General features: G+C 68.0%; 60 protein-coding genes, 1 tRNA gene and 1 other RNA gene (2 of these 62 running past the window's edge). 40 read left to right on the forward strand and 22 right to left on the reverse strand.

Annotation, left to right across the window (positions count from 1 at the left end):
• Together ABZV44_RS24635 and ABZV44_RS24640 are read left to right on the forward strand one after the other, a co-directional pair.
• Positions 1-260: the 3' portion of a hypothetical protein gene (locus ABZV44_RS24635; protein WP_354840539.1), read on the forward strand. The gene continues 1 nt to the left of window position 1, outside the view; the window shows 260 of its 261 coding nt (coding positions 2-261); only part of the start codon is in view: it crosses the left edge, with 2 bases visible at positions 1-2; its stop codon occupies positions 258-260.
• A 126-nt stretch (positions 261-386) separates the two neighbouring features.
• Positions 387-1850, forward strand: coding sequence for a glycosyltransferase family 39 protein (locus ABZV44_RS24640; RefSeq protein ID WP_354840542.1), 1464 nt, complete (start codon positions 387-389; stop codon positions 1848-1850).
• Between the two features lie 21 nt (positions 1851-1871).
• Here ABZV44_RS24640 and hisN read toward each other — a convergent pair whose 3' ends face one another.
• Positions 1872-2657: a histidinol-phosphatase gene (gene hisN / locus ABZV44_RS24645; RefSeq protein WP_354840545.1), complete on the reverse strand. Its 786-nt coding sequence runs from the start codon at positions 2655-2657 to the stop codon at positions 1872-1874.
• A 117-nt stretch (positions 2658-2774) separates the two neighbouring features.
• The gene (locus ABZV44_RS24650) at positions 2775-3371 is read right to left on the reverse strand and encodes an NAD(P)H-dependent oxidoreductase (RefSeq protein WP_354840548.1); all 597 of its coding nucleotides are present in this window, start codon (positions 3369-3371) and stop codon (positions 2775-2777) included.
• Between the two features lie 145 nt (positions 3372-3516).
• Here ABZV44_RS24650 and ABZV44_RS24655 point away from each other — a divergent pair, with 145 nt between their 5' ends.
• The 9 genes from ABZV44_RS24655 to ABZV44_RS24695 all read left to right on the forward strand — a co-directional run bounded on the left by ABZV44_RS24655 (position 3517) and on the right by ABZV44_RS24695 (position 11903).
• Positions 3517-4374 carry a helix-turn-helix transcriptional regulator gene (locus ABZV44_RS24655; RefSeq protein WP_354840551.1) on the forward strand — a complete coding sequence of 286 codons (858 nt, stop codon included), beginning with the start codon at positions 3517-3519 and terminating at the stop codon, positions 4372-4374.
• Between the two features lie 204 nt (positions 4375-4578).
• Positions 4579-5697 (forward strand): peptide chain release factor 2, encoded by a 1119-nt coding sequence (prfB, locus tag ABZV44_RS24660; protein WP_354840554.1) that lies wholly within the window; start codon positions 4579-4581, stop codon positions 5695-5697.
• Between the two features lie 62 nt (positions 5698-5759).
• A complete protein-coding gene (locus ABZV44_RS24665; RefSeq protein ID WP_354840557.1) occupies positions 5760-6620 on the forward strand; it encodes a mechanosensitive ion channel family protein in 861 nt (286 codons plus the stop codon).
• 4 nt (positions 6621-6624) lie between these two features.
• Positions 6625-6786 (forward strand): hypothetical protein, encoded by a 162-nt coding sequence (locus tag ABZV44_RS24670; protein ID WP_354840560.1) that lies wholly within the window; start codon positions 6625-6627, stop codon positions 6784-6786.
• 57 nt (positions 6787-6843) lie between these two features.
• Positions 6844-7533 (forward strand): cell division ATP-binding protein FtsE, encoded by a 690-nt coding sequence (ftsE, locus tag ABZV44_RS24675; RefSeq protein ID WP_354840562.1) that lies wholly within the window; start codon positions 6844-6846, stop codon positions 7531-7533.
• A complete protein-coding gene (ftsX, locus tag ABZV44_RS24680; protein WP_354840564.1) occupies positions 7533-8438 on the forward strand; it encodes a permease-like cell division protein FtsX in 906 nt (301 codons plus the stop codon). The genes ftsE and ftsX overlap by 1 nt, the downstream gene beginning before the upstream one ends.
• 144 nt (positions 8439-8582) lie before the next feature.
• Positions 8583-10688 carry a DNA helicase RecQ gene (gene recQ / locus ABZV44_RS24685; protein WP_354840829.1) on the forward strand — a complete coding sequence of 702 codons (2106 nt, stop codon included), beginning with the start codon at positions 8583-8585 and terminating at the stop codon, positions 10686-10688.
• Positions 10689-10801: 113 nt separating this feature from the next.
• A tRNA-Glu gene (locus ABZV44_RS24690) sits at positions 10802-10874 on the forward strand.
• Positions 10875-11234: 360 nt separating this feature from the next.
• Positions 11235-11903, forward strand: coding sequence for a slipin family protein (locus ABZV44_RS24695; protein ID WP_354840567.1), 669 nt, complete (start codon positions 11235-11237; stop codon positions 11901-11903).
• A gap of 66 nt (positions 11904-11969) precedes the next feature.
• Here ABZV44_RS24695 and ABZV44_RS24700 read toward each other — a convergent pair whose 3' ends face one another.
• Complete coding sequence (locus tag ABZV44_RS24700; RefSeq protein WP_354840570.1) at positions 11970-12254, reverse strand: putative quinol monooxygenase; 285 nt, start codon at positions 12252-12254, stop codon at positions 11970-11972.
• Positions 12255-12480: 226 nt separating this feature from the next.
• On the opposite strand from ABZV44_RS24700, the gene smpB reads away from it, so the two are divergent.
• Complete coding sequence (gene smpB / locus ABZV44_RS24705) at positions 12481-12957, forward strand: SsrA-binding protein SmpB (RefSeq protein WP_154787106.1); 477 nt, start codon at positions 12481-12483, stop codon at positions 12955-12957.
• Between the two features lie 114 nt (positions 12958-13071).
• Positions 13072-13444: a transfer-messenger RNA gene (gene ssrA / locus ABZV44_RS24710) on the forward strand.
• A 247-nt stretch (positions 13445-13691) separates the two neighbouring features.
• Here the strand turns inward: ssrA and ABZV44_RS24715 are convergent.
• Both ABZV44_RS24715 and ABZV44_RS24720 read right to left on the reverse strand, forming a co-directional pair.
• Complete coding sequence (locus ABZV44_RS24715) at positions 13692-14144, reverse strand: hypothetical protein (RefSeq protein WP_354840573.1); 453 nt, start codon at positions 14142-14144, stop codon at positions 13692-13694.
• Between the two features lie 66 nt (positions 14145-14210).
• Positions 14211-14423 carry a DUF5302 domain-containing protein gene (locus ABZV44_RS24720; RefSeq protein WP_354840576.1) on the reverse strand — a complete coding sequence of 71 codons (213 nt, stop codon included), beginning with the start codon at positions 14421-14423 and terminating at the stop codon, positions 14211-14213.
• Between the two features lie 135 nt (positions 14424-14558).
• Here ABZV44_RS24720 and ABZV44_RS24725 point away from each other — a divergent pair, with 135 nt between their 5' ends.
• On the forward strand, positions 14559-15032 hold the full coding sequence (locus ABZV44_RS24725) for an NUDIX domain-containing protein (RefSeq protein WP_354840579.1): 474 nt from the start codon (positions 14559-14561) through the stop codon (positions 15030-15032).
• A gap of 47 nt (positions 15033-15079) precedes the next feature.
• Here ABZV44_RS24725 and ABZV44_RS24730 read toward each other — a convergent pair whose 3' ends face one another.
• The 7 genes from ABZV44_RS24730 to ABZV44_RS24760 form a co-directional block, all read right to left on the reverse strand.
• On the reverse strand, positions 15080-16495 hold the full coding sequence (locus ABZV44_RS24730; protein ID WP_354840581.1) for a prolyl oligopeptidase family serine peptidase: 1416 nt from the start codon (positions 16493-16495) through the stop codon (positions 15080-15082).
• Between the two features lie 121 nt (positions 16496-16616).
• Complete coding sequence (locus ABZV44_RS24735; protein ID WP_354840584.1) at positions 16617-17669, reverse strand: Rieske 2Fe-2S domain-containing protein; 1053 nt, start codon at positions 17667-17669, stop codon at positions 16617-16619.
• 127 nt (positions 17670-17796) lie between these two features.
• On the reverse strand, positions 17797-18486 hold the full coding sequence (locus tag ABZV44_RS24740; RefSeq protein ID WP_354840587.1) for a DUF899 family protein: 690 nt from the start codon (positions 18484-18486) through the stop codon (positions 17797-17799).
• Between the two features lie 85 nt (positions 18487-18571).
• Positions 18572-19099, reverse strand: coding sequence for a phenolic acid decarboxylase (locus ABZV44_RS24745; protein ID WP_354840589.1), 528 nt, complete (start codon positions 19097-19099; stop codon positions 18572-18574).
• A 99-nt stretch (positions 19100-19198) separates the two neighbouring features.
• Positions 19199-20353, reverse strand: coding sequence for a serine hydrolase domain-containing protein (locus ABZV44_RS24750; RefSeq protein ID WP_354840592.1), 1155 nt, complete (start codon positions 20351-20353; stop codon positions 19199-19201).
• A 113-nt stretch (positions 20354-20466) separates the two neighbouring features.
• Positions 20467-20955, reverse strand: a complete 489-nt coding sequence (locus ABZV44_RS24755; RefSeq protein WP_354840595.1) for a hypothetical protein — start codon at positions 20953-20955, stop codon at positions 20467-20469.
• Between the two features lie 360 nt (positions 20956-21315).
• Complete coding sequence (locus ABZV44_RS24760; protein WP_354840598.1) at positions 21316-22080, reverse strand: IclR family transcriptional regulator; 765 nt, start codon at positions 22078-22080, stop codon at positions 21316-21318.
• A gap of 82 nt (positions 22081-22162) precedes the next feature.
• On the opposite strand from ABZV44_RS24760, the gene ABZV44_RS24765 reads away from it, so the two are divergent.
• The 12 genes from ABZV44_RS24765 to ABZV44_RS24820 all read left to right on the forward strand — a co-directional run bounded on the left by ABZV44_RS24765 (position 22163) and on the right by ABZV44_RS24820 (position 33658).
• Entirely contained in the window at positions 22163-22402 is a 240-nt protein-coding gene (locus ABZV44_RS24765) for a thiamine-binding protein (protein ID WP_354840601.1), read from the forward strand.
• Positions 22395-22784, forward strand: coding sequence for a helix-turn-helix domain-containing protein (locus tag ABZV44_RS24770; protein WP_354840604.1), 390 nt, complete (start codon positions 22395-22397; stop codon positions 22782-22784). Before ABZV44_RS24765 ends, ABZV44_RS24770 begins: the two co-directional genes overlap by 8 nt.
• 266 nt (positions 22785-23050) lie before the next feature.
• A complete protein-coding gene (locus tag ABZV44_RS24775) occupies positions 23051-24478 on the forward strand; it encodes a nucleobase:cation symporter-2 family protein (protein WP_354840607.1) in 1428 nt (475 codons plus the stop codon).
• A gap of 214 nt (positions 24479-24692) precedes the next feature.
• Entirely contained in the window at positions 24693-25190 is a 498-nt protein-coding gene (gene uraD, locus ABZV44_RS24780) for a 2-oxo-4-hydroxy-4-carboxy-5-ureidoimidazoline decarboxylase (RefSeq protein WP_354840610.1), read from the forward strand.
• Positions 25178-25522: a hydroxyisourate hydrolase gene (gene uraH, locus ABZV44_RS24785; RefSeq protein ID WP_354840832.1), complete on the forward strand. Its 345-nt coding sequence runs from the start codon at positions 25178-25180 to the stop codon at positions 25520-25522. Before uraD ends, uraH begins: the two co-directional genes overlap by 13 nt.
• A 6-nt stretch (positions 25523-25528) precedes the next feature.
• Entirely contained in the window at positions 25529-26434 is a 906-nt protein-coding gene (pucL, locus tag ABZV44_RS24790; protein WP_354840613.1) for a factor-independent urate hydroxylase, read from the forward strand.
• A 31-nt stretch (positions 26435-26465) separates the two neighbouring features.
• Positions 26466-27872, forward strand: coding sequence for a nucleobase:cation symporter-2 family protein (locus ABZV44_RS24795; RefSeq protein WP_354840616.1), 1407 nt, complete (start codon positions 26466-26468; stop codon positions 27870-27872).
• A gap of 161 nt (positions 27873-28033) precedes the next feature.
• Positions 28034-28855, forward strand: a complete 822-nt coding sequence (locus ABZV44_RS24800) for a TIM barrel protein (RefSeq protein ID WP_354840619.1) — start codon at positions 28034-28036, stop codon at positions 28853-28855.
• A gap of 54 nt (positions 28856-28909) precedes the next feature.
• Positions 28910-29800 (forward strand): 2-hydroxy-3-oxopropionate reductase, encoded by an 891-nt coding sequence (locus ABZV44_RS24805; RefSeq protein ID WP_354840622.1) that lies wholly within the window; start codon positions 28910-28912, stop codon positions 29798-29800.
• 2 nt (positions 29801-29802) lie between these two features.
• Positions 29803-31581, forward strand: a complete 1779-nt coding sequence (gene gcl / locus ABZV44_RS24810; protein WP_354840625.1) for a glyoxylate carboligase — start codon at positions 29803-29805, stop codon at positions 31579-31581.
• 9 nt (positions 31582-31590) lie between these two features.
• Positions 31591-32763 carry a glycerate kinase gene (locus ABZV44_RS24815; protein WP_354840628.1) on the forward strand — a complete coding sequence of 391 codons (1173 nt, stop codon included), beginning with the start codon at positions 31591-31593 and terminating at the stop codon, positions 32761-32763.
• Positions 32764-32782: 19 nt separating this feature from the next.
• Positions 32783-33658: a fumarylacetoacetate hydrolase family protein gene (locus tag ABZV44_RS24820; protein WP_354840630.1), complete on the forward strand. Its 876-nt coding sequence runs from the start codon at positions 32783-32785 to the stop codon at positions 33656-33658.
• Positions 33659-33804: 146 nt separating this feature from the next.
• Here ABZV44_RS24820 and ABZV44_RS24825 read toward each other — a convergent pair whose 3' ends face one another.
• Positions 33805-34596 carry a VOC family protein gene (locus ABZV44_RS24825; protein WP_354840633.1) on the reverse strand — a complete coding sequence of 264 codons (792 nt, stop codon included), beginning with the start codon at positions 34594-34596 and terminating at the stop codon, positions 33805-33807.
• A gap of 227 nt (positions 34597-34823) precedes the next feature.
• Here ABZV44_RS24825 and ABZV44_RS24830 point away from each other — a divergent pair, with 227 nt between their 5' ends.
• The 4 genes from ABZV44_RS24830 to ABZV44_RS24845 are packed head-to-tail and all read left to right on the forward strand — an operon-like array spanning position 34824 to position 38157.
• On the forward strand, positions 34824-35513 hold the full coding sequence (locus ABZV44_RS24830) for a VC0807 family protein (RefSeq protein WP_354840635.1): 690 nt from the start codon (positions 34824-34826) through the stop codon (positions 35511-35513).
• Entirely contained in the window at positions 35506-36165 is a 660-nt protein-coding gene (locus ABZV44_RS24835) for a TMEM175 family protein (RefSeq protein WP_354840637.1), read from the forward strand. The genes ABZV44_RS24830 and ABZV44_RS24835 overlap by 8 nt, the downstream gene beginning before the upstream one ends.
• A 37-nt stretch (positions 36166-36202) precedes the next feature.
• Entirely contained in the window at positions 36203-36703 is a 501-nt protein-coding gene (locus ABZV44_RS24840; RefSeq protein WP_354840639.1) for a VOC family protein, read from the forward strand.
• Complete coding sequence (locus tag ABZV44_RS24845; protein WP_354840641.1) at positions 36700-38157, forward strand: FAD-binding protein; 1458 nt, start codon at positions 36700-36702, stop codon at positions 38155-38157. The genes ABZV44_RS24840 and ABZV44_RS24845 overlap by 4 nt, the downstream gene beginning before the upstream one ends.
• Here ABZV44_RS24845 and ABZV44_RS24850 read toward each other — a convergent pair.
• Positions 38133-39380: a DUF4132 domain-containing protein gene (locus ABZV44_RS24850; protein ID WP_354840643.1), complete on the reverse strand. Its 1248-nt coding sequence runs from the start codon at positions 39378-39380 to the stop codon at positions 38133-38135. The two genes, ABZV44_RS24845 and ABZV44_RS24850, sit on opposite strands and share 25 nt — an antisense overlap.
• A gap of 84 nt (positions 39381-39464) precedes the next feature.
• Here ABZV44_RS24850 and ABZV44_RS24855 point away from each other — a divergent pair, with 84 nt between their 5' ends.
• Complete coding sequence (locus ABZV44_RS24855; protein ID WP_354840646.1) at positions 39465-41576, forward strand: prolyl oligopeptidase family serine peptidase; 2112 nt, start codon at positions 39465-39467, stop codon at positions 41574-41576.
• 23 nt (positions 41577-41599) lie between these two features.
• Here the strand turns inward: ABZV44_RS24855 and ABZV44_RS24860 are convergent, their stop codons facing one another.
• Together ABZV44_RS24860 and ABZV44_RS24865 are read right to left on the reverse strand one after the other, a co-directional pair.
• A complete protein-coding gene (locus ABZV44_RS24860) occupies positions 41600-42235 on the reverse strand; it encodes a TetR/AcrR family transcriptional regulator (RefSeq protein WP_354840648.1) in 636 nt (211 codons plus the stop codon).
• Positions 42236-42330: 95 nt separating this feature from the next.
• Entirely contained in the window at positions 42331-42951 is a 621-nt protein-coding gene (locus ABZV44_RS24865) for a TetR/AcrR family transcriptional regulator (protein WP_354840650.1), read from the reverse strand.
• Positions 42952-43026: 75 nt separating this feature from the next.
• Here ABZV44_RS24865 and ABZV44_RS24870 point away from each other — a divergent pair, with 75 nt between their 5' ends.
• The 4 genes from ABZV44_RS24870 to ABZV44_RS24885 all read left to right on the forward strand — a co-directional run bounded on the left by ABZV44_RS24870 (position 43027) and on the right by ABZV44_RS24885 (position 46844).
• Positions 43027-44370: a DUF3533 domain-containing protein gene (locus ABZV44_RS24870; protein ID WP_354840652.1), complete on the forward strand. Its 1344-nt coding sequence runs from the start codon at positions 43027-43029 to the stop codon at positions 44368-44370.
• Positions 44371-44487: 117 nt separating this feature from the next.
• On the forward strand, positions 44488-45174 hold the full coding sequence (locus tag ABZV44_RS24875; RefSeq protein WP_354840653.1) for a GAF and ANTAR domain-containing protein: 687 nt from the start codon (positions 44488-44490) through the stop codon (positions 45172-45174).
• Between the two features lie 110 nt (positions 45175-45284).
• On the forward strand, positions 45285-45995 hold the full coding sequence (locus ABZV44_RS24880; protein ID WP_354840655.1) for an ANTAR domain-containing protein: 711 nt from the start codon (positions 45285-45287) through the stop codon (positions 45993-45995).
• Between the two features lie 210 nt (positions 45996-46205).
• Positions 46206-46844, forward strand: coding sequence for a sigma-70 family RNA polymerase sigma factor (locus tag ABZV44_RS24885; protein ID WP_354840657.1), 639 nt, complete (start codon positions 46206-46208; stop codon positions 46842-46844).
• Between the two features lie 18 nt (positions 46845-46862).
• Here ABZV44_RS24885 and ABZV44_RS24890 read toward each other — a convergent pair whose 3' ends face one another.
• From ABZV44_RS24890 to ABZV44_RS24910, 5 genes are all read right to left on the reverse strand, one after another.
• Complete coding sequence (locus ABZV44_RS24890; RefSeq protein ID WP_354840659.1) at positions 46863-48413, reverse strand: MFS transporter; 1551 nt, start codon at positions 48411-48413, stop codon at positions 46863-46865.
• Positions 48414-48488: 75 nt separating this feature from the next.
• Positions 48489-48902, reverse strand: a complete 414-nt coding sequence (gene mscL / locus ABZV44_RS24895; protein WP_354840662.1) for a large conductance mechanosensitive channel protein MscL — start codon at positions 48900-48902, stop codon at positions 48489-48491.
• Positions 48903-49126: 224 nt separating this feature from the next.
• Positions 49127-49492 carry a hypothetical protein gene (locus tag ABZV44_RS24900; protein WP_354840665.1) on the reverse strand — a complete coding sequence of 122 codons (366 nt, stop codon included), beginning with the start codon at positions 49490-49492 and terminating at the stop codon, positions 49127-49129.
• A gap of 153 nt (positions 49493-49645) precedes the next feature.
• Complete coding sequence (locus ABZV44_RS24905; RefSeq protein ID WP_354840668.1) at positions 49646-50944, reverse strand: D-arabinono-1,4-lactone oxidase; 1299 nt, start codon at positions 50942-50944, stop codon at positions 49646-49648.
• Positions 50945-50977: 33 nt separating this feature from the next.
• Complete coding sequence (locus tag ABZV44_RS24910) at positions 50978-51652, reverse strand: helix-turn-helix domain-containing protein (RefSeq protein WP_354840671.1); 675 nt, start codon at positions 51650-51652, stop codon at positions 50978-50980.
• Positions 51653-51770: 118 nt separating this feature from the next.
• Here ABZV44_RS24910 and ABZV44_RS24915 point away from each other — a divergent pair, with 118 nt between their 5' ends.
• The gene (locus ABZV44_RS24915) at positions 51771-53267 is read left to right on the forward strand and encodes an MFS transporter (RefSeq protein ID WP_354840673.1); all 1497 of its coding nucleotides are present in this window, start codon (positions 51771-51773) and stop codon (positions 53265-53267) included.
• 68 nt (positions 53268-53335) lie between these two features.
• On the opposite strand, the gene ABZV44_RS24920 is transcribed toward ABZV44_RS24915, so the two are convergent.
• Complete coding sequence (locus tag ABZV44_RS24920) at positions 53336-54526, reverse strand: lipase family protein (protein WP_354840835.1); 1191 nt, start codon at positions 54524-54526, stop codon at positions 53336-53338.
• Between the two features lie 131 nt (positions 54527-54657).
• On the opposite strand from ABZV44_RS24920, the gene crcB (ABZV44_RS24925) reads away from it, so the two are divergent.
• The 4 genes in view from crcB (ABZV44_RS24925) to pgm are tightly spaced (at most 47 nt apart) and all read left to right on the forward strand, a layout consistent with a single transcriptional unit that may run on beyond the window.
• Positions 54658-55089 (forward strand): fluoride efflux transporter CrcB, encoded by a 432-nt coding sequence (crcB, locus tag ABZV44_RS24925; RefSeq protein WP_354840676.1) that lies wholly within the window; start codon positions 54658-54660, stop codon positions 55087-55089.
• On the forward strand, positions 55082-55426 hold the full coding sequence (locus ABZV44_RS24930) for a DUF190 domain-containing protein (protein ID WP_354840678.1): 345 nt from the start codon (positions 55082-55084) through the stop codon (positions 55424-55426). Before crcB (ABZV44_RS24925) ends, ABZV44_RS24930 begins: the two co-directional genes overlap by 8 nt.
• Positions 55423-55785: a fluoride efflux transporter CrcB gene (crcB, locus tag ABZV44_RS24935; protein ID WP_354840681.1), complete on the forward strand. Its 363-nt coding sequence runs from the start codon at positions 55423-55425 to the stop codon at positions 55783-55785. The genes ABZV44_RS24930 and crcB (ABZV44_RS24935) overlap by 4 nt, the downstream gene beginning before the upstream one ends.
• A gap of 47 nt (positions 55786-55832) precedes the next feature.
• Positions 55833-56303, forward strand: the 5' portion of a protein-coding gene (gene pgm / locus ABZV44_RS24940; RefSeq protein ID WP_354840684.1) for a phosphoglucomutase (alpha-D-glucose-1,6-bisphosphate-dependent). Its footprint extends 1170 nt past the window's final position; 471 of the gene's 1641 nt are visible here — the first part of the coding sequence; its start codon is at positions 55833-55835; the stop codon falls past the right edge of the window.

Raw genomic sequence — 56303 nt, forward strand, 5'->3', positions numbered from 1 at the left:
TGAAGATCGCGCTCGGAACGGCGGGCATCATTGCCGCCGGTCTCTTCCTCGCCGCCCCCAACGCCAGCGCCGACGTGCAGCTGCAGCCGATCGATGTGGGCATCACCGGTTCCGGCGTCGGCCTGGGCACCGGATCCGGCACGGGTGGCTGCATCAGCGGCGTCGGCACCGAGATCGGACTCGGTTCGGTCGGTGTGGGCTCCGCTGCCCCCGGCGGCCCGTTCCTCGACTTCGGCTCGGTCTGCGTCCCGCTCGGCTGAGAGACAACGGCGTAGCGACGCTGAATAGCAGAGCGTAGCAACGCGCCCGGTGGCGGGACCGCAGCCCGCGCCGGGTACCCCCGGCACCGGTGGCCCGGCCGCCCCGGAGATGCGACGATGCGGGGGATGCGCGAACGGCCGGTCAACGCCTCGGGTGGTGAAACGTACTGGATAGCCGGAATTTTCGCGGTGCTGCTCACCGCGCTCTCCGGACGGTACGGGTACCACCGCGATGAGCTCTACTTTCTGGCCGCGGGACGGCGATTGGACTGGGGCTATCCCGATCAGCCGCCGCTGGTGCCACTACTGGCCCGCGCGATGTCGGCCATCGATCCGAATTCCGTACTGCTGCTGCGTCTTCCGGCGACGCTGGCGGCTACCACCGTGGTGATCTGCGCCGGACTCGCCGCCCGTGAACTCGGCGGCGGCCGGGTGGCGCAGGCGGTCGCGGCCGGGACCATGGCGTCGGCGGCCGTGGTGGCCGGTGCCGGGCACACCCTCAGTACGGCGGACATCGATCTCGCGGTGTGGTCGGTACTGATGCTGCTGGTCCTGTGTCTGCTGCGGCCGGATGCCGATCCACGATGGTGGCTCGCGATCGGCGCGCTGGCCGGAATCGGGGTGCAGAACAAGGCCCTGATCGTGGTTCCCCTTGCCGCGCTGGCCTTCTCACTGCTCCTGGTCGGACCGCGAGAAGTGTTCGCCACCAGGTATTTCCCGCTCGCCCTCGGTATCGCGGCGGTGATCAGCGCGCCCTACGTGGTGTGGCAGGCGCGCAACGGCTGGCCGCAGTGGGCGCTGAGCCGGGCCATCGCGGGCGGATCCTCCGGCAGCTCGAATTCGCGAATCGGGTTCGTGCTCCTGCAATTCGGGCTGATCGGCGTGCTGCTGGTGCCCCTGTGGGCGTTCGGCCTGTGGTGGCTGTGGCGGCGCTACCGGGCCTTCGCCGTCGCCTACGCGATGCTGTTCGTCGGCTACCTGGTCATGGTCGGCAAGGCGTACTACCTCGGCGGGATGTATCCGCTGCTGGTGGCCGCGGGTGCCGTCGGACTGGAGCCGCGGCTGAGCGGGCATCGGATACGGCTTGCCGCACTGACTTTCGTCATTGCGCTGAATGCGGTGTTCTCGGCGGTGGTCTTCCTGCCCGTGCTCCCGATGTCCGCCCTCCGGGACCCGTCGGCTCTGCTCGCGATCAACAAGGAGGCGGGGGAGACCGTCGGCTGGCCGCAGTTCACCGCGCAGATCGCCGATGTCCGAGCACATTCCGCGCCCGACGCCGACCTCCTCACCGCCAACTACGGTGAGGCCGCCGCCCTCGAACACTTCGGCGGCCGCTACAACCTGCCGACCCCGCACAGCGTGCACAACGCGTACTGGTGGTGGGGCCCGCCGCCGGGCGCGCACGAGGTGCTCGTCCTCGGCATGCCCGCCGACCGGGTGAGCCGCTTCTGCGTGGATCCGGAACCATTGGGGCGCTCGGACAATGGGCTGAACATCCGCAATCTCGAGCAGGGACACGCGATCACCCTGTGCCGCACACCCCGCCGCCCCTGGTCCGAGATGTGGCCCGCCATGCGGCAACTCGGCTGAGGCTCGGACCTCCGGCCCGGATCAGGCCTGCAAGGCCGCCAGCACCTGGTCCTGCAGATGCGAATTGGTCGCCACCGCGCTCCCGCCGTGCGGCCCCGGCTTGCCGTCCAGCGCCGTGAAGGTGCCGCCCGCCTCGCGAATGAGAATGTCCAGCGCCGCCATATCCCACAGCGACAGTTCGGGTTCGGTGACGATGTCGACCGCGCCCTCGGCCAGCAGGGTGTATCCGAAGAAGTCGCCGTACCCGCGCACCCGCCACACCTCGTCGGTGAGCGCGATGAGCTTGGCCCGGCGTCCGATGGCCCGCCAGCCCGACAGGCTGGAGATCGCGAGGCTGGCCGCACCCAGCTCGGCGATCGCCGACACCGAGATGGCCCGGGGCTCACCCTGCTCGAAACTGCTCCACGCGCCGTGACCGGTCGCCGCCCACCAGCGTCGCGCCAGCGCCGGCGCGCTGACCACGCCCACCACCGGCACGCCGTCCTCGAGCAGCGAGATGAGCGAGGCCCACACCGGCACCCCGCGCACGAAGTTCTTGGTCCCGTCGATCGGGTCGATGACCCACTGCCGGCCGCTGAATTCGACGTCCCCGCCGAACTCCTCGCCGAGCACCAGGTCCCCCGGCCGCTCGACGGCGAGGATCTCCCGCAGCGTCCGCTCGACCGCCAGATCCGCATCCGACACCGGCGTCAGATCCGGCTTGGAATCGATCTTCAAATCGAGCGCCCCGAACCGCTCACGGGTGATCCCATCGGCCGCGTCGGCCAGCTTCAGCGCGAGTTCCAGGTCAGCGGAATATCCGGTCACGCCCCAGCACGTTAGTCCTCCCCCGTTAACAGGTGGTGTCCCACGTCCCCAACACCGAGTGGCACACCGGTGAGGTGAATTGCCCTTTTTTGTGCTCGCCGGCGTGCCACTCGCCGATCACGCGGGGACGGCGGCGGTGCGGGCCGCGGTGAGGGCGGTTGCCCACCAGTGGAGTTGCGCGAGGAGGTGGTTGGCGGAGTCGTCGAATTCGGTGGGGTTGGGGAGGGTGCCGTCGGGGGCGAAGTGCAGGAAGTAGCGGGGGAAGGTGACGGTGGAGCGGACGGTGTGGGCGTTGAGTTCGTTGAATACCGTGCGCAGGGACTCGATGGCCAGCAGGCCGCCGGTGCTGCCGCCGTAGCCGACGAATCCGACCGTCTTGCGATCCCACTGTGTGAAGTGCCAATCGATCGCGGTCTTCAGCGAGGCCGGGAAGCTGCGGTTGATATCGGGCGTGACGACCACGAAGGCGTCGGCGTCGGCCAGTCGCTCGGCCAGCTCGGCGGTATTGCCGGGGCGCACCGGGTTCGGGTCCATGAGCGGCGAGACGGCGGGCAGGGCGTGCGGCAGCGGGTAGTCGGCCAGGTCGATGACATCCACCTCGAACCCGCCGTGGGCGCGGGCTCGCTCGGTGAACCAGTTCGCCACCACCGGTCCGAAGCGGCCCTCGCGGACGCTGCCGATGATCACCGCGAGACGCAGGGGAGTGCTGGTCATTGTTGTGTCTCCTTCGAGATTCGCCGCGACCGGCCGGCCGCTCGAGATCAACTCTGCGAGCCCGGCCGGGCGCTAGGGAGACCACGCTGAGGGTGGTAGTGGCAGGGACACGATAAGAGCCGCGCCCGTTGCTAGCGTCGAATATGTGAGTGAGAACGAGCTGGGCCTGTTCCTGCGGCTACGCCGGGAGGCGGTCACGCCCGCCGAAGTGGGCCTGCCGACGGGTCCGCGCCGCCGCACGCCCGGCCTGCGCCGCGCCGAATTGGCCACACTCGCAGGAGTTTCCGTCGAGTACCTGACCCGGCTGGAGCAGGGCCGCGACCGGCACCCGTCCGCGCCCGTGCTGATCGCGCTGGCCGACGCGCTGCGATTGACCCCGGCGCAACGGGTGCACCTGCTCAATTTCGCCAAGGCCGGGGATCCGAACTTCAACTGCCGCGGCGGTTCCGGGCCCAACCGCCGCATCCGCCCGGCCGTGCAGGCCATGCTGGATCAACTCGAACCCGCACCCGCCGCCATCATGAACCGGCTGAGCGAGATCCTCGCGGTGACCGACGGCTACCGTGCCCTGTTCGGCCCGATCGGCCTGCTCGACGGCGGTCTGCCCGGCAGCTACGCCCGCTACGTCCTGTCCGACCCGCGCGCCCGCGACGCCTACCCGGACTGGGAACACAAGGCCGACAAGGTGGTCGCCACCCTCAAACAGGGCCCCGGCCGCGCCGATCCCCACGTCGATGCCCTCATGGATGAACTGGCCGCCACCGTCGGCCCCGAATTCACCCGCCGCCTCGACACCCTCCCCGGCCTTCCCGACACCAATGGCGTCGGCCGCCTCACCCACCCCGAGGCGGGTCCCCTGCGCCTGGCCTACGAAACCCTGAACCTCTCCGCCGACGACGACCAATTCCTCATGGTCTACCTCCCGGCCGACGACGCCACCGCCACGGCCCTGGACCGCCTCGTCGGCCGCCGCCCGGGCGGACTGCGCGCCGTCGCCGGGTGAATGTCGCGATAGCGCCTGGTGGCGGTCCTTGTCCCGTTCGAGAGATGACAACTGATTTCGTAGCGATCGGGGTAACTCCCCGGGTACGTCCAAAATCGGTTCGGCTCCCAACGTCGGTACGGGTGCATAAGTGATTGCGGCACTCAGCCGTCCGCTGAAGGCTCGGGGAGGCGGGGGAGCGGAGGCGGGGTAGCCTTGAACATCGTGCATCCTGACGTCTCCGCTGATCTGGCCGAACTCGACACGACTCTGAAGACCATCGAGTCGGTGCTCGACATCGACGAGCTGGCTCGCCGCATCGACGAGCTGGAGCAGCAGGCGGCCGACCCGGAGCTGTGGAACAACCAGGAACACGCGCAGAGTGTGACCAGTCAGCTCTCCCACGCGCAGAGTGAAATGCGCCGGGTGCGCGACCTTCGCCAGCGGCTCGATGATCTGCCCGTGCTCTACGAGCTCGCCGAGGCGGAAGAAGGTGCGGATCGCACGGCCGCGCTCGCCGACGCCGATTCGGAGCGGGCCAGCCTGCACGCCGATGTCGAGGCCATGGAGGTCCGGACCCTGCTCTCGGGCGAATACGACAAGCGTGAGGCGCTGGTCAACATCCGCTCCGGCGCGGGCGGCGTCGACGCCGCGGACTGGGCGCAGATGCTCATGCGCATGTACGTGCGGTGGGCCGAGGGCCACAAGTACGCGGTCGAGATCTACGACACCTCGTACGCGGAGGAGGCGGGCATCAAGTCGGCGACCTTCGCGGTCAAGACGCCCTACGCGTACGGCACGCTCTCGGTGGAAATGGGCACGCACCGCCTGGTCCGCATCAGCCCGTTCGACAACCAGGGCCGCCGCCAGACCTCCTTCGCCGAGGTCGAGGTGCTGCCGGTGGTCGAGACCACCGACCACATCGAGATTCCCGAGAACGAGGTCCGGGTCGACGTCTACCGTTCGTCCGGCCCCGGCGGCCAGTCGGTCAACACCACCGACTCCGCGGTCCGCCTCACCCACATCCCGACCGGCATCGTCGTCACCTGTCAGAACGAGAAATCGCAGCTGCAGAACAAGATTTCGGCCATGCGCGTGCTGCAGGCCAAGTTGCTCGAACGCAAGCGCCAGGAAGAACGCGCCCAGATGGATGCGCTCAAGACCAACGAGGGCGCGTCCTGGGGCAACCAGATGCGCTCCTACGTGCTGCACCCGTACCAGATGGTCAAGGATCTCCGCACCGGTTACGAGGTCAACAACCCGTCCGCCGTGCTCGACGGCGACATCGATGCTTTCATCGAGTCCGGCATCCGCTGGAGGATGCGAGAAGGCCAGAACCAGTGAGCTGTTTCCGAGGTTGCGTCATTCGCTGGCGCATGCGGGAGCAGGCGACCCAGGGGTAGGGCATGAGTTCGATTCTCGCCGCGGGCACCGGAGCCGATTTCGCGAACTGGCTGCGGTCCAGCGGTCTCGAGATCGTGCTGCTGGTCGTCGGCGCCATGTTGTTCAGTCGCGCCGCGACCTTCGTGCGCGACCGCATCACTCGCAAGATCGACGCCGGCTTCCGCAGCAGCGATTCGCTGGTGCGGTCCGAGGCGGCCAAGCATCGGCATGCGCTGGCGCAGGTCATCACCTGGGTGGTGCTGTCCATCGTCTACTTCCTGGTGTCGCTGGAAGTCTTGCGGCGCTTGGGTTTCGAGCTCGGCGGACTGGTCGCCCCGGCCGCGGTGCTCGGCGCCGCCCTGGGTTTCGGGGCGCAGCGGATCGTGCAGGACCTGCTCGCCGGATTCTTCCTGATCACCGAAAGGCAGTACGGCTTCGGCGATGTCGTGCGCATCGCGGTCACTGGCAATTCGACCGAGGCCGAGGGTACGGTCGAGGACGTCACGCTGCGCATCACGACGCTGCGTAGTGCCGACGGCGAAGTGATAACCGTCCCGAACGGTCAGATCGTGAAAGTGACCAACCTGTCGAAGGATTGGGCGCGCGCCGCCATCGACGTGCCCGTTCCCGCCACCGCCGACATCAACAAGGTCAACGAGATCCTGCGCGAGGTGGGGGCCAAGGCCTTCGCCGATCGCAAGCTCAAAGCACTGCTGCTGGACGAGCCGACCGTCATGGGTGTCGAAGATCTCACCGTCAACCAGATGAACATCAAGATGGTGGCCCGGACGCTGCCGGGCAAACAGTTCGAAGTCGGGCGCGAGCTGCGGGTGCGGGTGGCCGCCGCGTTGCGCCGGGAGGGTCTCAGTGTCGGTGCTGATTAAGAGAATGCGTAAGTCCACGGCGATCCTGATGGCCGTGTGGGTAGGAACATTCGTGCTGTATGTCTTCGTCAAGCCCACCCAACACGAGACCAACAGCACCCCGCCGATCGTGAACACCATGCTCAGCAACTATCTGCCAAACACTTCCGAGCACACGGGCCGCTGAGCCCGAGTCCGCGCGGTGTAGTCGGCCGCGGCGGCGTGCTGGCTACACTGGCTCCCCGTGATAACCCTGCGCAACGTCACCAAGTCGTATCAGACCTCGACGCGGCCGGCGCTGGACAATATCTCCGTCGATATCGAAAAAGGCGAGTTCGTCTTCGTTATCGGGCCCTCGGGCTCCGGAAAGTCCACGTTCATGCGGCTGCTGCTCAAGGACGAGAAGCCGACCACCGGTGAGGTGTGGGTCGCCGACTTCCGGGTCGACAGGCTGCCCGGGCGCAAGGTTCCCAAACTGCGCCAGCGCATCGGCTGCGTGTTCCAGGATTTCCGGCTGCTGCAGCAGAAGACCGTGGAACAGAACGTGGCCTTCGCGCTGGAAGTGATTGGCAAATCACGAGCATTCATCAATCGCTCGGTGCCCGAGGCGCTCGACATGGTCGGCCTCGCCGGCAAGGCCGACCGGCTGCCGGGTGAGCTCTCCGGCGGTGAACAGCAACGGGTGGCGCTCGCTCGCGCCTTCGTGAACCGGCCGCTGGTACTGCTGGCCGACGAACCGACCGGCAACCTCGACCCGGAGACCAGCCAGGACATCATGACGCTGCTCGAACGCATCAACCGGACCGGAACCACGGTCGTCATGGCCACCCACGACAACACCATCGTCGACGCCATGCGCCGGCGCGTGGTCGAACTCGACCGCGGGCGCATCGTGCGCGACGACGAGATGGGCGTGTACGGGGTGGGCCGATAATGCGCGCGGGATTCCTGTTCAGCGAGGTCTTCACCGGCCTGCGCCGCAATGTCACCATGACCATCGCCATGATCCTCACCACCGCGGTGTCGCTGACCATGCTGGGCGGCGGTCTGCTGGCGGTTCGCATGGCGGACAAGATCCAGGACTACTACGTCCAGCGCGTCGAGATCCGGTTGTATCTCGACGATCAGGTCTCCAAGACCGATCCGGACTGCACCGGGCAGCCGTGCGCCTCGCTCATGGCGGATCTGAAGAAGCACGACTATGTGGCGAACGTGCAGTTCGTCAACAGCCAGGACGCGGTGAAGGAGGTCAGGGAGACCACCTTCAAGGATCAGCCCGGGCTCGCCGACGAGGTGAGCAAGGACGGGCTGCCCTCCTCGTTCCGGGTGAAGCTCGACGATGTCACCAAATACCGGTCCATCTATGACGATTTCTCCAAGCGGCCCGGCGTCATGACCGTGCTCAATGACATGGATATCGTGGATCGGCTGGTCAGCTTCTTCGTCGGATTGCGTAATGCGGCCTTCGGTTTGGCGGCGCTGCAGGCGCTGGCCGCGCTGCTGTTGATCGCCAATATGGTTCAGGTCGCGGCGCTGGCCCGCAAGACCGAGGTCGGCATCATGCGGCTGGTCGGCGCCACGCGGTGGTACACGCAGCTGCCCTTCCTGCTGGAGGCGGTGCTGGCCGCGCTGGTGGGATCGGTGCTGGCGGTGGGCGGTCTGTTCGTCGCGCAACCGCTGGTGATCAACCGGGCGCTGGGGTCGCTGTTCAACGACCAGGTGCTGCCGCGGATCACGGGCGACGACATCGCGGCCGTTGCGATGATCGTCACACCGATCGGTATCGGATTCGCCGCTCTCACGGCATATGCCGCGCTTCGGTACTACGTCCGCGAATAGAGGCCACGCTCCACCCCCAAAGCCTTCTCGACTCGCACAGGGTGCGAAGTCCGGGCCATTGGCCACAACGGCATTCCGGTGTCGGGCGGTGTCCGTAGGATTGCGGGCGTGAGTGCGCCGGAGGTCGAGACCGTAGTCGGAAACCTGGATGACGCCGGAAGTGATCCGGCGCACCAGGTGCTGCGAAAGACGTTCGGGTACGACAGTTTTCGCGGACCGCAGCGGGACATCGTCGACCAGGTGATCGCCGGTGGCGACGCCCTGGTGCTCATGCCCACCGGCGGCGGTAAATCGCTGTGCTATCAGATTCCGGCGCTGGTGCGCCCGGGCGTGGGCGTGGTGATCTCACCACTCATCGCGCTCATGCAGGACCAGGTGGACGCGCTCAATGCCGTCGGCGTGCGCGCCGGATTCCTGAACTCCACCCAGTTCCCCGACGAACGGCGCACCGTCGAGGCGCAATTCGTGGCGGGCGAGCTGGATGTGCTCTACCTCGCACCGGAGCGGCTGCGGCTGGAGTCCACCGCGCAGTTGCTGGATCGGGGCAAGATCTCGGTCTTCGCCATCGACGAGGCGCACTGTGTCTCGCAGTGGGGCCACGACTTCCGGCCCGACTATCTGGGCCTGTCGATGGTGCACGAGCGCTGGCCGGACGTGCCGCGCATCGCGCTCACCGCCACCGCGACCGAGGCCACCCGCAAGGAGATCGCCGAGCGGCTGGACCTCACCCGCGCCAAGCACTTCGTGGCCAGTTTCGACCGGCCCAATATCCAATACCGGATCGAGGCCAAGAATCGGCCCGAGCACCAGCTGCTCTCGTTCATCCAGACCGAGCACGCCGGCGATGCGGGCATCGTCTACTGCCTCTCGCGCAATTCGGTCGAGAAGACCGCGGCCTTCCTGACCGCCAATGGCGTGGAAGCCGTGCCGTACCACGCGGGGCTGGACAATCGCACCCGCGCGGCCAACCAGGCGCGGTTCCTGCGCGAGGACGGGCTCGTGGTGGTCGCCACCATCGCCTTCGGCATGGGTATCGACAAGCCGGACGTGCGCTTCGTCGCACACCTGGATCTGCCCAAGTCGGTCGAGGGCTACTACCAGGAGACCGGCCGTGCCGGTCGCGACGGGCAGCCCTCCACCGCGTGGATGGTGTACGGCCTCAGTGACGTTGTGCAGCAACGGAAGATGATCGACTCCTCCGACGGCGACGCCATGCACCGCCGCCAGCTGCAACTGCACCTGGACGCGATGCTCGCGCTCTGCGAGACCGTGCAGTGCCGCCGCGTCCAGCTGCTGGCCTACTTCGGTCAGCAGGGTGAGCGCTGCGGCAACTGCGACACCTGCCTCAACGCGCCCGAGGCGTGGGACGGCACCGTGCCCGCCCAGAAGGTGCTCTCAACCGTCCTTCGGCTCAAACGCGAACGCGGTCAGAGCTTCGGCGCGGGCCATATCGTGGACATCCTGATCGGCAAGCGCAATCCCAAGGTGGAGCAGCACGCCCACCACGAGCTGAAGGTGTTCGGCATCGGCACCGAGCTGCGCGACATCGAGTGGCGCGGCGTCGTGCGTCAGCTGCTGGCCCAGGGTCTGCTCGCCGTGCACGGCGACTACGGTGTGCTCACCCTCACCGACGCCAGCAATCAGGTGCTGTTCGAGAAGCGCCAGGTCATGTTCCGGCGTGAGCCCGAACGCGCCAAGGCCGCCCGAACCGCCAAGCCCGCCAAGGCATCCCGCCTGGCCGCCGGCGACCTGAGCCAGTCCGATACCGACCTGTTCGAAAAGCTCCGCGCCTGGCGCGCGGCCACCGCCAAGGAGCAGGGCGTCCCCGCCTACGTGGTCTTCCACGACGCCACCCTCCGCGAGATCGCCACCCGCAAACCCGCCACCCTGTCCGACCTCGCGGGCATCTCCGGCATCGGGGAGAACAAGCGCGCCAAATACGGTGAGGGCGTGCTGGAAGTGATCGCCGCCGGCGGTTCGGGCGCCGAAACATCCAGCTCCGCACCGGCTTCCGGTTCCGGCGTCGCCGCGCCGACCGGCCGGTCGGCGGCGTCGTCCCCGGGATCGCGGTCCGCGACCTCGAGCGCGAGCCCGCAATCCGCGGTCCCCGAGCGGCGCTCCTCGCGGTTCGGCGCCGCGCCGGCTGCTGCGCCGAAACCGAGCCCGGCCACCTTCACCCCCGCCGACGAGATCCCCTGGCCCGACGAAGCGCCACCGGACTTCGACGAGCTCCCGCCCGACTACCAGTGATCGATGTCCGGAAATGACCTCGCGCACGTCCATTAGCAGGCGATTTGGTTGCTGGGCGGCGGCACGATAAGCTTTCGGAGCTGCCGCGGTCCACGGATCGCAGCGAGCGACCTGGTCCCGTCGTCTAGCGGCCTAGGACGCCGCCCTCTCAAGGCGGTAGCGCGGGTTCAAATCCCGTCGGGACTACTGAGAAAGGCCCTTCAGCGAATGCTGAAGGGCCTTTCTGTATGTCACGTCTCATCCGTGCCCGAAAATCATTGGCGTGCACCGCGATACCGTGACTACCGTGGGTCCCGGTCGTTCGAGGGGTGCCCCGGAATCTCCGGATCGTATTCCCCGTTCGAGGGCGGCCACGTCATTCAGGTTGGCGCAGAACAAATCTGCCGGGGTTCGATTCCCTTCACCGGTACGCCTTGCCCGGTCGGGTGCGGTGCCGTGGCCCTGCGGGCTCCCCGACTTCGGTCGGGGGACGCCCCCGCCGCGGTCCCGTGACCGGGCGAGGCGTGCCCGGTCACGCCGAAACCACTGTGGGGGAAGGAGATACACATGTTCACGACGGTCATGGAATACAAGACGGTCATGGAATACCAGCGCACGCTGCGATTCGAGGACGGCACCCTGCGGGAGGTTCTCGGCCCCGGCCGGCACCGCTACAACAAGGAGCGCTGCACCCTGGTGACGGTCGACATGCGCCCGCGTCTGCTGCAGGTCGGCGGCCAGGAGCTGCTGACCCGCGATGGTCTGTCGCTGCGCGTCAGCTTCGTCGGCGACTGGGTGGTCACCGATCCGGTGACCTTCACCACCGGAGCCCAGTCCGCGGAGACGGTGCTCTACACGACGGTCCAGGAGGTCGCTCGCGATCTCGTGGCCGCGCACACCCTCGACGAGCTGATCGCCGACCGTACCCGGCTCGGCGCGGGCGCCGAGCGCGTGGCGGCCGCCGTCGAACGCTTCGGCATTCGTGTCGAGAGCCTTCGCGCCAAGGACCTCATGCTCCCGGGCGAGCTCCGTAAGGCCGCCCTCGAAACGGTGCTGGCGCGCGAACGCGGCCGCGCCGAACTCGAGCGCGCCCGCGCCGAGGCTGCCGCCCTGCGCTCGCTGGCCAATACCGCGAAGCTCCTGACGGACAACCCGGTCCTGCTGCGCCTGCGGACCCTGCAGGTCGCGGCCGCTCCGGGCGCCAAGGTCGTCCTCGACTCGCGGGAGAATGTCTGACCAGTACGAGCAGCGCGAGGCATGGCACCGCCCCGGCCGGAACGTCCCGTTCCGGCCGGGACCGGTTCAGGCCAGCGCGGTCGTATGGTTCTGCTCCCACAGTTGGATGTGCGGCCCGAACTCGGTGAGGAAGGCCTGCACGTGCGGAGTCGAGCCGTGAGCGTCGAGCGCCTGGCGTGAATCCCAGTGCTCGAAGCACAGGAACAGTGACGGGTCGTCCTGGTCGCGGTAGAACTCGTAGGTGTGGCAGCCCGGTTCGGCGAGGGTGGGCGCGGTCAGCGTCAGCATCGCCTGCGCGACCCGGTCGGCGGCCGCGGGATCGACCTTGATGCGGATGAAAGCCGTATGCACGGAAGTCCTTTCGAGGAGAGTCGCTGTGAACTGGCTCACGCCAGTGCTGTTCTCATGACTAACACCGGGCCCGCCGGGACGGGCTGGACGCGTCCCGGCCACCGGAACAAGACGCCGGCCGGCGTGGTTGAACAACGAGGCCCGATTCCGTCACCGTGCGGGTTCGGGCCGGAGCATCCGTAAGCTGGTTGGGCACTCCGGGCAGCGACGGGACGATAGAGGAGACATGAAGGAAAAGGGGCGCAAGGTCATCGCCAGCAACAAGAAGGCGCGGCACAACTACGCGATCCTCGAGACCTACGAGGCCGGGGTCGCGCTGGTCGGTACCGAGGTGAAGAGCCTGCGCGAGGGCAAGGCCTCGCTGGTCGACGCCTATGCCTCCATCGACGACGGCGAGGTGTGGCTGCGCGGCCTGCACGTACCCGAGTACGGGCACGGCACCTGGACCAACCACGCGCCGCGCCGCACCCGAAAGTTGCTGCTGCACCGCCGCGAGATCGACAAGCTGCTCGGCAAGACCAAGGAGTCGAGCCTGACCCTGGTCCCGCTGTCGATGTACTTCTCCGACGGCAAGGTCAAGGTGGAACTGGCCCTCGCCAAGGGCAAGCAGGACTACGACAAGCGCCAGGACCTGGCCCGACGCGACGCCGAACGCGAGGTCACCCGCGAACTCGGCCGCCGCATCAAGGGCATGCGCGGCTGACACCCGGGACCCCCGGCTGACGGCGCGTTAATGGAATGAACCAAGGTTTGTTCGGTGTTAGGATAGGTAGCCCGGTGAGAGCCGGGTAGTTCATCTGAATCGGTGAACACATTCGGGGCTGAACGGTTTCGACTGCGTACGTTGATTCAGGGGAAGCGTGTCGGTGCAGGCAGGAGACCACCGTATAAGCGTCGCTGTAACCCTATAAGCGCCGATTCTCATCAGCGCGACTACGCTCTCGCTGCCTAAGCAACGAAGCGTGTCTGTCAGCCCGGGTTCGCCCTCGACCCGGTCCCTGGCATCAGCTAGAGGGCTCTACCGTCCGACGCGGTCGCGGCGCCGGACGGGACACCTAACAGCGACTGGGATCGTCATCTCGGCTTGTTCGCGTGACCGGGAGATCCGAGCAGAGGCATAGCGAACTGCACACGGAGAAGCCCTGAAGATGCGGCGGAGGACCCGGGTTCGATTCCCGGCAGCTCCACTGTGAAGGCCCGGTCCACACGGACCGGGCCTTCGTCGTAAGGATTCGGGGCACAATCGGTTCCGGCCGCAACCAGGTGGTCGACACGGCGTTGCTTGCGATTCTCGTACCAGGCCCGCTGCTCCGCGGTACGAGCCTCCTGCTCGGCGCCGATCGATGTGGCACGACCCCCACTCCTGGGAGCGGCGTCATACCCTCGCGGATATCGTTCGAGACCTGGACCCGGCACCCGCGTCCGGCTGAACCGCGATCAGGTGAATACGGGCTGAACCGACCACAGGATGACGAACGCGAGCATGCAGATCGCGCTGGTGATGTGGTCGCGAAGAATGAGGCGGGCAAGGCGGGACTGTTCGGGGAACGGATCCACGCGGGAGCCCAGCCGGACCGCGTTGGGGACGGTGCGCAGGGCAGCCGGGGCAATCGCCGCGAGCGCCAGTACGAGTGCGAGCAGGGGGACCCAGAGAGGGTGGTGGCCGCGGAGCAGTTGGAAGACCAGGCCCGCCAACAGGATCACCATGACCAGGGCGATCAGGGCGCTCATCGGGCGGGACGTGGTGGTCGCCCGGCGGTAGTAGGCGGCGATGGATTCGATTACCTCGGTGGGTAATTCGGGTTCCGCGCGGTGAGGCAGCACTTGGCTGTCGAAGATCAGATCCATCCAGAGGACGGCCAGCAGGAATCCTCCGCACGCGGTGAGCATGGATGGATGCTAGCGAGGGCGAAGGCCCGGTCCACTCGGATCGGGCCTTCGCCGTTCCTCGCTGGATCAGCCGCCCGCTCGGCGGCGGAAGGTGCGTTTGCCGCCTGCCTGAGCGTGTGTGCCGCGGACCTTGGCGGAGTGTTGGGCGGAACTGCCTGCGGAGGTGTGGCCATTCTTTCGATCGAGTGCTTCCCGGAACTTCCGTTTGGTCGTCTCCTCCGGCGACTCGATAGCATCACCCGCGAGTAGCTCGGCTGGGACTTCTTGTTCGTCGGCCATGGGGCTAGCCTATCGCTGCGTTTCGGCTCTGGCGTGTTGCCAGGCCTGAGCGGATCATGCTCACCAGGGCGTTCAGCGAGGCTGGGCGCAGGTTTAACTGTGTCCGTGGGAGGTTCGGCCCGACCCGGAGGCCGCATGAGCAGGATGTATCTGTGTTGTGACATCAACGGCGATGCTCACCTGGTGCCCGAAAATGAACTGGTCCAACGGACGTCCGCCTACCTCGTGGCACTTTGCGACAATGCGGTGCTGCTGGTTCGAGACGGCACCGGGCAGAAGGGGAGATGGGATTTGCCCGGTGGGGGTCTCGAGCCGGGAGAGGGGCGTCTGGATGCTCTCGATCGGGAGCTGCTGGAGGAGACGGGACTTCGCCTGGCAGGCGAGCCCGCTTATCTCTGTGAGTTCGTCGAATACTTCTTTGACCTTCAGTCCCGGCGAGGGTGGGAGTCGACGCGGTGCTACTACGTCGGTGGTGTAGTGGGAACGGTGCGTCCTCACGGCAATGGTGTTGATGTTGCTGCCTGCCAATATGTTGCACTCCCGCTGTCCGCAGCCGAAGTTGGGGCGGTGGCACGGAAGATGACGGAACTGGCGCTGTTGTCCGGTTGATCAAGGAACGTTCCGGGGCGATGCGCGGATTGCGGTGGTGACCCGGCTCATCGGCTGAACAATTGCCAGTGCAGGGCCCAGGGCACGAATGCCATTGCAGTTGTGAGCAGTACGAGCGTTTGCCGACGGAGCGGGGCGTCCATTCGGGCTCGGACGCGCCACGCGGACCGGGCCAGGATGGCTGCGGTCAGGGGGACGGCCAATGCCAGCGCGTGGAGCAGGAGCCAGGGTAGGGGCTGGCCGAGGGTGAAGGCTGTTGGCGGTAGCTTGGCACCTGCGGCCAGGATTCCTACGACGTAGGTCACGGTGCCCAGGGTCGCCAGCAGTCCTATGGCGGATACTGCTCGAGCTGCCCGGCGTGGTCTGCGGCCGGCTTCGGATGGACTGCGTCGCAGTATCATCCGTCCGAGGGCGAAGAGTGGGTAGGTGGCGAAGCCGAGCAGTAGGGCAGCCAGTGCTGCGTACTCGAGGCCGGGGTGGGTGCCTGGCGCGCGGCTGGCTGGCTGCTGGGGCGGGGTGGCAGCGCTGGTGGGTGGTGCTTGATCGGCCGCTACCGTGTGGATCCAGTCGGTCATGACGTCGGTGTAGCCGGGGTCGAGTTCGCCGAGCGGCTTGCCCTCGAAGATCTCGCCGCCGACGCTGTCGAAGCCGTCGGTAGTGCGATGGCCGTTGTGGCCGGCCTGTGGTACGAAACGTGTTGTCACCGAGTGATCTCCGGCGGCTGCCAGTTCGTGTTGGAAGATCGCCGCGCTCTCGCCGCTTGGCACCTTCACATCGTGGTCGCCCCACAGCGCCAGCACGGGCACTCGCACTTGCCGCAGAGCGGGCACCGGGTCGTAGTCCGCTTCCGGGAACGCGCCGAGTCCGTCGACCACGGCAGCACCGGGGCCGCTCACTGCATCCGGAAGGTGGCCGGAAACACCGTTGTGCCGCAGGAGATTCGAGAGAAACCAGGTTTGGGTGCGTAACGGTGTCAGTCCTGACCCGCCGATGGTGACCACGAACCCGACCGTCGACGAGCGGGACGCCGCGAGTGTCGCCACCCAGCCGCCCTCGCTGAACCCCCACAGCCCGACGTGAGCGGCATCCACATCGGGCCGATCGCGCAGCAGTCGCACCCCGGCGAGCGCATCGTCGGCCAGTACTGAGAAGTCCCGGTGGCCGGTCGAGTATCCGACAGTGCGCTTGTCCACAACCAGCGTAGTGATGCCCGCGCGCGCGAAAGCTGCTGCCTCGGGATGGTATTCGGCCCGAGGCCCCGGCCCCGACCCGCCGATGAGCACGATTCCCGGATGCGGCCCGGCCCCGGTGGGCCGGTAGACCGCCCCGCGCAGCGTCACCCCGTCGCTGTCGAAGGCCACCTGCTCCTGCTCGGGATCGGCAGGTCCGGGTTGCGCTTCGGCCTTGCCCCCACCGATTCCCCAGCACAGCAGGACCAGCATCGCGACGATCATCACTCGCATACCGGAAACATAGGGACGTCAACCACTTCCGGGCATCGCACCACGGTACTGAGGCTCCTCATCCTGCGGTACCGGACAGGGCGGGCCTTCTCGTTTCCCAGGGCCGATATGGGGCTGACTTCTAGTGGAGAGGTTCCAGATCGCGGGTAGTGCCGGGCAGTGCCAGATCTTCCAGGGCCTGAGGGGATTGGGGTGGGTAGAACTGGGCGTACCAGCGGCGGAGGGACTTGATGCCTTTCTCGTGGGGGAGGAGGACGGGGCGGGGGCGGTGGATTTTGTGGTCCCAGATGGCCAGTTCTTCTCGGACCTCGCCGAAGGCGACCAGACGGAGGGCGAGTTTGAGAATTGGGGCGGCGAAGGGGAAGCCGGGGCGGCGGCGGATGTAGTAGAGCATCCGGAGCTGGCTGGTGGTGTCGTCGATGGGGGTGGTGAGGGCGATGGCGGTCATGGTGATCAGTGCGCCGGTGGTGCGGACGACCATGATGCCGGGGCCGTACATGAAGACGTCGAAGCTGTTGTCGACCGGGTAGCCGAGGACGGGTTTGCAGAAGCGGGTGTGGATTTCGGCGAAGGGGCCGTCGGGGATGAGTTCCTGGACCGGGGGCTCGCTCTGGCCGTGGATGTGGTGAAAGTGGGATTCGTCGACGATGTTCTCGCGCATCTCCTGGATGTGGATACGCGATTGCAGGACATCGTCGATGGGGCGGGCGAAGGCGCGATCGGTGGCCTCGGGAATCTCGGGCACTTCCCACAGCGGTTCGCCGGCACCGGAGTAGACGAAGATCAGCCCGCTGTGCTCGCGCACCGGGAATCCGCCCAGCGTCACCCGCGGCGGGCGGGATGCGAAAGGCGCTGAGGCGCAGGCACCGTCGGCATCGAAACGCCAGCCGTGGAACGGGCACTCCACCTGCCCGTCCACCACCAGGCCCCCCGCACCGAGGTGGGCGCCGTAATGCGGGCAGTGCGCGTCGCGGACAGTGGCCCGGCCATCGCTGCCCCGGAAGGCGATCAGCGCCCGCCCGAAGTAGTGCAGATTCACGATCTTTCCGGACCGCAGGTGCTTGCTGCGCAACACCGCGTACCAGCCCTCGGGCACCGTCGGCATCGGATAGTGGTCGGCGCGCGGATCGCGCGCCAGCTCGGACAGGCCCGAACGATCACGTCGAAGGAACACGCCGCAAACCCTAACTGGAACCTGTTACAAAACAATGAACGGAACCGTCGGTTTGCTGTGAATCATGTTGGACAGGAACGCAACTCGACTCGTGATCGGCCGGATATTCGTTATTCCATTGGCGGCCTCAGGGATTCGGATTGCCGTAGGTGGCGGCGATGTCTTTGGAGCTGGGCCAGCGGTTGTAGGTGGGGGACTGGGGCCAGCCGGTGGGGACGTCCTGCCAGTCTTCCTGGCGGCCGTAGGGGAGGAGGTCGATGAGGGGGAAGGTGTGGGTCAGTTGTTCGACGCCGCGGCCGTTGGTGTGCCAGGTGCGGTAGACGGTGTCGCCGTCGCGGAGGAAGACGTTGACGCCGAAGCCGCCGCCGGGCGGGGCGTCGATGTCCGAGCCGAATGGGCTGTTGGCCGTGGAGTACCAGGGCATCTGGTTGCCGACGCGACGTTTGTAGGCGAGGGCCTCGTCGATCGGGCCCTGGGTGACGATGACGAAGCGGGCGTCGTAGAGGTCCAGGAATTCCAAACGGGTGAATTGCGAGGTGAATCCGGTGCAACCGGGGCATTGCCATTCCTCGCCCGGGAACCACATGTGGCTGTAGACGATCAATTGGGACTTGCCGGCGAAGACGTCGGCCAGGCGGACCGGGCCGTCCTCGCCTTCCAGGGTGTAGTCGGGCAGTTCGACCATCGGCAGGCGGCGGCGCTGGGCCGCGATGGCGTCGAGTTCGCGGGTCGCGGCCTTCTCACGGATACGCAGTGCTTCGAGTTCGGTCCGCCAGGTGTCGATGTCGACGACGGGCGGCAGCGGGTTGGTGCTCACAGAATCCTCCCTCACCGGGTTCACAGGGTGCGTGTTGTAGGCATAGACGCCGCGGGCGCGCAGAACTCATCGGTGACCCGTCGAATCAGTTGGTGCGATTCGCGTAATCGAGGGGGAGTTTGGCCGGTGGGCAGTCGATGACGGTGTCGTCGTCGCGTCCCCGGGTTTCGAGGTAGGTGATGCGGCCGGTGGAGGCGACCAGGGTTTGCGGGTAGGTCGGACCCTGGTCGCGGTCGGCGATGATCTGCGGGATGGCGTCCTCGTAGTGGCCCAGGGTGCTCTCGGGAAAGTCGAGCATCCACTGCGGATAGCAGATCGTCGTGTGCACCCGGCGCTCGCGGAGCCACACGATGAGCACGGTGACCGCACCGGTCGGCTCCACCCAGGCGATCTTGTACATATCGCCGCTGAGCTGGATCATCTTGGCCGGTTGCGCCGTGGACCAGCGCCCGAACATCGGTCCCATCAGGCAGCGGAAGGCGACAGTCTGCGAATTGCGCACGTACAGGTCGAACTTCCAGCCGTTCTCGTACGCATAGATCAGATGTCGCCCGACGATTCCCGACAGGTCACCGGCCAGAGCCGGTGCGGCGGCGGCATCCTCGGCGCTCATCGCTAACTCCTCTCGGCCGACCTGCGTCAGGACCCGGGCGTCGCGCTCAGCCTATCCGCTGAGCACGCCTTCCCCGATGATCTCCACGGATGTTCCAGGTCAGGGCAGGGGCGGCGGGCGGTCTGGCACCAGCAAGGTGGCGATGGCGGCACCGATGGGGATGGCGTTGTCGGTGTCGGACTTGGCGGTCGGGCCCAGGGTGGCGTAGACGACGATGGTGGTGTCGGATTTGGTGTCGTAGAGGGCGATGCCGTCGTAGCCGCCGTAGGCGGGGTTCATGAACAGCCAGTCGGCCATGTGAGGCACGCCGAAGGCGAAGTACTTCTGGGCGGTGAGCGGGCCGAGGCCGGCGGTGGAGGGGGCCATCATCTGCTGGAACTGGCTGCTGGAGAGCAGTTCTCCCGTGCCGAGGGCCCGGACCCAGCGGCCCACGTCGGTGATGGTGGAATTCATGTTGCCGGAGTGCAGGAATGCCGTCGGGTTCCAGAAGGTGGCGTCTTCGAAGATCTTTCGCTCGTCGGTGTAGCCGTGCAGGATCGGCTCGTCGATCCGGGCGGTGCGGACCACCGCGGAATGCCGCATGCCGAGCGGGCCCAGGACGTACTGGGAGATCAGATCGCCCAGCGATTTGCCGCTGGCCAGCTGCAGCACTTCGCCCAGGACGACCAGGTCGCTGTGGGCGTAGGCGAAGCTGGTGCCGGGATCGAACAGGGGCGGGCGGGCATTGGCCAGGTCGAACAGCTCCTGGGCGGTCCAGGTGTGGAACGGATTGTCGGCGAAGCGTTTCAGGAAGCCGGGGTCGGTGACGTAGTCGGAGATTCCGGAGGTGCTGTCGGCGAGCATGCGCGGGGTGATCCGGTCGGCGCGCGGGAAGGTCGGCAGCCATCTGGCGATCGGCTGGTCCATGGACAGGGTGCCGGCCGCGTCCAGATGCCACAGCACGGTGGACAGCATCGGCTCCATGGGTTGGCCCACCCGCAGCTGCATGTCGGTGGTCGCGGGGATGCCCAGCGGTGAGTCGCCCGCCGTGCCGATGGTGATCGGCTCCTTGCCCCGCCACACCCCGAAAACCGCTGCGGTGAGGTCGAGTTGGGTCAGTTTGGTGCGCACGATATCGGCGATCTGCGCGGCTTCGGGGGAATTGGTGCCGGATCTCTGCGTCTCACCGCCCCGATCGGATCCGCAGGCGCCGGCGGCCACGGTCAGCACGATCGCCAGGACCGCACCCACTCGGCATCGAGTCGAGACACCCATCACCGGATCCCTTCATCGAAGAAGACGGCCCGAGCAGCGTGGATCACAATCTACGCCGCCGCTCCGGCCGTCTTCGCCATGGATCGCCGGGGTTCAGCTGGGCTGCGCAGCGTTCAGCTGGGCTGGGGGGCGGCCGGGTCGGGCTGGGTTGCCGGTGCCGGGTTGATCAGACCGTCCGCTACGCCGACGGCCGCCCCGACACCGGCGCCGAGCGCCATGAACGGGGCGGCGACCATGGCGTAGCCGATGACGCCGCCGATGGCCGGGACGATGACCAGGCCGATCGGTGCGAAGGGGAGTCCGGCGATCGCGCCCGAGACCACGCCGACCAGTGCGCCGGTCCACGCGATCGGACTGGCCAGGACGGACCCGACCGACGCGCCGATGGCCGCGTCACCGAGGACGGCCTTCGCGACACTGGTGGAGCGGGCATGGTCGAGCCCGGCCGCTTCGAGCGACTGCGCCAGACCGGCTTCCGTGCCCGTGGTCGCGGTATTGATCTGCTGGGTCTGCTCGGGGGTCAGAAAGAACGGCCGGTCGAGCTGGAGGGTGCCGATGTGAATCGACGAGTCCGGGATATCCAGGGCCGGCTGATCCGCCACGGCCGCTGGCGCTTCCTCGGCCAGGGCGGGTGTTACTCCCAGGAGAACCAGAGAGAGGGGAAGAGCCCCCGCAACGGCGACCCGGGCCGCACGCCGATAAAGCTGAACCGAACTTGTGGGCTGCCTTGTGCCCATAGGAAAACCTCATTCCGAGATGTCGATGACTTCGCATCAGGATTCGAAACCGGAACCCTCTCGGATCTGTCCAGATTATGGGAATTGTTGGCAGCGACCGGTTTTGCGAGGTATCGGAGGCCTGGTCCGCGAGTTTTCGCGGGTTCTATGAGGTCGATTACGACATCGCTGTCCGGTAGCCGACCGAGAACCGCCGGTGCGATCGCTGCGTAGGAGATTCGAGAACTATCGGAGGTCGTCGGACAGGGCGGCGGCGACCTCCGTCAGCAGCGGCGCGGCGCGGTCGATGAGCTCCTCGGTCATCCGGCCCACCGGGCCTGACACCGAAATCGCCAGCCGGGCAGGCGCTTTGGGCACCGCGACGGCCACACAGCGCACGCCGAGCTCCTGCTCGCCCTCGTCCATGGCGTATCCGGTGCGCGCGGCCTCGTCCAGTTGCCGGGCGAACTCCTCCGGATCGGTGATGGTGTTGTCGGTGTAGCGCGGCATTCCGGTGCGCTGCAACAGCTCTCGGGTCAGGTCCGGCGCCGCACCGGCCAGGATGGCCTTGCCCACGGCCGTGCAGTGCGGCAGCACCCGCCGGCCCACCTCGGTGAACATGCGCATGGAGTGCCGCGACTGCACCTGCGCCACATAGACGATCTGATCGCCGTCCAGCATGGCCATGTTCGCGGATTCACCGAGCTCGTCGACCAGCCGGGACAGGTGGGGGCGGGCCAGCACCGCCAGCATCTGCGAGGAGCTCTCACCGAGCTTGATCAGCTTGGGGCCCAGGACATACTTGCGCGACGGCTCCTGGTGCAGGTAGCCCAGATCCACCAGGGTGCGCACCAGCCGGTGAATGGTCGGCAGCGGCAGCCCCGACTCCGTGGCGAGCTGGGACAGGCCCATCATGCCGCCCTCGTCGGCCATCAGCTCCAGCAGGGCGAACGCGCGCTCGATGGATTGCACGCCGCCGGTGCCGCTCTTGGGCTCCTTCGCTGCTGGCACCCCGGTCCTCCTCAGTTTTTCCGAATGCCGGAATTCTAGGGCAGATCGTAGATCACCTGTTCTGCCCAGTAGCCTGAGGCCCATGCGGCTACGCGCGGAGTTCACGACCGAACCGTTCCATGGCGAAGGGGATACGCCGCCGCATGCCAGAGCGGCTCTCGAACTCGCGGAATCGGCCGGTCTGGAATGCGATTTCGGTCCGCTCGGCACCTCGGTGGCCGGGACCGACGACCGGCTGCTGCCGGTGCTGGGCGAGATCATGGTGACCGCCTTCGCGCACGGGGCGACCCGGGTGACCATGCAGGTCGAGCAGGATGACTGAGCGTTCGCCGATGGACGAGGCGCACCCCGTGCTGGTGACCCTCGCCCCGCTGCTGGAGAGAACCGGCGGCCGCCTGGTGCCCGCGCAGGAGGCCACCGCCGACGATGTCCCCCTCGTGTGGGAAGGAACGACCCTGGCCTGCGTGCGTTTCGGTCCGCCCGAGTCCGACACCCTCGGCGGCCTGGAGCGGCTGCTGGACGAGGTGGCGGCGGAGCTGGGCGGGCCGCTGGCCGGACTACCGCGTGTCGAGAAGCAGCGTGCTGTGCGCTTGCTGGAAGAGCGGGGCGCCTTCACGTTCCGTAAGTCGGCGGAGACCGTGGCGGCGGCGCTGGGTGTCACTCGCTTCACCGTCTACAACTATCTGAACCGCGAACGCGCCTGACCGGTCTGTCGGCCGACCGATATATATTCAACGAATTGTTGACGGCCAATGTGGCCCGTGCCACTCTTCTCGGATAGCGGAATGACCCTTCCGCTATCCGAGAGAGGTTGCGCCAATGGAGACCTTGAGCGAACGCGGTTCACCTGCGGGCCAAAGAGTTTCGACGCCATACCGAAGACTGTCGACGGTCGTCCGGCCGTCGCGATCGGGCCGACTACGCGACGGAAGTGCTGCTTCCTCCGCTGATCGAGGGGGCCGGCCCGCCCGTGACTGCTGAATCCGTACCCGGCGTCCCGGGAACTCCCGCCACGCCGGAGTCCACCGCACCGGTGGTCCTGGAACCCGAAGCGCCCGAACGACATCCGGTCGATGTCGTTCCGCCGCCCTGGCAGTTGCTCGCCGGCGGCCTGCAGCACATCGCCGCCATGGTCGCCGGCGTCGTGGCGCCACCGCTGATCGTGGGCGCCGCGGTCGGCCTGGGCACCCGGGACACGGTCATGCTCATCACCGCGAGCCTGTTCACCGCCGGACTGGCCACCCTGCTGCAGTCCCTGGGCTGGTGGAAGTTCGGCGCGCGGCTGCCGCTCATCAATGGCGGATCGTTCGCGGCGGTGGGGCCGATCCTGGCCATCGCCAAGGATGCCGCGCCGGGCGAGGCGCTGCCGGTCATCTTCGGGGCCACCCTGGTGGCGGGCGTGCTGGCCGTGCTCGCCGCCCCGTATTTCTCACGGCTGCACCGGTTTTTCCCGCCGATCGTGGGCGGCACGGTCATCTCGCTCATCGGCCTGTCGCTGCTGCCGGTCGCGCTCGGCTGGATCAGCGGCGCGGGCGAGGGCTCCATGGGCTCGGCGCATGTGCCGCTGAAGAACCTGCTGGACGCGGCGATCGCGCTGGTGGTCGTGCTGTTGTGCCATCGGTTCCTGAAAGGGTTCGGGCGGCAGCTGGCCCTGCTGATCGGACTGGTCGCGGGCTCGCTGGCGGGATGGCCACTGGGACTGCTGGATACGGGCCCGGTGCGCGACAGCGCGCTGGTCGGTTTCATACCGCCCATGCACTTCGGCGCACCGCAGTTCCAGATCGGTGCGATCGTCTCGCTGTGCATCGTGATGCTCGTGGTGATGACCGAGTCGACCGCGACCATGATCGCGCTCGGCGAGATCGTGGACCGGCCCGCCGAGGAGCGGCACATCGCGGGTGGTCTGCGGGCGGCCGGTGTCGGCACCATGCTGGCCTCGGTCATGGGCGGATTCGCCTGCGGCGCTTTCGCGCAGAACGTCGGACTCGTGGCGCTCACCCGCATGTACAGCCGTTTCGTCGTCGCCGCCAGCGGTGCGCTGCTGGTGCTGCTGGGGTTGTTCCCGGTGGCGAGCGCGGTGGTGGAGCTGGTGCCGAAACCGGCTCTGGGCGGAACGGGTCTCGTACTGTTCGGGACGGTCGCCGCGAGCGGTATCCGCACCCTGGCCAAGGCCGATCTGCACGATCCGATCAACTCCCTGATCGTGGGCGTCGCGCTGTTCATCGGCATGACACCGACGGTCGCGCCCTCGTTCTACGCCGGTCTGCCGGGACCGGTGTCGATCATCCTGGCGTCGGGGATCAGCGCGGGCTGTCTGGCGGCCCTGGTGTTGCACCAGCTGTTCGGATCCCGTACCAGCGCCGCCCTGGCAGCGGTACCGGCCGCGCGGAATACCTAGCCGGCGCCGGTGCGGTGATCAGCGGCGGCGGGTCGACCACGGTCGGCCTGCCGCCGCTGTCCGCGTTCCGGGCTGGCCGGCACGTATGCTCAGCTAGCGCCCTGACCTGCGGCCTCTGTATATTTTCAACAAATTGTTGACGAGTTGTTGTGGCCCGTGACACTCTTCTCGAGTAGCGGAATCACCCTTCCGCTATCCGAGAGAGGTAGCGCCGATGGTGACATTGAGCGAATTCAATTCGACAGCCGGGGAACAACTCCGGCCGGACCTGCTGACCTGCTGTGACGTGCCCGCGTGGGCCGACGGCGTGCTGGCGGCCCGGCCCTATGCCGATATCGACAGCGTGCTCGCCCGGGCCGGCGAGCTGGCCGGCGCCCTGAGCGGAGCCGAGGTGGATCGCGCGCTGGCCGCGCACCCCCGCATCGGTGACCGCGTGTCGGGCACCGACACCGGATCCGCGTGGTCGCGCCAGGAGCAGGCCGGGGTCGGCCAGGACGTGGCCCTCGCCGCGCAGCTGCTGGACGGCAACCGCGCCTACGAGAAGCGTTTCGGCCGGGTCTTCCTGATCTGCGCCACCGGCCTGTCCGCCGAGCAGATTCTGTCGAGCCTGCACCAGCGCCTCACCAACGACGACGCCACCGAGGCGGCCGTGGTTGCCGAGGAGCTGCGCAAGATCGCGGTCCTGCGCCTGCGAAAGGTATTCGAGCAGTGAGCACCATTACGACGCACATCCTGGACTCCGCGCTGGGCAAGCCCGCGGCCGGTGTCGAGGTGCGGCTGGAACAGGTCGGCCCGGACGCGCGGGTGCTGGCCGAGGGCAAGACCGATGACGACGGCCGGATCCGCGATCTCGGCCCCGAAGGGCTCGCTGCGGGTGTCTACCGGCTCACCTTCGACATCGAAAGCTATGCCGCCGCAACGAATCAGACCTACTTCTACCCGTCGGTCTCCATCACCTTCAAGGTCGCCGGGGCGGCGGGCGAGCACTACCACGTGCCCCTGCTCATGAGCCCCTTCGCCTATTCCACCTACCGAGGAAGCTGAACTCACATGGCAATCAAGCTGGGACAGAACCAGTACGGCAAGGCCGAGAACCGCGTCGTCCGCGTCTACCGCGACACCCCGCGCCACCAGATCCGCGACCTCAACGTCTCCTCGGCGCTGCGCGGCGACTTCGCCGACGCCCACATCACCGGCGACCAGGGCGACGTGCTGCCCACCGACACCCAGAAGAACACCGCCTTCTCCTTCGCCAAGGAGAAGGGCGTGCACTCCATCGAGGAGTTCGGCCTCACCCTCGCCGACCACTTCATCTCCCGGGCCCCCACCGCCACCGGCGCGCGCGTCGAGATCGAGGAGTACGCCTGGGATCGCATCGAGGTCGACGGCCAGGGCCACGATCACTCGTTCGTGAAGTCGGGCCGGGGCGTACGCACCACCGTGGTGAATGTCGACGGCGTCGGCCCGGATCGCAAGGCCCACGTGGTCTCCGGCGTGAAGGACCTGACCCTGCTGAAGACCACGGGCTCGGAGTTCCACGGCTTCTTCAAGGACAAGTACACCACCCTGCAGCCGACCGACGACCGCATCATGGCGACCTCGCTGGTGGCCCGCTGGCGCTACAACCACACCGACGTCGACTGGGACAAGACCTACGACGCCATCCTCAAGACCATCCTGCGGCAGTTCGCCGTGGTGCACTCGCTGGCGCTGCAGCAGACCCTCTACTCCATGGGCCGCGCGGTGCTCGAGCAATTCACCGAGGTCGCCGAGATCCGTTTCTCGGCCCCGAACAAGCACCACTTCCTGGTGGACCTGAGCCCCTTCAATGTCGACAACCCGGGCGAGGTCTTCATCGCCGCGGACCGTCCCTACGGCCTGATCGAGGCCACCGTCGAGCGCGACGACGCCAACGAGGCCGGGAACGCCTGGCTCGCCACCCCGGGCTTTTGCTGAATGGCTCAGTGCTGATCTAGGAGGTGCGGCGATGGGTGATGACCAGAGCCGCGTGACAGAGACCCTCACCCGTCCCGAGGATGCGCGACATCCCCTGGGCCAGTTGGTGGTCTACGGAACTCAGCACATTCTGACGATGTACGGCGGTGTGATCGCACCGCCGCTGATCGTCGGCGGTGCGGCCGGGCTCTCGGTGCCGGACATGGCCCTGCTGGTGACGGCGGGCCTGTTCCTCTCCGGCCTGGCCACCCTGCTACAGACCCTCGGCATCGGGGCGGTCGGCTCCAGACTGCCGATCGTGCAGGGCATTTCGTTCGCCAGTGTCTCGACGATGGTCACCATCGCGAGCGACGGCGGACTCCGGCCGGTCTTCGGCGCGATCATAGTCGCCGGTCTGATCGGACTGGTGCTGTCCAGTTTCTTCGCCAAGCTGGTACGGCTCTTCCCGGCCGTGGTGACCGGAACGATCATCACGGTGATCGGACTCTCGTTGCTGCCCACCGCATTCCGGTGGGCTATGGGCAACAATCCCAAGGCGGCCGACTACGGCTCGATGGGCAATATCGGTTTCGCGGGGCTGACCCTGCTCATCATTCTGGTGATCAGCCGGCTCTTCCAGGGCGCGATCTCACGGCTGTCGATCCTGATCGGCCTCGCGATCGGCACCCTGCTGGCCGTGGTCACCCACCACGCCGACTTCTCGGCCGTCGGCAAGGCGAAAATCATTGCGCTACCGCCGATCCTGCACTTCGGCGGGCCGACCTTCGAGGCCGGGGCGATCGTGTCCATGACCATCGTGATCCTGGTGATCATGACCGAGACCACCGCCGACATCCTCGCCATCGGCGAGATCGTCGGCACCGAGGTGGATTCGGCGCGGGTGGCGGCCGGCCTGCGGGCCGACATGCTCTCCACCACGGTCGCGCCGGTGTTCGGCAGCTTCCCGTGCAGCGCCTTCGCGCAGAACGTGGGACTGGTGGCGCTCACCGGCATCAAGAGCAGATTCGTGGTCGCGACAGGCGGTTTGGTGCTCGTACTGCTGGGCCTGTTCCCGGTGGTGGGCGCGGTGGTGGCCGGGATTCCGTATCCGGTGCTGGGCGGTGCGGGCATCGTCCTGTTCGGATCCGTGGCGGCGAGCGGTATCCGCACGCTGGCGCGGGTGGACTTCACCGACAACCTCAATATGGTCATCGTCGCGGTGGCCATGGGTGTGGGCCTGATTCCGATTGCGGCGCCGACGTTCTGGGACAGGTTCCCGACCTGGCTCGGGGTGATCATGCACTCCGGCATCTCCGCCACCGCGGTGGTGGCGATCGCGTTGAACCTGGTGTTCAACGAGATCAAGGGTGGAAACAAGGCGGGCGCTTCGGTGTTCGCGGCAGCCGAGGATCGCAAGGACGATCTGGGCGAGCGCCTGGACGACGATATCCGCGACTGAATCGGCAATTTCGTATATCTCGTGCCGTACTGGCCGGTAGCTCCCGGAACTCTCTTGACGGGGTTGTTTCGGGAGCACTAGCCTTTTCATATCCCGAAAAAATATTTCCGCATTGTGGAAAATGGCGGAAGCGCTGCGGGAACGAACTGGAGGGATTCCTGATGACCCACTCGCTCAACTACGCCGTGAACTGCTCGCTGCTGTTCACCGAGCTGCCGATCCTGGAGCGCCCGGAAGCCGTGCGGCAGGCCGGATTCGACGCCATCGAGTTCTGGTGGCCCTTCGCCGAGGCGATCCCGTCGGACCGGGACGTGGACGCCTTCGTCGCCGCCGTGCAGAACGCTGGCGTGCAGCTGATCGGCCTCAACTTCTTCGCCGGTGACATGGCCGGCGGCGACCGCGGCCTGGTCTCCTGGCCGTCGCGGTCCGCGGAGTTCAAGGACAATATCGATGTCACCGTCGGCATCGGAGAACGACTGGGCACCAAGGCTTTCAACGCCCTCTACGGCAACCGTGCCGACGACGCCACCCCGGAGCAGCAGGACGAGCTGGCCGTCGAGAACCTGGCGGCGGCGGCCGTGGCCGCCTCCCGGATCGGGGCCACCATCCTGGTCGAGCCCGCCTCCGGCGCGCCGCGCTACCCGCTGCTGAAGGCTGTCGACGGCCTCGCCGTCATCGACAAGGTGCAGGCGTACGCGGGCGTCAGCAATATCGGCCTGCTCGCCGACCTCTACCACCTCGCCGTGAACGGTGACGACGTGGACAAGGTGATCTCCGAGTACACCGACCGGATCGCCCACGTGCAGATCGCCGACAACCCGGGCCGCAACGAGCCGGGCACCGGCGAGCTCCAGCTCGAGCTTCAGCTCACCGACCTCGCGTCGCGCGGCTACCGGGGCTGGGTCGGCCTCGAGTACAAGCCGTCCGGCCGTTCCGAGGACGCCTTCGAATGGCTGCCGCGCGAGCGTCGCGCCGCGAAGTAGCCCGCCGTCCAGAGACCCAGAGAACTTGCCATACAGAGGATTAGGGAACAGATCATGACCAACATCGCTTTCATCGGCCTCGGCATCATGGGCAGCCCGATGGCCGTCCACCTCCAGAACGCCGGCCACGCCGTCAAGGGCTTCGACCGCAACCCGGCCCAGGCCCAGCCGCTGGTCGACGCGGGTGGCCGTGCCGTCACCTCGATCGCGGACGCCGTGCGCGGCGCGGAGGTCATCGCCGTGATGGTGCCGGACTCCCCGCACGTGCAGGAGGTTCTCGCCGGTGAGAAGGGTGTCTTCGAGACCGCCGAGCCCGGCGCGCTGATCATCGACTTCTCCAGCATCCGCCCGGATGTCACCCAGGAGCTGGCGAAGCAGGCCGCCGAGCGTGGCTTCCGCCTGCTGGACGCCCCGGTCTCCGGCGGCGAGCCGGGCGCGGTGAACGCGACCCTGTCCATCATGGTCGGTGGCGCGGCCGAGGACTTCGCCACCGCCGAGCCGGTTTTCGACACCGTCGGCAAGACCATCGTGCACGTCGGCACCAATGGCGCGGGCCAGACCGTGAAAGCCGCCAACCAGCTCATCGTGGCCAGCAATATCCAGGCCGTGGCCGAGGCCGTGGTCTTCCTCGAGGCCTACGGCGTCGAGCTGGGCCCCGCCCTGGACGTGCTCGGCGGCGGCCTGGCCGGTTCGGCCGTGCTGAACCAGAAGCGCGACAAGATGATCAACCGCGAGTTCGCGCCGGGCTTCCGTATCGACCTGCACCACAAGGACATGGGCATCTTCACCACTGCCGCGCGTGAGGCCGGTCTGGTGACCCCGGCCGGTTCGCTCATCGCGCAGCTGGTCGCCTCGGCCCGCGCCAATGGCGACGGCCACCTGGACCACTCTGCACTGCTGCGCGGCGTCGAGCGCCTGAGCGGCAAGCTGGACAAGGAGAACTGATTATGGCGCGCATGCGCACCGTCGACGCGGCGGTCCTGATCCTGGAAAAGGAAGGGGCCACACAGGCTTTCGGCCTGCCGGGTGCCGCGATCAACCCGTTCTACAGCGCCATGAAGGCGCACGGCGGTATCAAGCACGTGCTGGCCCGCCACGTCGAGGCCGCCTCGCACATGGCCGAGGGCTTCACTCGGGCCAAGCCCGGCAATATCGGTATCTGCATCGGGACCTCGGGCCCCGCGGGCACCGACATGGTGACCGGTCTGTACGCCGCCAGCGCGGATTCCATTCCGATCCTGTGCATCACGGGCCAGGCCCCGGTGTCCAAGCTGCACAAGGAGGACTTCCAGGCCGTCGACATCGCGTCCATCGCGAAGCCGCTGGCCAAGTGGGCGCACACCGTGCTCGAGCCCGCCCAGGTGCCCGGCGCCTTCCAGAAGGCGTTCTGGCTCATGCGCGAAGGCCGTCCGGGCCCGGTGCTCATCGATCTGCCGATCGACGTGCAGCTGGCCGAGATCGAGTTCGACATCGACACCTACGAGCCGCTGCCCGTGGCTCGCCCGGCCGCCACCCGGGCGCAGGCCGCCAAGGTGCTGCAGATGCTGAACGCCGCGAAGCGTCCGCTGATCATCGCCGGCGGCGGCATCATCAATGCCGACGCCGACGCTCTGCTGGTGAAATTCGCCGAGCTGACCGGTGTTCCGGTGGTCCCGACCCTGATGGGCTGGGGCACCATCGCCGACGATCACGAGCTGAACGCCGGCATGGTGGGTCTGCAGACCTCGCACATCTACGGCAACGAGTCGCTGCTGGCCTCGGACTTCGTGCTGGGTATCGGCAACCGGTGGGCCAACCGCCACACCGGTGGTCTCGACACCTACACCAGGGACCGCACGTTCGTGCACGTCGACATCGAGCCGACCCAGATCGGCCGGGTCTTCGCACCCGACTACGGCATCGTCTCCGACGCCGGCGCGGCCCTGGAGCAGTTCATCGCCGTCGCGGAATCCCTTGACGCCGTGGGTGGTCTGACCGACCACGGCGATTGGGCCAAACAGGTGCGTGCCCGCCGCGCGACCGGGCAGCGCAAGACGCACTTCGAGAACGTGCCGCTCAAGCCGCAGCGCGTGTACGAGGAGATGAACAAGGCGTTCGGCCGGGACACCCGGTACGTCACCACCATCGGACTGTCGCAGATCCAGGCCTCGCAGCTGCTGCACGTGTACAAGCCGCGGCACTGGATCAACGCCGGTCAGGCCGGTCCGCTGGGCTGGACCCTGCCCGCCGCGCTGGGTGTCGCCACCGCGTGCAAGGACGAGCAGGTCGTCGCGCTGTCCGGTGACTACGACTTCCAGTTCCTCATCGAGGAATTGGCCGTCGGCGCCCAGTTCAACATCCCGTACATCCATGTGCTGGTGAACAACTCGTACCTGGGGCTGATCCGGCAGGCGCAGCGGGCGTTCGAGATGGACTACTACGTCCAGCTCGACTTCGAGAACATCAACTCGCCCGAGGTCAACGGCTACGGCGTGGACCACGTCAAGGTCGCGGAGGGCCTGGGCTGCAAGGCGATTCGCGTCTTCGAGCCGCAGGACATCGGTCCCGCCTTCGAGAAGGCCAAGTCGCTGATGGCCGAATTCAAGGTGCCCGTCGTGGTCGAGTGCATTCTCGAGCGCGTCACCAATGTGTCCATGGGCGCGCGTGAGATCAACGAGGTCGTGGAGTTCGAGGAGCTGGCCTCGGCCTTCGTCGACGCCCCGACCGCAACCGTCCCGCTGGACTAGAGGATTCCCATGGCTCGTGTGCTGATCGCCTCCGACAAATTCAAGGGCTCGCTGACCGCGGCGCAGGTCGGGGCCGCCGTGCGAGCCGGAATCCGGCGGGCGCGTCCCGACGCCTCGGTTACGGTCGTGCCCGTGGCCGACGGCGGTGACGGCACCGTCGCCGCCGCGCTCGCAGCCGGTTTCGACGCGGTCCCGCTGACCGCGTCGGGGCCGACCGGGGAACCGGTGCTGACCGCCTACGCCCGCCGCGACGATCTCGCGGTCGTGGAGATGGCGGATGTGTCGGGCCTGGTGCGGCTGCCGGAAGGCCGGCTGCGACCGATGACCGCCACCAGCCGGGGCGCCGGCGAGGTGATGGCGGCCGCGGTCGCGGCCGGGTGCCGCCGCATCGTGCTCGGCATCGGCGGCAGTGCCGGAACCGACGGCGGCGCAGGTCTGTTGGAGGCACTCGGCGCCCGGCTGCTGGACGCGGATGGGCTGCCCATCGGCGACGGCGGGGCGGCTCTCACCCGGGTGCACGCCATCGACCTGACCGCCCTGCGCGAGCGAATGGACGGCGTCGAGGTCACGGTGGCCTGCGATGTCGACAATCCGCTCACCGGGCCCAATGGGGCCGCTGCGGTCTACGGACCGCAGAAGGGCGCCGATCCGGCCCAGGTGGCCGAGCTGGACGCCGCGCTCGGGCAGTGGGCGCAGCGGCTGGCCGCGGAACTCGGGTCGGATCGGCGCGACGCGGCGGGGGCCGGCGCCGCGGGGGGTGTCGGATTCGCCGCGCTCGCCGTCCTCGGCGCGACTCTGCGGCCCGGTATCGAATTGATGCTGGAGCTGGTCGGTTTCGACGCGCGGCTGGCCGGGGTGGACCTGGTCGTCACCGGTGAGGGCAAGCTCGACGAGCAGACCCTGCACGGCAAGGCGCCCGCGGGCGTGGCGGCGGCCGCGCGGGCCGCGGGGGTGCCGGTGGTCGCTGTGTGCGGCCGGAACACGTTGCCGGCGGACCGGTTGCGCGAAACCGGGTTCGCCGCCGCGTATTCGCTCATCGAGATCGAGCCGGACGAACAGCGCTGCCTGAGTGCCGGAGCAATGCTGTTGCAGCAGTTGGGTATTCGCATAGCGCATGAGCACCTGCCAGGTGGTGCGGGGGTAGCGGCCATGGCCGCCGAGCAATCGGGGGCCGAGAAATGAAGCAGCCGGGAGGCGACGTATGAAACTGCTGCGCGTAGGGGCCCGGGGCGCCGAGCGTCCCGTGGCCATCGATGATGAGGGCGCGCTGCGCGATCTGTCGTCCGTGACCGCCGATATCGACGGCCGGCTGCTGGGTGATCCGGCGGCGCTGAGCGCGGTGCGGTCCGCGCTCGCCGCCGGAACTCTCCCCGAGGTGGATCCGGCCGCGCGGGTCGGCGCACCGATTGCCCGGCCCGGCAAGGTGATCGGCATCGGGCTCAACTACACCGACCACGCCGCCGCCATCGGCGCGGCCATTCCGGAACGGCCCGTGGTGTTCCTGAAGCCGGGCACCACGGTGAGCGGTCCCTACGACGCCATCGAGCTGCCGCCCGGCAGCCGCGCCACCGACCACGAGGTGGAGCTGGGCGTGGTGATCGGCCGCGCGCTGCGCGACTGCCCGGACGCCGCCACCGCGCTGGGGGCGGTGGGCGGCTATGTCACCGCCAATGACGTCACCGAGCGCAATGGCATTGCGGGCGAACCGACCTGGGTGAAGGGCAAGTCCTTCGACACCTTCACCCCCATCGGCCCGTGGCTGGTGACACCCGACGAGGTCGCCGAACCGCAGGCGCTGAGCCTGCAGCTGTGGGTGAACGGCCAACAGCGGCAAGCGGGTACGACCGGCAATATGGTCGCCGGGGTCGGCGAACTGCTGCGGTACCTGAGCACGCTGATGACCCTGGAACCCGGTGATCTGGTGCTGACCGGAACCCCGGGCGGCGTCGCGGTCAGCCGGCCGGAGCCGAAACCCTATCTGCGCGACGGCGATGTCGTGGTCGTGGAGGTCGCCGGACTGGGCAGGCAGCAGACCCTGGCCACCGGCGTGCGCGGCGCCGTCGTCACCGGGGGCTGAGTTTCCCGCGGCGGCGTCCGAAGCGCTGCTGGGGCGCCGACCACGTCGCCGCGGGATGATCCGAACGGCCCGGTCACTGTGGGGACCGGGCCGTTCGTCCTGTCCGGGGCCGGCTATCGATCGGGTACACGCCGAGGAGCGCTCGTTCAGGACTTGTTGCCGCCCAGGCTGAATCGCACGCCGGACGGGTCGGCCACCGCCGCCAGCCGGCCGTACGGGGTGTCCTCGGCGGGCCGCACCACGCTGCCGCCCAGCTCGGCCACCTTGCGCACGGTGGCGTCCACGTCCTCGACGCCGAAGTAGACGGTCCAATATCCGGGCACGCTCGGCGGCAGGAAGCCGCTCGAGTCCATCACCCCGCCCAGCATCGGGGTCATGGAATGGATGGTGGTGTACCGGAATTCGGGCGTATCGGCGATGGTGAACGGGTCCTTCCAGCCGAAGACCTCGCGGTAGAACTTCAGGGCGTCGTCGTAGTTGCGCGTGTGCAGTTCGAACCACGAGGGCGCGCCCACATGCCCCTCCCACTGCCCGCCGCCGGCCACGCCGCGCTGCTCGAACCCGGCCATGGTCCCGGCTTCCCACACGCCGATCCCGACCCCGCCGTTGTCCCCGAACACGCCGAACTTGCCGAGGTCCCCGACCGCCGTCACCGGCGCCGCGATCATTCCGCCGGCCGCCGTGACGGCCGCCGCGGTCGCCTCGGCGTCCGGGCTGGCCAGGTACACGGTCCACTGGTCGGGCCCGCTGTTCCCGTCATTGCGCATCCCGCCCGCCACGGCCAGGCCGTCCTTGCGGAAGGTGATGTAGTCGCCGTACTCGGGCGCGACATCCGCGCTCCACCCGAACAGCTCGCCGTAGAAATCGATGGCGCTGTCGGTGTCGGTGGTGAAGAGATCGGTCCAGACCGGATCGCCCGGCTGCGTCACGTAGGACATGGTCAACTCCTCGAATCGGTATTTCGGTCCCCGGGAATGGAGACGACGCCCGGCTCCGGAAATCATCGTCTTCCGCCGGCCCGAAGCGGGGATGGCGGCGGACGGCGTGTCCGGCGCCCGCATGACAACTGTCATGGCCGGGAGGTGATGGTTGGCAGATTCGGCGAGGTCGGCGCGACCGTAGCGTCATTCCTGTAGCGCACAAACCGATTACAGGAGTTCCGACCATGGCCGACAACATCGCCGCAGTGCCCGCGCCGCAGTCGCAGGACCGGCCGAGCCTGCTGCGCATGCTCGCACCCACCGCCCGTGACATCGCGGTGCCGCTCGCGGCGTACTACCTCCTGCACTGGGCCGGGTACTCCGATTTCCTCGCGCTGCTGGCGGGCGCGGTGTTCTCCGGCGTCGTGGTCCTGGTGGAGGTGATCCGGGCCCGGCGCGTCGACGCCCTGGCCGCACTCATCCTGGCCGGCTTCGTCTTCGGCATCGCCAGCTCGCTGATCAGCGGCGACGCCCGGATGATGATCGTGCGGGACTCGCTCACCACCGCCGTCATCGGTCTCGCGTTCGGGGTGAGCGCACTGCTGGGCAAGCCGCTGACCTACGTGGCGGCCCGGAAGGCCTTCGCGAACTCACCGGCGAAGCTCGCGGAGATGGAGCACAACTTCCGCACCAACCCGCTGGTACGCCGCGTGCACAACCGGATCGCCGGGATGTGGGGCGCAGGCCTGGTCGGCGAGTCCGTGCTGCGGGTGGTGCTCGCCTACCGGCTGCCCATCCACACCATGGCCTGGCTGTCGAGCGCGCTCATGATCGGGGTCACCGTGGTGCTGATGGCGATCACGGTTCGAACCATCAAGCGGGCCAAGCGATCTGAAGCGATCACGGAATCGGGTTACGCTTCCGTCCATGAGTGACGGATCGGTTCCGGATCGCACGCTCGCCGGAACCGCCCGGGTGGAAGCGTTCAGCGACGGGGTGATGGCGATTGCCATCACCCTGTTGATTTTGGAAGTCCGGGTGCCCGACCACGAGCCCGGGCGCCTGCTGCAGGCGCTGGCGCATATCTGGCCGGCGTACGTGGCCTATCTGGCGTCGTTCATGACGATCGGCGTCGTGTGGATGAACCACCACACCTTCTTCGGGCGATTGCGGCGCATCGACCACGTGCTGCGATGGTGGAATCTGATGCTGCTACTGGGCATTTCGCTGGTGCCGTTCCCGACGATGGTGGTGGCCGACAATGTGGTGCACGGGACGCGCCGGGACGCCGTGGTGGCGGTGGCGCTGTACGGGATCGTCGGGGTGATGATGACCGTGCCGTGGGCGCCCATGTGGTGGCGGCTGGCGAAGCGGCCGGAGATGTTGAAGCCCGGTCTGGGTGCGGATTACGCGCGGCGCGAGAGTTGGCGGGCCTGGCCGGGCATCCTGGTCTACGCGGTGTGCATCGGGGTCGGGTTCGTGTCGCCGATCACGGCTCTGGTGCTGTATCTGCTGGTCTCGACGTTCTACGGCCTCAGCAACAAAGGGTGGACGGCGCCGTCCGATCCGGATCCCGACGACGAGTAACCCTTGCCAATTTAAGCGATTGTGATTAACTGCCCGGGTGGACAGCACAAGTGTGGCCCGCGGCCCGGTCACCCAGATCGCCTGGGTGGTCGAGGACATCGCGGCCGGTGAACAGTTCCTGAAGACCACCATGGGCGCCGGCGGCTGGATGCGCATGCCCGAGGTCCACTTCGGGCCCGAGAGCTGCGTCTACCGCGGCGAACCCGCCGACTTCACCGCGCACATCTCGCTGTCCTACAGCGGCGACACCCAGCTCGAACTCATCCAGCCGGTGCGGGGCCGCTCCATCTACACCGAATTCCTCGAACGCGGCGGACCCGGCCTGCACCACGTCTGCCTGGAACCCGACGACTTCGATGCCGCGCTGAAAGACGCCGCGGCGCAGGGGATCCCGGTGGTGCAGCAGGGCAACATGGGCGGGCAGATGCGTTTCGCCTACCTCGACGGCGCGGCCTCGGGCGTGCCGTTCATCGAACTCGCCGAGATCGGGCCGAACATGCGGCTGTTCTTCGAGCAGATCAAGAAGGATGCGCAGTGAGCACACAGATCCCGGAAACCCTTGCGGCGGCGTCGATTACCGAGTGGTCCGACGAAGTCGACGTGGTCGTGGCCGGATTCGGCATCGCGGGCGGCTGCGCGGCGGTCGAGGCGGCCGCCAACGGGGCTCGCGTACTGGTCCTGGAGCGGGCCGGTGTAGCGGGCGGCACCACCGCGCTGGCGGGCGGGCACTTCTATCTCGGTGGCGGCACCGCCGTGCAGCGGGCGACCGGCCACGACGATTCGGCCGAGGAGATGTACAAGTACCTGCTGTCGGTGGCGCGCGATCCCGAACCGGACAAGATCCGCGCCTACTGCGACGGCAGCGTCGAGCACTTCGACTGGCTGGAGAGCCTGGGCTTCGAATTCGAGCGCAGCTACTACCCGGAGAAGGCGGTCATCCAGCCCGGCACCCAGGGGCTGATGTACACCGGTAACGAAAAGGTCTGGCCCTACCGGGATCAGGCGACGCCCGCGCCGCGCGGGCACAAGGTTCCGGTGCCCGGCGACACCCAGGGCGCGGCCATGATCATCGAGCTGCTGGTGAAGCGGGCCGCCGCGCTCGGCGTCGAGGTGCGGTACGAGACCGGCGTGACCAACCTGATCACCGAGGCCGACGGCAGTGTGGCCGGCGTCAGCTGGAAGCACCTCGGCACCACCGGTGCGGTGCGGGCGAAGTCGGTGGTGCTGGCCGCCGGCGGCTTCGTCATGAACACCGACATGGTGGCCGAGCACGTGCCGTGGCTGACCGAGAAACCCTTCGTGCTCGGGACGCCCTTCGACGACGGGCTGGGCATCCGGCTCGGCGTCTCGGCGGGCGGCGTGACCCGCATGATGGACCAGGCCTTCGTCACCGCGCCCGTGTATCCGCCCGCGAAGCTGCTGACCGGAATCGTGGTGAACCAGCGGGGCGAACGCTTCGTCGCCGAGGATTCCTATCACGCGCGGACCTCCGCCTTCGTGCTCGATCAGCCCGGCGCGGTGGCCTACCTGATCGTGGACTCCGAGCACATGGAACGGCCCATGTTCCCGCTCGCGCCGTTCATCGACGGCTGGGAGACCGTCGAGGAGATGGCGACCGCACTCGGAATCCCGTACGAGGCACTGCGATCCACCCTCGACCGCTACAACGAGAAGGCGGCCCGCGGCGAGGATCCCGATTTCCACAAGGCGGGCGAATGGCTCGAGCCGCAGGATCACGGGCCGTGGGCGGCCTTCGACCTGACCCTGGGCAAGGCGCTGTACGCGGGCTTCACCCTCGGCGGCCTGCGCACCTCGGCCGACTCGGAAGTGCTGCGGGACAACGGATCAGCGATTCCGGGGCTCTACGCGGCGGGCGCTACCGCCTCCACCCTGGCCCAGGACGGCAAGGGCTATGCCAGCGGCACCCAGCTCGGCGCGGGCTCCTTCTTCGGGCGCCGCGCCGGACGTCACGCCGCCAGCCGGTCCAGCTGACGGATCAGCTCCGAGGCGGTGACGGCATCGAACGACCCGAACGTGCCGCCCCGGAGCTCCACCGACAGCACCCGCTGGAGCTCGGGCTCGTAGCGATAACCGCCCGCGAGCCCAGGGTCCAGCGTGACGGCCACCTCCTTGGAAGGGCCGAACCGGCGATACAGGAGCGCTCCGGACAACTCCCAGCCCAGCTGTTGCAGTCCGAACACCCGATCGGTGCGGACCTGGCGATCGATGAAGAAGGACAGGTGATCCGCTTCCGCCTCCTCCGGCGTGAGGGTGTACGTGCATCGCTCCAGCTGCTCGAACGGCTGGCGTAATCGGTTGCCGGCGAACGTATTCCGCCACCTTTCCAGGGATTCCGTGAGGTGCAGCGGGTGGGCCACGCCCACCAGCGTCTCGCGCGGCAGCTCGGCGGGCCTCTCGTCCACGGTCCGGAGCCCGCCCTCGGCATCGATTCGGAACGTGCCCGTCACGGTGCCGCGGCCGTCGAAGCTCGCCCACACCAGCCGCCGGGCCAGCTGACCGAGCGCGGGATCCTCGAGCACCAGCCGCCGGTGTGCCGCGGCCCGCCATCGCCGGCCGTCCACCATGGCCGCCTCCAGTCGCCGAATCTGGTCGGTGGTCACCGATTTCGGGTCCGCGGGGGCGCGTGGTGTGTCCCCGCCGGGAGAAGAAGGTTGCGCACCTAGCCGGGCACGCACCCGGAGACTCAATGTCTCCGCGGCGGGCTCGGGCTCCTCGCCTGGCGTGATCGCCCGCAGCCAGGGTGTCATCCGACCCGCGCGCGGCTCGGGTTTCTCGATGCACAGGCCCCGCCGTGTCTCGGCGACCGCGGTCGCGAATGCGTACCCGTGCTCGTTCATCCAGCTGTCGATGAACCGGTCGATGAACTCCTGCTCCCGCTGTGGTCCGGTCCGATACGCGATCGCCGCCTGCTGTGCGATGGCGAACACCACCGCCGCGCCCTCCGGCGTGACCGGCCCGGCGGGGTTGGCGGCGTATTCCGCTGCGGCATCGGCGAATTCGTCCAGCCCGTCGAGCCGGGCCGCCGTCAGCACGGTCTCCACCGCTCGACGGTGCCGGCGCAGGAACTTCCGCACCGCCGTGGTGGCGTGCGGATCGGCCCAGCGCCTCTCCTCGTCGGTCATGCCCGTGATCTTGCCGCCCGGCACCGACAGGTTGTCGGCAGGAGGCACCGACAGGTTGTCGGCAGGAGGCACCGACAGGTTGTCGGTGGGTGGCGGTAGGGTGGCTCGCTGACGCCCCGATCGGGGTCGCCTCGTGATCATGGGATGGGGGATTTCATGGTTTGGAGCAAGAGCGGAATCCGGGCCGCCCTCACGGGTCTGGCGGTGGTCCTGCTGGCCGCGTGCGGGGGATCGAGCACGGCGAGCGACCCGTATCAGTGGCTCGAGGAGCTGGACAGTCCCCGCGTGCAATCGTGGGTGGCGGCCGAGAACACGAAGACCCTCGGCGTGCTGGAACAGGATTCGCGCTACGCCGACAATCTGGCCCAGGCGAAGGCGCTGGCGAATGCGGCCGATCGCCTGCCGGTGCCGGAGTTCCACGACGGGATGATCGGCAACTTCTGGCAGGACGCCGACCATCAGCGGGGCATCTGGCGGGAGACGACGGTCGCGGATTACGAATCGCCGCAACCACAGTGGCGCACCGTTCTGGATCTCGACGCCCTGGCCCGCGACGAGGGCAAGAACTGGGTGTGGAAGGGCATGTCCTGCGACCCGGTCACCCATCGGCGATGCCTGGTCGAGCTGTCCGAGGGTGGCGAGGACGCCGTCACACTGCGCGAATTCGATCTGGGGACAGGGACGTTCGTGGCCGGCGGATTCGTGCTCGACCGCGGCAAGCAGTACGCCACCTGGGTGGACACCGACACGCTGCTGGTGTCGCGGGAATGGCAGCCGGGGGAGAAGACCACCTCGGGCTATCCGTACGTCGTGAAGCGTCTGGGGCGCGGGCAGGCGCTCGACCAGGCGGTGGAGATCGCCCGCGGCAGCCAGGGTGATGGGCTCGCCACCGCGGCGGTGCTGCTGGACAACGGGGCAGGGCGGCGGATGAACCTGGTGGAGCGGCGGCCGTCGTTCTACGAGTCGGAGGTCAGCCTGCTCGCGGGCGCGCAGCCCCTGCGGCTGGGGTTGCCGGCGAAGTCCGGGCTCCAGGGCATGGTCGGCAATCGGGTGCTGGTTGCGCTGCAACAGGATTGGACCGCCGCCGGTGCCACCTTCAAGTCCGGCTCACTGGTGTCCCTCGACGCCGACGACCTGACCGCGCACCCGGATCAGCCGAAGGTCACGCTCGTCTACGAACCCGGGCCGCAGGAGACCCTCGAAGGGGTCATGACGACCCGGGACCACGTGGTGGTGACCTCGCTCTACGACGTGAAGGGCCGCGCCACCGTCTATACCCCGCAGCCCGACGGCGGCTGGACGTCCGCACCGGTTCCCCTGCCCGACAATGCGACCGTCTCCGGCGTGGACGCCGATTCCCAGGGCGAGACGGCCTACCTCTCGGTTACTTCGATGCTCACCCCGTCCACCATCTGGAGCCTGGACACCGCGACCGGACGGCTGAACCAGGTGAAAGCCGCACCCGCACGGTTCGATTCGTCGGGGTTCGTAGTGGAGCAACTGAAGGCCACCTCGCCCGACGGGACCAAGGTGCCCTACTTCATCGTGCATCCGGCCACGCTGCCCTACGACGGCAGCACCCCGACGATCCTGTGGGGGTACGGCGGCTTCGCCTCCTCGTCCACGCCCGGCTACAACGGGCTACTCGGCAAGTCGTGGCTGGAACACGGTGGCGCGTATGTCATCGCGAACATCCGCGGCGGCGGCGAATACGGGCCCGCCTGGCACGACGCGGCCCTGAAGACCCACCGGCAGAAGGCCTTCGACGACTTCGCGGCCGTGGCCGGTGATCTCGTCGCGCGCAAGATCACCTCGCCGCGGCGGCTGGGGATCCAGGGCGGGTCCAATGGCGGGCTGCTCATGGGTGTCGAATTCACGCAGCATCCCGACCTGTGGAGTGCGGTGGACATCCAGGTTCCGCTGCTGGACATGGTCCGCTACGAGCAGATCGCGGCGGGCGCGTCCTGGGTGGGGGAGTACGGATCGGTGGCCGATCCGGACGAACGTGCCTTCCTCGCATCCATTTCGCCGTACGCACAGCTGAAGAAGGGCGTGCAGTACCCCGAGCCGCTGATCTGGACGACCACCAAGGACGACCGGGTCGGGCCCCAGCACGCGCGCAAGTTCGCCGCCCGACTAGCCGAATTCGGCGATCCGTACCTGTTCTACGAGGCCACCCAGGGCGGCCACGGGTCCGGCGCGAACAACGACGAGAAGGCGCACACCAGCGCGCTGGAGTACACCTACTTCATGCGGCAGCTGATGTGACCGGCTCGGTGTGAGGTGACCGCCTAGGCCGGATCCCGCACGATGAGCGAAACCGCCATGGGGACGAGCACTTCCACCAGGTCGCTCACCGGCGGGCGCGGCTCGGACAGCAGCCACTCGTGGGCCAGGCCGTTGATCGCGCCGATCAGGGCGCTGCCCGCGAGCTCGCCCGCGCCGCGCACCCGCGCGCCCGAACCGGCCAGCGGTTCCACCGCCAGATACAGCGTGGCGACCCAGGCGTGCCGCCGATCGCGCCGGTGCTGCTCCATGCGCTCGCTCACACCGACCACCTCGACGAAGGCAACCTTGGCGCGGTGCGGGTCGGCGCCGATCGAGCCGAGGAAGGCCGAGAGGGCCCGCGTCACGGTGTCGGTCGGGTCCGGGTCCGGTCCCATGGCGCTCAGGGCGGTGGCCAGCGCGGCGCCGGCCTGGTCCTGGATCTGGTCATATGCCGCGACCAGCACGTCCTCGCGGGTCTGGAACTCCTCGTAGAACTGGCGTTTGGACAGTCCGGCGGCCGCGCACACATCGGCCAGCGAACAGTTGGCGTAGCCGCGCTCACCGAAAATCTGGATGGCCGCGTCGAGGAAGCGCTGCCGGCGCTCGGCTTTTCGTTCGGTTACGGCGCGTCCGCCGTACTGCCTGCCTTCGATCGTCACTGTCGTTTCTCGATCGCCACACCTGAAAGGTTACGGGTGCGGGCCCGCGGATTCCGGTTCGCGGATCTCCGCAGCCCGGTTCGCGGACGCGGGCGTCAGCGTCGCGGACGCAAACCGTTCATCATGTGGCTGACCATCTCGTCGAAGAGACCGTCGGCCTCCTCGGCGTCGACCAGGCCCGACCCCATGATGGCGGCCAGCCCGTGCAGCGCGGCGACCGCCGACAGGCAGATGCGTCGCGCGTCGCCGGGCACCACCTCGCCGCTCGCCTGCGCATCGAGGACCATTTCGATGGGCACGGTGAAGGCGCGGGCGGCGGCCTCGCCGATGGCCGGCGTCGGACTGTTCTTGCGCGCGAACATGAGTGCCAGCAGTGCCGGATTGTCGATGGCGAAGCGCAGGTAGGTGTGGGCCATGGCGTGCAGGCGCTCCAGGAAGGCGCCGGTGGCGGCGGCTTTCTCGAAGCCGGCTCCGAGCCGCTCGAATCCGGCTACGGTCAGCGCGTCCAGCAGTGCCTGTTTGTCGCGGAAGTGCCGGCTGGGCGCGGCGTGGCTGACGCCGGTGTCGCGGGCGAGCTGCCGCAGCGACAGGCCGTCGACACCCGCGCCGCGCAGGGTCTCCTCGGCGCGCCGGAGTAGTTCGGCGCGCAGGTCCCCGTGGTGGTAGGACCGCGCGCGCTCCACCACCTCGCGGGCTTTGCGCTTGGCGATGCTCATGGTGAGAGCAGGATATCGGACACACTCGGGGATGTTGGCGTTGACTACTTTGTTGTCGCTGCCTACATTCGTCGCATGGCGAATGACAGTGCCTCCCCGACCGGCCCGGAGGCCACGGCGACCCCGGCGGCGACCCCGGCCCAGCGGGCCGTGCCGTTGCGCGGCTGGATCGGCCCGATGCTGGTGCTCACGCTGCTCGCGGCGCTGATCGGCACCATGTACCTCGGCTACACCTCCGATCCGGAGAAGAACCTGCACGACTTCCCGGTCGCCCTGGTCAATCAGGATGTGGGCGACGTGATGGACGGCAAGACCCTCAATGTCGGCGACCAGATCACCGGTGCGCTGACCGAGCAGATTCCGAAGGACAAGATCGATCTGCGGTTGGTCGGCATCAATGACGCCCGCCAGCAGCTGAGCAACGGCCAGATCTACGGCGCCATCATCATTCCGAGCGACTTCACCAAGCGGCTGTCCATTCTGGCGGCGGCCTCGGTGGTCCCCGGCGACGTGGAGCGCCCGGTCATCACCGTGCAGACCAATCCGCGTGCGGGCACCTACGCGTCCTCGATCATGCAGCGCATCACCGATCGCGCCATGGCGCAGGTCAATACGACCGTCGGTGCGCAGCTCACCGATCAGGTGAAGGCCAAGCTGGCGCCCAAGGCGGGCGCTCCCGCGACCGAATTGTCCGGCGCGGCACGGCTGCAGCTGGCCAAGCCCGTCGACGTCGTGGTCAGTCCGTACCGGCCGCTGCCCGCGGGCACCGGCCAGGGCCTGTCGGCCTTCTTCTACACCCTCGTGCTGCTGTTCGCGGGCTTCAGCGGCGCCATGATCATCCACTCCATGATCGACAATGTGCTCGGCTACGCCCCGGCCGAGTACGGCCCGTGGTTCCGCGCGCCGGAGCCGGCGTCCATCAGCCGCTGGCGCACCCTGCTGGTCAAGTGGGCCATCACCGTCATCACCGCACCGGTCCTCTCGGGCATGTTCATGGGCATCGCGAGGCTCTTCGGCATGCCGATCGACCAGCCGCTGCCGCTGTTCCTCTACGGCACGCTGGCCATCATCGCGGTGGGGGTGACCGGGCTGTCGGTGCTGGCGGCCTTCGGCACCGCCGGGCTGCTGATCAACATGATCGTCTTCGTGGTGCTGGGCCTGCCGTCCTCGTCGGGTTCGATTCCGGTGGAGGCGATTCCGCGCTGGATCGCGGCGCTGTCCAGCTTCGAGCCCATGCACCAGATCTACCTGTCGGTGCGCGCCATCCTGTTCTTCGACGGGCACCTGGAGGCGGGTCTGAGCACCGGTATCTGGATGACGGTGTTCGGCCTCACCGTGGGTCTGCTGCTGGGCGCGGTCGCCACCCACACCTACGACCTGCGCGGCCTGTCCCGGCTCGGTGTGGCCTATCAGCCCTGACCATCCTCCGCCACAGTGACTTTCGGCCCTGTTCGTTGTCGAGCTGTGACGGTGATACTGGCCCCGGGCACCGAATTACCCATCGCCGGGCGATGATTGTGGGGCGGTTCGATGGTGATGGCTTCGTCGCAGTTCGATCAGCTGACGGGACAGTTCCTGCGCGCCGTGCGTGATGCCGGCGGCGGTCTGAGCGCGGTGTGCACCGCGTGTGTGCGGGTGCTGCCGGTCCGGCGCGCGGCCATCGTGCTCGAGGAACGCGACGCCGGTATGCAACCCTGGTGTGCCAGTGATGGATTCGCCGAGCGGGTGGAGGGGGCGCAGGCCACCGCGGGGGAGGGGCCCGCGGTCTCGGCGGTGGCCGAGGGGGTGCCGGTGGTGATCACCGATCTGAGCGCCGACTGCGAGCACTGGCCCGGGTTCGCCGAGGCGCTCTCGGGGGAGCCGGTGTCGGGTTCCCTGTTCGCAATGCCCTTGCGGCTGGGCACGATTCGGCTGGGCGCGGTGGATCTGTACCGCGATTCGGTCGGGCGGCCGGGGCCGCGACTGCTGTCGGCGGCGCTGCACATCGCGGATCTGGTCACCGCCAGCCTGGTGCTGGCCACCGGCGACGACGCCCGGCAGTGGGCACAGCCGTTGTCCAGCCGGTGGATTCACCAGGCGGCCGGGATGACCAGCGCCCGGCTCGGCATCGAGATCGCCGATGCCTATGCCTGCCTGCGCGGATACGCCTTCACCCATGGGCTTTCCCTGGTGGAGGTGGCGCGGCGGGTGGTGGAGCGGGAGATTCGGATCGAAGCCGAATGAGCGCAACTGTTCCGCAGCACCCCGCCCGGCAAATACCATGAGCTGAGGCAAGAGCGGCACAGGAAGACTTTCATGGCGGGCGCCCCGGCGTTCGCCGAGGGGTGATCACGGTGTCCGACAGTGAGTTGCTGGTGGCGGTGCTGGCCAGGTTCGCGCGACTGCTACCGGCGGCAACCGAACTGCCCCATATTCTGGACGAATTGATGCAGAGTGCCATCGATGTGCTGGAACCGGGCGGTGTGACGGTGGCGCTGTCCCCGAAACTGCGGGGTGACCGGTCGGAACTCTTCGGCGGCATCCCCGAGGAGCTGCTGGATCTGGAGGTCTGCCAGCGCGATCACGCCCGCGGACCCGGCATGGTCGCCCACGCCTGCGGCGCGTCGGTGACCGTCACCGATATCGGTAGCTACGGCGACATGTGGCCGGAGTACACGAGTCTGGCCGGGCGGCACCGGATTTCCTCGGTGGCCGCGGTCCCCATGCGCCTCGACGACACCGAAGCGGGTGTGCTGAGCCTGTATTCCCGCGACCCGCGGCACTGGACCGGCAAGGACCTCTCGGTCGCCACGCTGCTGGCGGGCATGGCCACCGGCCACATCGTCACCGCCAACCTGGTGCAGCGCCAGCAGCGGGTGACCGAGCAGTTACAGCACGCCCTCACCACTCGCATCGTGGTGGAACAGGCCAAGGGCGTGATCGCGCACGCCCACCACACCACCCCCGATGCCGCCTTCGCACTCATCCGCGCCCACGCGCGGCGCAATCGCGTCACCGTGCACGCGGTCGCCCACGGCATAGTCGAACTGGGCCTGCGGATTTGATCGGCGACGGATTCGCACACTTTGCCCGGAATTCCATCCCCGAAAATAGATCACGGCGGGAATAGGGTGGTCGTGGAGTAGCCTGGTGAGTTGGCGGAACCGAAAGCCCCTGTCCCCGGCCGGTTTCCGTTCGCGGTTGGCGACCGTCCCAGTCCTCGACGGCTCGTTTCGGCAAGTTTGTGCTCGCTTTCCGTCGATCTGGGGGCAATCGTGAATTCCTCACGTGCATCGCAATATTCCGCTGCCCACCCGGCAACCCACTCGCATCCCAGCCCATCCGTCCGGCCCGCCGCGTCCCGATCCACCCGGCGCGGCAGTGAATTCGATCCGCTCGTACGCCGGATCGGCGCGGGCGATCGGGATGCCTACGAGGAGCTCTATCGCCGCACCCGCGGCCTCGTCTACTCCCGAGCCCTGAACATCGTGTGCGACACCGGATATGCCGAGGAAACCTGTCACGAGGTCTACCTGCAGGTCTGGCGCAGCGCCGCTGCCTTCGACCCGGCCCGCGGCAATGCCCTGACCTGGCTCACCACCCTGGCCCACCATCAGGCGGTGGACCGGGTGCGGCGCGAATGCAGTGCGGCCGGGCACGAACACCGCTGGGGCGTCTGCGATTACCGGCCCGCCATCGATGTGGTGGCCGAGGAGATCCTGCGCCGCCACGACGAGCGCGCCATCCGTCGCGGCCTGGCCACACTCACCCCCTATCAGCGCGAATCGGTGGTGCTGGCCTTCTACGGCGGTCTCACCTACCCACAGGTCGCGGCGCAGCTGGGCATCGGGCTGCCGGCGGTGAAGGCACGCATCCGCTCGGCGTTGGCCCAGCTCAAAGTGTCACTGGCATAACCGGATACGGCGTGCCGATCAGTGCGCGGCGGTGGCCGTGAAGCCGCGCGGGACCAGGATCACGGTGAGCACCGCGACCGTGCCCACCATGGCGGTCGAGATCCAGGAGGTGGTGGTGAGCGCGGCATCGTAGGCGTGCTGGGCGATGCGCAGCACCTCGTCACCGGTGGGTCCGCCGATCCTCTCGGCGATATGGGCCGCGCCGCCCACCGAGCCGCGCGCCTCGGCCAGATCGTCGCCCTGCAGCGGCAATCCGGTCATGTGGCCGGTGAACAGACGACCGTGAATGCTGCCCAGCAGTGCGACGCCCAGGCCGATGCCCAGCTCGTAGTTGGTCTCCTCGACCGCGCCCGCCTGGCCGGCGCGCTCGGCCGGCACCGCCGATACCAGCACCGCGGCCGCGGTGGTGATGGCGATGCCGTCACCGATGCCCAGGCACACCAGCACCAGCGCGACAGTCGGATAGGTGGTGTCCGGCACTGCCGCCAGCACCGCGAAACCCCCGGCCAGCGCGCCCAGTGCGACGCCCATCAGCGCGCGCACGCTCACGTGCTGCATGAGCCACGGGGTGGACAGCGAGCCGAACAGGGTGGCCAGCGCCGCGGGCAGCGTGCGCATGCCCGCCTGGGAGGGCGAGTAGCCGTGAATGTATTGCAGCCACAACGAGATCAGGAACAGTGCCGCACCGATGGCCAGCATGGCCAGCAGGGTGGCCAGCGCCGCCGCGGTGAACGCGCGATTGCGGAACAGCCGCACATCCAGCAGCGGATCCGGCGACTTCAGCTGCCGATAGGCGAACAGCCCCAGCAGGATCACCGAGGCGGCCATGATCACCAGATCGATCGGGGCCGGATTGCCCTTGGCCACATGCTTGATCCCCCACGCCAGCGCCACGACGCCCAGCACCGACAGCGCCGCGCTCGCCCAGTCCAGGCTGCCGTGCTGCGGCGATCGGTATTCCGGCAGCAGCCACAGTCCGGCGGCCACCGTGATGATCACCACCGGCACATTCAGCCAGAAGGCCGCCGACCACCCGAACGCCTCGACCAGGTGGCCGCCGACCAGCGGGCCGATGGCCGCGCCCGCACCGGCGACCGAGGCCCAGATGCCGATGGCCAGCGTGCGTTCCCGGTCATCGGAGAAGATATTGCGGATCAGCGAGAGGGTGGACGGCATCACCATGGCCCCGCCGACGCCCAGCAGCGCGCGGCCCGCGATGAGCTGCGCGGGCGCGTGCGCGGTCGCGGCCACCACCGAGGCCAGGCCGAAAAGCACGAAGCCGGACAGGAACAGCCGCTTGCGGCCGTAGCGGTCGCCGATCGCGCCGCAGGTGATGAGCAGGCCGCCCAGCACCAGGCCGTACAGGTCGACGATCCAGAGCTGTTCCATCGGAGTGGGTGCCATGTGATCGATGAGCGAAGGCAGCGCGACATTGAGGATGGTCGCGTCCATGGCCACCAGCAGCAGACTCGCGCACAGCACGGCGAGCATGGCCCACCGGCTCGCCGGCGCGGGCGCCACCCGGTTCGCCAGATCGTCCGACTGTTCCCGGGGTGGGATGCGGCCCACGTCTTCCGCCTCCTCGGCTAGGCATAGGTCAAGCTGCTGGCAACAACCTGGCTAAGACTACCCGGGGTCTGCGGCTCACTTGTTCGCGTTCTGCTTCGCCAGCAGGTCGCGGATCTCGGTGAGGAGCTCCAGTTCGGTGGGATCGGCCTTCACCGCGGTGGGCTTGCTGAGCCGGTTCTTGAGGGTGTTCATCGGGAGGATGAGCACGAAATAGAGGACCGCGGCCACACACAGGAAATTGATGCCGGCGCTGATGATCGGACCGAGGGCGACGAAGGTGGACGGCTTGTCGGACAGGAGTTGGAAGCCCAGGCCGTATTCCTTGTTGCCGCCGAGGGTGGCCAGCAGCGGCTCGATCACACCCTTGGTCACCGAGGTCACAATGGCGGTGAAGGCCGTGCCCATGACCACGGCCACCGCGAGATCGATGACATTGCCCCTCATCAGGAAGTCTTTGAAGCCTTTGAGCATGATGCGCGCTTGATCCAATCCGAGACGTTTTCGTTATCTTCTGAATGGGAGTTTAAGGGCTGGTCGCGGTGTGGCGCGCACCTGGCACAGCCCCCTTGACGCGCATCACTCCGGACGGTTGGTCGGGTGATGGCACACAATCGGCAACCCTGAGGGGTCGTCCGGAACGAACGAAGCGGCCGGATGAAAGCGAACAACCCCGGTTCCGGGCCGTGCGGCCCGGAACCGGGGTCGAGTGTGGACTACTTTCCGCCGGCCCTGTTCTTGAGGGCGGTGACGATCTCGTTGACCGCGGCGAGCACGTCCTGGGCGGCGTGGTCGAGGTTGGCGCGCACCGATTCCAGAGTGCTCTGGAGATCCTCGGGAGTGATCTTGTCGGCGAAGGCCTTCGCCATGTCGGCGAGATCGGCGGCCGCGCTCTGTGCCCGGTCGGCCAGTTCGGCGGCGGCGCCGCTGGCCCGCTCGGCCAGCGCTCCCGCCGCCGATTCGGCTCGCTCTCTCAGGTCGGAGGCGGTGACCCCGAGGTCGGTGGTCAGATCGTCGGCGGTGGTGCGCAGATCGTCGGTCAGGCGTTCGACCTTGTCATCGGAGTCGTCATCAGTGGGCATCGTCGTGGTTCCCTACTTCGATCCGCCGCTCAGGCATCGGAACCCTCCCTACGTCGGTCACGCTCGGGCAGTTACAGCGATCTTTCAGCAATCGATAGTAGTCCTCTTTCGGCGCGCCATCTGCACTCTTTCGGTGCGCGGTGGCCGGCACTTTCAGTGCACGGGACCCAGGACGCGCTCGATGTACTCGTTCGTGAAGCGCCCCTTCGGGTCGAAGCGGCGGCGGACCTCGGCGAACCTGTCCCAGTCCGGGTAGCGCTCGCGCAGGGTCGCGGCGGTCTGGAAGTGCCGCTTGCCCCAGTGCGGGCGGCCGTTGTAGCGGTCGAAGACGCGTTCGCAGGCGCGGAAATACGGCTCGTAGTTCATGCCCTGGTACTGGTGTACGGCGATGTAGCAGGTCTCGCGGCCGCCGGCGGGGGAGAGGAAGGCGTCGTCGGGGGCGACCCAGCGCACCTCGATCGGCATCGGGGTGTCGAAATGCTTGGCCACCTCCTTGATCTCGCGGATGGCGTCGGCCGAATGCTCGCGTGGCAGTGCGTATTCCATCTCGGTGAAGCGGAACAGGCGGGGGCTGGCGAAGACCCGGTAGGAGCGCTCGACCTGGCGGCGGTAGCTGCCCGCGTAGGCGGCGCTGCGCTGGATCAGCGGGATCAGGCTGGGGCGGCGGCGGGTGAGCCGGCACAGCGCGTCGAAGGTGTAGTTGGTCATGAGGATGTCGGAGAACCAGTCCACGGCCCTGCCGCGCGGTTGCTCGGGCAGCTCGACCCGGTTGTTGCGCTTGGTCATTGCCAGCGGGCTGTGGGCGAACATATAGAACTCGAAGTGCTCGTTGCCCTCGACGTAGCTGTCGAGATCGGCCAGCACCTCCTCGACCGGGACCGGCCGTTCGATGCCCTCGAGGACGAAGGACGGCACCATCTGCAGGGTCACGGCGGTGACCACGCCCAGCGCGCCCACGTTCACGCGGGCGGCGCGCCAGCCGTCGGGGTCGGTCTGCTCGTTGAGTTCGACCCGGCTGCCGTCGGCGAGCATGAGCTCGACGGAATGCAGTGCGGCCGAGAGGTTCTGCAGCTTGGATCCGGTTCCGTGGGTGCCGGTCGCGGTGGCGCCGGCGATGGACTGCACGTCGATGTCGCCGAGATTGGGGAAGGCCAGGCCCAGTGGGTGCAGCGCATTGCTGGCGGCATTGAGCGTGATGCCGGCTTCCGCCCGGACCAGTCCGGATTCGCGGTCCACGTTCAGGATCCGGTCCAGTTTGTTCAGGCGCAGGAGGGTGCCGTCGGTGAGCACGGTCTCGGTGAAGGAATGTCCCGATCCGGCGACCCGGACGGTGTGCCCGTTCGCTTCGGCCTGTGCGAGTACTGCCGCGACGTCCTCGGGCGAGCTCGGTTCGGCGATGGCCGCCGGGGTACAGCTCTGATCCCCGGCCCAGTTCACCCAAGAGTTGGTCATGCGACCAACTTTAAACCGCGAGTGTGATGCGCGCTACCGTTTGCGCGGGGTATACGCCGCGGCTTTGGCCCGCTCCACTTCGTCCTCGGTGAGCGGCGGCTGCGCCAGCGCCAGGCGGGGCACGCCGTCGCCGCGCACGCCATTGAGAATCAGCGCCATATAGCGCTCCCAGACCTGGGGATTGACCGGCCGGGCGAATCCGGCAATGCCGTCGACCATGTTCACCATGGCGAAGAAGTCGCCCGCCTCGATATCGGGCTGCAGCACGCCCGCGTCCCGGGCGCGCTGGATGACCGCCTGCATGCCGGGACGGATGTGATCCTTCATGGCGCAGAAGCGATCCATGCTGTCGTGCAATTCGAGGATGACCTCGCCGAAGCCGCGGTTGACCGCGACATGCCGGCACGAGTACTCGAACAGATCGACCAGGCCCTCCCAGGGGTCCGGATGGTGCAGTGCCACATCCACGGCCCCGGCGAGTTCGGTGACCATCTGGTCGAAGACCTCGGAGATGAGCTCCTGTTTGTTGGCGAAGCGGCGGTAGACGGTGCCGACGCCGACGCCGGCGCGCTCGGCTACATCGTCGAGGGTGACCTCCAGCCCGCGATCGGCGAACAACTCGCGGGCGGCCGCGATGATGCGCTGCTGATTGCGGGCGGCGTCCGCGCGCAGACGCCGAGGTGGGGGCGCGGTGGTGACGTGATTCACACCCTGATCCTAACAGCAATCGGGATTATCTGGAGGAGCTGTCTCCGTTTTGCTGGTAGCTTCTACCGGTAAACGGAGACCGGTTCTCCACTAATCCTAGGGGACGAGGAAAACCACCATGACAACAGCTCTCGAGAAAGAGGTCGCGGCACCGGCCGCCGCGTCGCGGCGCGGATCGCACGCGCTGCGCTGGTGGGTGCTCGCCGTACTCGGCGTCGCCCAGCTGATGGTCGTGCTGGACGCGACCGTCGTGAATATCGCGCTGCCGCACGCGCAGGCCGATCTGGGCTTCTCCAATGGCGATCGGCAGTGGGTCATCACCGGCTACGCGCTCGCCTTCGGCAGCCTGCTGCTGCTGGGCGGACGGCTCTCCGACCTGTTCGGACGGCGCACCACCTTCATCACCGGCCTGGTCGGCTTCGCGGTCGCCTCGGCCGTCGGCGGCGCGGCCGGCAACTTCGAGGTGCTGGTCGGCTCCCGTGTCGCGCAGGGCGTGTTCGCGGCGCTGCTCGCGCCCGCCGCGCTGTCGCTGCTGACCGTCACCTTCACCGAACCCGCCGAGCGCGCAAAGGCGTTCGGCATCTTCGGCGCCATCGCCGGCGCCGGCGGCGCCCTGGGCCTGCTGCTGGGCGGCGCGCTCACCGAGTGGGCCTCATGGCGCTGGGTGATGTACGTGAATCTGGTCTTCGCGGCCATCGCGCTGGTCGGCGCGGTACTGCTGCTGGCCGGGCACGCCGCCACCGAGCGGCCCAAGCTGGATCTGCCCGGCACCCTGGCGGTGACCGCCGCGCTGTTCGCCATCGTCTACGGCTTCTCGCACGCCGAGTCGGACGGCTGGACCAATGGCCTGACGCTGTCCTTCCTGATCGGCGGCGTGCTGCTGCTCGGCGTGTTCGCCTGGCTGGAACAGCGGGTCGCGCATCCGCTGCTGCCGCTGCGCGTGGTGCTGGACAAGACCCGGGGCGCGTCCTACGTCACGGTGTTCACCATCGGCATCGGCATGTTCGCCATGTTCCTGTTCCTCACCTACTACATGCAGCAGCAGCTGGGATACTCGCCGATCCGCACCGGCGTGGCGTTCCTGCCCATGGTCGCCGGCATGGTGGCGGCCTCCACCACCGTGCCCGCCCTGCTGATTCCCCGGGTGGGCCCGAAGGTGACCGTGGTGAGCGGATTCCTGCTCGCCACAGTGGGAATGGTGCTGCTGACCCGCATCGGCGTGGACACCGGCTACGCGAGCCACATCCTGCCCAGCCTGGTCCTGATGGGCCTGGGTCTCGGTATGGCGATGTCGACGGCCTTCAGCGGCGCGACCTCGGGCGTGCACCACAGTGACGCCGGTGTCGCCTCGGCGATGGTGAACACCAGCCAGCAGGTCGGCGGTTCCATCGGCACCGCGCTGCTGAGCACGCTGGCCTCGACGGCCTTCGACAATTACGCGTCGAGCCACGTGCCGCCGTCGGCGGCGGTGCTGGCCGAGGCCGCGGTGAAGAGCTACACCACCACCTTCTGGTGGGCCGCAGCGATCTTCGTGGTCGGCGCGGTGATCACCGGTCTGATCATGCCCAACAAGGTGCCGGTTCCGGCGGAGGGCGAACCCGTTCTGGCGCACTGAGTTCCGGATGTGGAAGCGGCCCCGCTCACGAAAGTGAGTGGGGCCGCCTCTTTTTCGGCTTACCGCGATCAGCGGCAGTTGGAGGGCGGGGGCAGGCCCGCGAACCGGTCGGACAGGTAGTCCACGGCGGCGGCGGCGCCGCCCATGGCGGTGCCATGGTCGGCGCCGGGGATGATGTCGAACTGGACCGGGGTGCCGGCGGCGCAGTAGCGGTTCGCGGTCTCGAGGGCGAGGTCCAGGGGGACCTGGTCGTTGCTGCCGTGCCATTCGTAGAGGGGTTGGCGGATGAGCTCCGGGACGACCTCGAGGGCATTGGCGTGAATGGTGTGGATCAGGTCCGGGTCGTTCTCCTTGCCGGGGTGGAAGACGTCGCCGATGCTGTGGTTCGCGCCGACCGTAATGATGTCGTCCACACAGGAATTGGCGATGCGGTCGCGCATCCAGAAGCCGAAGGGGGTGAGCGAGCTGTCCAGCTGGATCTGGGCGGGGTACTCGCGCTCCATGCCCACTGCCACCGCGAAGCCCAGGCCGAACAGCGGCTGGGGCGTATCGCCCACCTGGATGGCCAGTTTGCCCGGATTGACCGGCACGCCGCCCTCCGCGACGCCGACGATCGGCAGCTCGGGCGCGTAGTCGGGGGCGATGGCGGCCGCGAAACCGGTGGCCATCGCACCGCCGGAGTAACCGGCCAGGCCGACCGGCGAATCACCCAGTCCCGCCGGGGCGAAACGCTCGACCGCGCGAATGCCGTCGAGGGTGATCTGCCCGCCCATGCGGGCCGCGCCGTAGGCGCTGTCGGGGCCGAGGTGATCGGGCACGGCGATCGCCCAGCCGCGCGCCAGCAGCAGCGGGAAAGCGGCAGCCTCCCGCACGCCCCCGTTGAACAGGGCGTGCGACGGCGCGCATTGCATGCCCAGGGAATTCACGAACGGCTGATACGACAGCAACGGCCGCGGGCCGGGGCCGGGGGTGATGAGGGTGGTCACCGCGGCGATGGGCACGCCGGTGGAGTTCGTGGAGCGGAACTTCAGCTGCCACACCGTCGCTCCGGGCCAGGGATGGTTGGGCACCAGGCGGGAATCCAGGACGTCACCGTTATGGGCGGCGGCGAGATTCCCTGTGGCGTAGTAGAACCCGTCCGGGTCGGAAACCGGATAAATCGCCCCGGCATGGGCCGCGGGGGTGGCGGCCATGGCGGCCACCAGTACCGTGGCGATTCCGAACCCTTGAACCAGCAACTTTCTGATCGACTGCCGCACCGCCAACTTGACTCCTCGAGGCCGATGGGACAACTCCGGGCAAGCGGCACTATCCTCGCAGTTCCGGGCTGCTGTTCGGCTTCATCAACACGCCGAACAGCAATGATTTGGCTAATTAGAGAGGAGGGGCGGTGGCAGCGAGAGTCGCGGGCGTGGACGCCGCCCTGCTCGGCGTCATCGCCCTCGGTGGCGCGATCGGCGCGGAAGCGCGCTACGCCATGAGCCTGTGGGTGCCGCACCACGGCTCGATTCCGTGGCAGACCTTGGCGGTCAACGTGATCGGTTGCTTCCTCATCGGGGTACTGATGGTGTGTATCACCGAGATCTGGGTGGCGCACCGGCTGTTGCGGCCCTTTCTCGGGGTCGGGATTCTCGGCGGATTCACCACCATGTCCACCTACGCGGTGGAAGTTCGTACACTGCTCGAATCGGGCCGGGTCGGCGCCGGACTGGCCTACCTCGGGGGAACGGTGGTGGCAGGACTGATTTCGGTCCTGCTGGGCGTGAGTGCGACACGATGGGTATCGGAGACGGCACGACGATTGGGGGCAGGCGATGAGTGACATGGTTCGGCAGTGGGTACCCGCGTCTCGGCTGACGGTGCTGCTCGGCGAGGACGACACCTATCGGCACCGGCCCCGCTATCACGAGATCGTGCGGCGTGCCCGGGATGCCGGATTGGCCGGGGCCAGTGTGTGGCGCGGCGTCGAGGGTTACGGGGTGTCCTCCCATATCCACACCGCCCGGCTGCTGGATCTGGCCGAGCGGTTGCCGGTGATGGTGATGATCATCGACGACACCGCACGGCTGCGGGCGTTCGTGGAAGGCAATGCGGACCTGCTGGATTCGGTGACGGTGGCGCTCTCGCCGGTCGAGGTCTTCGCCGGAGTGCGGCGGTGACAGGGCTGCTGGTGATCCTCGGCGCGCTCTTCGGGGCGCCCGTCCGGTATCTGGTGGATCGCGCGGTGGCCCATCGATTCGATAGTGTTCTCCCCCTGGGCACACTGGCGGTGAACATGGGCGGTTCGGCCGTGCTGGGCGCGTTGATCGGTGCGGGAGCAAATCATTGGCTCCTGGCTGCCGTGGGAACGGGGTTCTGCGGCGCGCTGACCACGTTCAGCACGTTCGGGTACGAAACGGTTCGATTGGCCGAGGAGGGCGCTTACAGCTATGCGGTGGCGAACGTCGTGATCGGCGTCGGCGCAAGCCTGGCCGCGGCCTACCTCGGTGCCTTCCTCGGGCAGTGGGTGTGGCCGTGATTCTCATGACCAGCCGGGCGCAGGCGATACGGAAGGGAGGTGCGAGCATGGCCCACGATCGAGCCGGACGACCGGCCCGGGCCACGGACCTCGAGGACATCGCGCACTTGGTGACGGCCTACTACAGCCGGATTCCGGATCCGTCGGATGCCGCGCAGCTGGTGTCCTTCGGCACCTCCGGACATCGCGGGTCGAGCCTGGATTGCGCCTTCAACGAGGCGCACATCCTGGCCATCACCCAGGCGATCGTGGAATACCGTGCCTCGCGCGGCATCACCGGGCCGGTGTATCTGGCACGGGATACGCACGCGCTGTCCGAGCCCGCCTGGACCACCGCGCTGGAGGTGCTGGCCGCCAATGACGTCACCGCCGTCATCGACTCGCGCGACAGGTACACGCCCACACCGGCTTTGAGTCACGCCGTGCTGCGGCACAATCGGGGCGGGACCCGGCACCAGGCCGACGGCATCGTGGTGACGCCCTCGCACAATCCGCCGCGCGACGGCGGCTTCAAATAC

The organism is Nocardia sp. NPDC004860 (assembly GCF_040609015.1).
Taxonomy (GTDB): domain Bacteria; phylum Actinomycetota; class Actinomycetes; order Mycobacteriales; family Mycobacteriaceae; genus Nocardia.

Bases quoted from the DNA above. Each gene is read 5' to 3' on its own strand.
- ABZV44_RS24795 (WP_354840616.1), top strand. From the start codon at position 26,466: ATGGGTGATGACCAGAGCCGCGTGACAGAGACCCTCACCCGTCCCGAG.
- ABZV44_RS24870 (WP_354840652.1), top strand. From the start codon at position 43,027: ATGGCGAATGACAGTGCCTCCCCGACCGGCCCGGAGGCCACGGCGACC.
- ABZV44_RS24720 (WP_354840576.1), bottom strand. From the start codon at position 14,423: ATGGCCGACGAACAAGAAGTCCCAGCCGAGCTACTCGCGGGTGATGCT.
- ABZV44_RS24915 (WP_354840673.1), top strand. From the start codon at position 51,771: ATGACAACAGCTCTCGAGAAAGAGGTCGCGGCACCGGCCGCCGCGTCG.
- ABZV44_RS24825 (WP_354840633.1), bottom strand. From the start codon at position 34,596: ATGTCCTACGTGACGCAGCCGGGCGATCCGGTCTGGACCGATCTCTTC.
- ABZV44_RS24715 (WP_354840573.1), bottom strand. From the start codon at position 14,144: ATGCTCACCGCGTGCGGAGGATTCCTGCTGGCCGTCCTCTGGATGGAT.
- ABZV44_RS24695 (WP_354840567.1), top strand. From the start codon at position 11,235: ATGTTCACGACGGTCATGGAATACAAGACGGTCATGGAATACCAGCGC.
- uraD (WP_354840610.1), top strand. From the start codon at position 24,693: ATGGTGACATTGAGCGAATTCAATTCGACAGCCGGGGAACAACTCCGG.
- gcl (WP_354840625.1), top strand. From the start codon at position 29,803: ATGGCGCGCATGCGCACCGTCGACGCGGCGGTCCTGATCCTGGAAAAG.
- ABZV44_RS24865 (WP_354840650.1), bottom strand. From the start codon at position 42,951: ATGAGCATCGCCAAGCGCAAAGCCCGCGAGGTGGTGGAGCGCGCGCGG.
- ABZV44_RS24800 (WP_354840619.1), top strand. From the start codon at position 28,034: ATGACCCACTCGCTCAACTACGCCGTGAACTGCTCGCTGCTGTTCACC.
- ABZV44_RS24805 (WP_354840622.1), top strand. From the start codon at position 28,910: ATGACCAACATCGCTTTCATCGGCCTCGGCATCATGGGCAGCCCGATG.
- ABZV44_RS24765 (WP_354840601.1), top strand. From the start codon at position 22,163: ATGCGGCTACGCGCGGAGTTCACGACCGAACCGTTCCATGGCGAAGGG.
- ABZV44_RS24855 (WP_354840646.1), top strand. From the start codon at position 39,465: ATGGTTTGGAGCAAGAGCGGAATCCGGGCCGCCCTCACGGGTCTGGCG.
- ABZV44_RS24930 (WP_354840678.1), top strand. From the start codon at position 55,082: ATGAGTGACATGGTTCGGCAGTGGGTACCCGCGTCTCGGCTGACGGTG.
- ABZV44_RS24900 (WP_354840665.1), bottom strand. From the start codon at position 49,492: ATGCCCACTGATGACGACTCCGATGACAAGGTCGAACGCCTGACCGAC.
- ABZV44_RS24750 (WP_354840592.1), bottom strand. From the start codon at position 20,353: ATGGGTGTCTCGACTCGATGCCGAGTGGGTGCGGTCCTGGCGATCGTG.
- ABZV44_RS24665 (WP_354840557.1), top strand. From the start codon at position 5,760: ATGAGTTCGATTCTCGCCGCGGGCACCGGAGCCGATTTCGCGAACTGG.
- pucL (WP_354840613.1), top strand. From the start codon at position 25,529: ATGGCAATCAAGCTGGGACAGAACCAGTACGGCAAGGCCGAGAACCGC.
- ABZV44_RS24815 (WP_354840628.1), top strand. From the start codon at position 31,591: ATGGCTCGTGTGCTGATCGCCTCCGACAAATTCAAGGGCTCGCTGACC.
- ftsX (WP_354840564.1), top strand. From the start codon at position 7,533: ATGCGCGCGGGATTCCTGTTCAGCGAGGTCTTCACCGGCCTGCGCCGC.
- ABZV44_RS24725 (WP_354840579.1), top strand. From the start codon at position 14,559: ATGAGCAGGATGTATCTGTGTTGTGACATCAACGGCGATGCTCACCTG.
- ABZV44_RS24650 (WP_354840548.1), bottom strand. From the start codon at position 3,371: ATGACCAGCACTCCCCTGCGTCTCGCGGTGATCATCGGCAGCGTCCGC.
- ABZV44_RS24905 (WP_354840668.1), bottom strand. From the start codon at position 50,944: ATGACCAACTCTTGGGTGAACTGGGCCGGGGATCAGAGCTGTACCCCG.
- ABZV44_RS24820 (WP_354840630.1), top strand. From the start codon at position 32,783: ATGAAACTGCTGCGCGTAGGGGCCCGGGGCGCCGAGCGTCCCGTGGCC.
- ABZV44_RS24875 (WP_354840653.1), top strand. From the start codon at position 44,488: ATGGCTTCGTCGCAGTTCGATCAGCTGACGGGACAGTTCCTGCGCGCC.
- ABZV44_RS24830 (WP_354840635.1), top strand. From the start codon at position 34,824: ATGGCCGACAACATCGCCGCAGTGCCCGCGCCGCAGTCGCAGGACCGG.
- smpB (WP_154787106.1), top strand. From the start codon at position 12,481: ATGAAGGAAAAGGGGCGCAAGGTCATCGCCAGCAACAAGAAGGCGCGG.
- ABZV44_RS24770 (WP_354840604.1), top strand. From the start codon at position 22,395: ATGACTGAGCGTTCGCCGATGGACGAGGCGCACCCCGTGCTGGTGACC.
- ABZV44_RS24670 (WP_354840560.1), top strand. From the start codon at position 6,625: ATGCGTAAGTCCACGGCGATCCTGATGGCCGTGTGGGTAGGAACATTC.
- ABZV44_RS24730 (WP_354840581.1), bottom strand. From the start codon at position 16,495: ATGCGAGTGATGATCGTCGCGATGCTGGTCCTGCTGTGCTGGGGAATC.
- ABZV44_RS24835 (WP_354840637.1), top strand. From the start codon at position 35,506: ATGAGTGACGGATCGGTTCCGGATCGCACGCTCGCCGGAACCGCCCGG.
- ABZV44_RS24640 (WP_354840542.1), top strand. From the start codon at position 387: ATGCGCGAACGGCCGGTCAACGCCTCGGGTGGTGAAACGTACTGGATA.
- ABZV44_RS24745 (WP_354840589.1), bottom strand. From the start codon at position 19,099: ATGAGCGCCGAGGATGCCGCCGCCGCACCGGCTCTGGCCGGTGACCTG.